A 57,671-nucleotide genomic window follows, 5' to 3' on the forward strand; every position below is an offset into this window, starting at 1 on the left:
GTACGCCACGACCCGTCCCGCAGCCTGCGGGACCGACTCGGTCACGAGCCATGTACCCGACGGCGTCTGGACGACCGGGACCGGCATACGGCCCTCCTTCGCCCACGTCCACGCGGTCTGGTAATGCACACCGTTGCGCACCGCCCACTCGGAAAGCTTCACAACATCACGATATTCACCGAAGGTGACAGATATCCACTGAAAGAAATAGGAACTGTTGTTCACCCTGTAGGGAGGCATGGTGAAGCGGGGGCCGAGTCCACCAGTGTGTCGTGCTCAGCGCGAGTGCGGTACGGCGTCCACGTTCTTGGGGAGCGGGTACGCTGCCGCGTCGACAACCCCCGGCAGGCCGGTCGCCGACCTGCCCGGGGCCGTCGGGTCCGGCATGGACGGCTGGGCAGGCGGGGCCGGCACCTGGCTGAACGGGACGCCGGGCGGCGCCTGTACCGACGCCGTCCGGCCGGTGGGCAGCGCGCCCCGGCCGCGGGTGCCGCAGCCCGCGTGCTTCTCCAGGCGGTCCGGGCTCTGGGTGTCAGGCCGGTTGCCTACGAAACAGTTGGTGGGATCGGCTGAGGCCAGCACGAGGTCGGTTCCGTTGCCGGTGGCGCGATTGCCCTCGACGCGATTGCCACTCGCCGGATGCCCCGGCGGGTCGGTAACGACCACCCCGGCCGCCCGGTTGCCCTGGACCAGGTTGCGCTGGACGCGGTTCGCAGTGCCGCCACCGATGCCGATGCCGATGCCGAAGGCCCCGTCCGCCTGCTGGGGCGTGTCGGCCGCATTGTTGTCGGCGATTACGTTGCCCGCGATCACCGCGCCGTGCTGCGGGGCGAGGGCCTCCAGGTCATTGGAGTTGACCGTGACGCCGACCCGGTTGTGGGCGACGCGGTTGCCCAGCACCGACAAGCCGTCCGAGGCATTGGTCAGTTCGATGCCGACCGCGTTGCGCTCCACGATGTTGCCGCGGACGACGGTTTCGCATGGCTTGCACTGACCGACGTAGATGCCCGAGTCGGCGTGCCCGGAGGCGTATGAGTCCTCGATCACGCCGCTGCGCGCGTCAAAGGCGTAGATGCCGTACAGGCCGTTGTTGTACGCCGTCACCCCGGTCGCACGGAAGCCCCGGACGGGAGGGAAGCGGGTGGTGTCCAGCGGGTCGTAGGCGGAGCCGCCGGCGCCGCGCTGTTGCAACCGCTCGTCGGTGACGCCGGTGAACAGCACGCCGTTGGCGAGGTAGCCGTGCACGGTGAGGTTCTCGACCACCGAGCCGGCGCCGGTCACGGTGATGCCGTTGGCCAGACGCACACCACCGTCGAAGACCACCTTGTTGCGGTCCGTTCCGCGCAGCACCACGCGGGGCTTGGTGACGCGCACGCTCTCCCGGTACAGGCCCGGGCCGATCAGCACCGTCTCGCCCTCACGAGCGACGTCCACCGCCTGCTGCACCGAGGGGAAGTCCTCCGGAACGCGTAGCACGCTCCCGGCCGGATGCCGCGCGTCGGTGGACTTCGACCCTGTTGCGGAGCACCCGGTGGCCGCCATCGCGACCGAGACGACCAGCACCGACAGACGCAGCGCCGCCCGGAACAACGCCGGGCCTGGCGAAGGGGTCAACAGGCTTTGTGTAGACAGGATTTGCATGGCAGTTGTTTTATCGTCTCCAATAGGCGTATGCCCACCGAACAGGGAAATGCGCAGGATCCGCCCAGACCCGCGGCAACCGGTTTCGGGCGGCGCCGGGCACTGCTCGCCGGCGGAGCGGTGCTCGCCGCCGGGATCGGCGCGGCGGCCGACGAACCGGCGAGAGACGACCGGGCAGCCGGCCGTGCCACCGCCGGCGCCCCGCCGACCGAGGCCGCGATTCCCTTCCACAGCGCCCGACAGGCAGGGGTCACGGCGCCTCAACGACCGGCAACGCACCTGCTCTCCTTCGACCTCCCGCAGACCTCCTCCGCCGCCGACCGGAAGACCCTGCGCAGCGTCCTCGGCGCGCTGACCCGCACGCTCGCCACCGCAGCCTCCGACGCCCCGGCGGACCCACGACTCCGGGGCGGCGGCGCGACCCGGCTCGCCTCCCTGGTCGGCATCGGCCCTGCCCTCGCAGCCCGCCTCGGCCTCAACGTCCCTGCCTCACTCGGCGAGTTGCCACCCTTCCCCGGCGACCGCCTCGACCCGCACCGCAGCAACGGCGATCTTCTGGTCCAACTGTCCGCAGCCGACCGCTGGACCGTCACCATCGTCGCCGAACTCGCCGGCACGGCCGCGCACGCCGTCGGCGCCGTACCGCGCTGGACCCAGTCCGGCTTCCTGCCCCACACAGCCCCGGGCACCACCCCGCGCAACTTGTTCGGCTCCAAGGACGGCACCGCCAACCCCGATCACGCGGCGGCCGAGCAGTGGGTCTGGGGCCCACCCGGAGCCCACCGGAACGGCACCATCTTGGTCTACCGCAAAATCCACATGGACGTCACCGGCTTCGCGGCCCTCCCCGAGGGCGAGCGTGACCGGGTGGTCGGCCGCCGCGCCCGTGACGGCGCCCCCCTCAGCGGCACCGCCGAGCGTGACGAGCCGGACATCTACGCCAAGAACCCCGACGGTTCCTACGTCATCCCCGCCACCGCCCACGTGCGTCTTGCCAGCCCCCGCTTCGACGGCGGCGCCCGTATGCTCCGCCGCAGCTACAGCTACGACGATGGCCCGACCGACCGCGGCCTGCTCTTCTGCGCCTTCATGCGCGACCCCGCCCAGTTCACTCGCGTCCAGAACCGCCTGGCCGCCCGCGATGCCCTCACCCCCTTCCTCCAACACCGGGCCTCGGCCGTGGCGTACGTCCTGCCCGGCACCGCACCCGCCGGGACTCTCGGCGAACAGCTCTGGACATGAGGTCCGCCTCGCTGCCTCCTCCCCACCACGACCACCGGCCCAAGGCCGGGACGCCCGACTCGACGGCGCACAAGCTGAGCAGGACCAGCAGCCGGATGATCCGCCCGCCCGATGCACTGATCAACGCCGCACGTGGCCTGTCCCCTCCCCCGAGCACGCAACTATCATCAAAAAATGAGCAAAGTCGAGCATGAGACCGGCCCCCAGGGGACGCTTGTGTGCCCGGTTTGCAAGCACCCTCTGGCCACCACCATCATGAGGCGGCACAAGACCCTCGGCGTCTTCGTGCCCGTGCGTGGGCCGGGCCCCTGCCGCAATCCCGACTGCCCCGAATGCCCGGAGCAGCCGGAGCGCAACAGCCCCCAGGACCACTGACATCGGGGCAGGCGTCCAGCGGGCGGACGACGCTCCGCCTTGCGATGCACCGCATCTGACGCCGCGCGCTGATCCGCCACGGATTACGGGACAGCCCTTAGCCCAGGAACCCGCGTCACACCATTGCGTGAGAACCAGACGTTACGCTCGACGCTGGTCGGTCCGAGCCAGGTGACGCCCATGGGGACCGCGAAGGCGGCCCCGCCCAACAGATGGAGACACGATGAGCATGGCCACGAGGACGGAGACGAATTCGCCTGCGCCGCACGTAGCCGACAACCACGGCCTGATCCGCGTGCAGCGCGCGCGCGAGAACAACCTCAAGGACGTCAGCATCGAGATCCCGAAGCGGCGGCTGACGGTGTTCACCGGCGTCTCCGGCTCGGGCAAGAGCTCTCTGGTGTTCGACACGATCGCCGCGGAGTCTCAGCGGCTGATCAACGAGACCTACAGCACCTTCGTGCAGGGTTTCATGCCGACGCCGGCGCGGCCCGAGGTCGACGTACTCGAAGGGCTGACGACCGCGATCATCGTCGACCAGCAGCGAATGGGTGCCGACCCCCGCTCCACGGTCGGCACCGCCACCGACACCAACGCGATGCTGCGCATCCTTTTCAGTCGGCTCGGCAAGCCGCACGTCGGGCCGCCCAGCGCGTTCGCCTTCAACGTCGCCTCGGTCCAGGCGAGCGGTGCGTTGACGGTCGACCGCGGTGCCAACAGGACCAAGGCCGTGAAAAAGACCTTCACCCGCACCGGCGGCATGTGCACGCGCTGCGAGGGCCGCGGCAAGGTCTCCGACATCGACCTCACCCAGCTCTACGACGACTCCAAGTCGATCGCCGAGGGTGCGTTCACCATTCCCGGCTGGAAGTCCGACAGCTTCTGGACCGTGCGGGTCTACAGCGAGTCGGGCCTCCTCGACCCGAACAAGCCGATCCGCAAGTTCACCAAGAAGGAGATGCACGACTTCCTCTACCGGGAGCCGACCAAGGTGAAGGTCGAGGGCGTGAACCTCACCTACGAGGGGCTGATCCCCAAGATCCAGAAGTCGTTCCTCTCCAAAGACAGGGAGGCGATGCAGCCGCACATCCGGGCGTTCGTGGACCGCGCGGTCACCTTCACCACCTGCCCCGAGTGCGGTGGCACCCGGCTCAGCGAAGCCGCCCGGTCGTCGAAGATCAAGAAGATCAACATCGCCGACGCCTGCGCAATGCAGATCAGTGACCTGGCCGAGTGGGTCCGCGGCCTCGACGAGCCTTCGGTGGCGCCGCTTCTTACGGCGCTGCAGCAGACCCTCGACTCGTTCGTGGAGATCGGCCTCGGCTACCTCTCGCTCGACCGGGCGTCGGGCACGCTGTCAGGCGGCGAGGCGCAGCGCACCAAGATGATCCGCCACCTCGGCTCCTCGCTCACCGACGTCACCTACGTGTTCGACGAGCCCACCATCGGCCTGCACCCCCACGACATCCAGCGGATGAACGGCCTGCTGCTGCGGCTGCGGGACAAGGGCAACACGGTGCTCGTCGTGGAGCACAAACCGGAGACGATCGCGATCGCCGACCACGTCGTCGACCTCGGCCCCGGAGCCGGTACTGCGGGCGGCACCGTCTGCTTCGAGGGCACCGTCGGGGGGCTGCGGGCCGGCGGCACCGTCACCGGCCGCCATTTCGACGACCGGGCCTCCGTCAAGGAGACGGTGCGCAAGCCCACCGGCACGCTGGAGATCCGCGGCGCGTCGGCGAACAACCTGCGCGACGTCGACGTCGACATCCCGCTCGGCGTGCTCACCGTCGTCACCGGCGTCGCCGGCTCCGGCAAGAGCTCGCTCGTGCACGGGTCGATCCCCGCAGACGATGGTGTGGTGTCGGTCGACCAGGGCGCGATCCGCGGCTCGCGACGGAGTAACCCGGCAACGTACACCGGACTCCTCGACCCGATCCGCAAGGCGTTCGCGAAGGCCAACGGCGTGAAGCCTGCACTGTTCAGCGCCAACTCCGAGGGCGCCTGCCCCGAATGCAAGGGCGCCGGCGTCGTCTACACCGACCTCGCGATGATGGCCGGCGTCGCCATCCCCTGCGAGGAGTGCGAGGGGAAGCGGTTCCAGGCGTCGGTGCTCGAGTACCACCTCGGCGGCCGCGACATCAGCGAGGTGCTCGCGATGTCGGTGACCGAGGCCAGGGAGTTCTTCGGCGCCGGCGAGGCGCGCACGCCGACCGCGCACGCCGTCCTCGGCCGGCTAGCCGACGTCGGGCTCGGCTACCTCAGCCTTGGTCAGCCGCTCACCACGCTGTCCGGCGGCGAGCGGCAGCGGCTCAAGCTGGCCACCCACATGGCCGAGAAGGGCGGCGTCTACGTCCTCGACGAGCCGACCACCGGCCTCCACCTCGCTGACGTCGAGCAATTGCTCGGCCTGCTCGACCGGCTCGTCGACTCCGGTAAATCGGTCATAGTCATCGAGCACCACCAGGCGGTCATGGCGCACGCCGACTGGATCATCGACCTCGGCCCCGGCGCCGGCCACGACGGCGGCCGGATCGTCTTCGAGGGCACACCCGCCGCCCTCGTCGCCGCCCGCTCCACCCTCACCGGCGAGCACCTCTCCGCCTACGTCGGCACCTGACCAAGGCCGTCGCGGACACCGTGGGCGTCGCGACGGGGCAAACCCTGTCGGCCGCGACCCTAGGGCGTGTATCGAAAGTGCTGGTCGTCGGCGCAACACTGCCTAAAATGGCATGCGATCTTCGCCCGGTCGTGCTGGGATCAATCGCCATGAATGATCATTTCCTTTACGAAGCCGACTTGACGGACAGGGTGGAACGGAACCTGGCGGAACACGCCTGTCATCTGCACCGGAGTATGTCTGGCGCGACCGTCACAGAGGCTGGTGACCTTCTGGTCGCGGACAGTGGCCTGGACGACGACACGTTCAACATCGTCGCCGCGGCCCGCTTCACCGCCGACGACGTCACGGCCCGCATCACCGAGACCGCCGGGACACTGGCCCGCACCGGCCGCCGTTTCTCCTGGTGGGTGGGCCCTGCCTCGACACCGGCGGACCTCACCACCCGCCTGACGGCGGCCGGTCTGCCGGTGTCCGAACACGAGACGGCGATGTGGGCCGAACTGGACGACACCCTGCCGCCTCCCGCCGTCCCGGGACTGGACATCCGGAGCGTGACCACACCCGAACAGCTCGCCGACTACGCCACGGTCCTCGCCGCGAACTGGAACCCGCCCGCCGAAACCGTCCGACGCTTCTTCGCCCGAGCCGCTTCGCAGGCAATGGCCGCGACCTGCCCGGCCCGGTACCTGGTGGGCTACGTGGAGAACCGCCCGGTCTGCTCCGCCGAGGTGTTCCACCACGCGGGAGTCGCCGGCATCTACAACATCTCCACCCTGGCCGCCCACCGCCAGCGCGGCTACGGCGGCGCCATCACGCTCGCGGCCCTCCGCACGGCCCGCGAGCGAGACCACCGCATCGCGGTCCTGCAGGCGTCGGCCGACGGCGAGCCCGTCTACCGCCGTCTGGGGTTCCGTTCCTGCGGCCAGTTCGTCGAACATGCCATCAACCCCTGAACCGCCAAGACTCCACGGGCTGTCCGTCCGCCATCCCTGAATGGGCCGGTCACAGCCACTCATTGATGGCCGCTACGAGGACAGTGGCCTCGTAGCGGACCGCGAGCTTGTCGTATCTCGTGGCCACCGCCCGGTTCCTTTTGAGGCGGTTGATGCCGCACTCGACGGCATGCCGAGCCTTGTAGTCCTCGGCGTTGAACTCGGGTGGCCGACCACCGCGGGAGCCACGCTTCCTGCGGTTGTGCGCCTGGTCGGCTTTGTCCGGGATGGTGCAGCGGATGCCACGGCGGCGCAGGTAAGCGCGGTTCTTGCGGGAGGCGTACGCCTTGCAGCGCGTACGCGATCGGGGCGGACGCACGGCCGGCCCGGCCCGAGGCGGGGCACACGGACCTTCTCCAGCACGGGCTCGAACTGCGGCGACCATCCTGCCGCAACCACAGATCAAGCTCTATCCCAGTGGTAGGCGAAGTCCCGCAATGAGGATTTCGGCCAGTCGACGTGCGTCGTAGCCGGGATCGATGTCCGCGCCGATGCAGAGGTTGCCGACTCCGCGCATGAGTTCGTAGGCACTGATGTCGGAGCGGATCTCACCAGCGGCTGCTGCGGCTTCGATCAGCTGGGCGCAGACGGGCACGAGGCGGTCGAGGAAGTAGCCGTGCAGCGTGTCGAAGGCGGCGTTGTCGGACTGGAGCACTGCGGCGAGTCCGTGCTTGGTGACCAGGAAGTCGACGAAGCGGCTGACCCACTGTCCTAGTGCGGCATGAGGAGTCGGGCTGGCCGCCAGAAGCGTTGGACCGGCCTCGGCGCAGGCGTCGACCTGGTGCCGGTAGACGGCGATGATGAGGTCCGCTCGCGTCGGGAAGTGGCGGTAGATCGTGCCCAGCCCGACACCGGCCTTGGTCGCAATGTCGCGTACGGGCGCTTCCACGCCTGCCGTGACGAAGACCGCGGCTGCCGCGTCGAGCAGGGCCTCCTTGTTACGCCGGGCGTCCTTCCGTTTGGACTGGGCCGCGCCCTCTGCGCCCTGGCCGCTGTCGTTCACCGCGCTCCTCCGTGGTCATCGCGCTTGCCAAACCGGAACAGTGTTCCGTATCGTTCCGGAACGGGGTTCCGCTTTGCTCATGATGCCAGAGCAGGAACCTGACATCCAAGCCACCCATCGCACACGTTCCAGCTGCAATGAGGAGACACACAGTCATGCAGTACCGCAATCTGGGCCGCACCGGTGTGCAGGTCAGCACCCTCGCGCTCGGCGCGATGAACTTCGGCAAGATCGGGCGCACCACCCAGGACGAGGTCACCGCCATCGTCGACGCTGCTCTTGAGGCCGGGATCAACGTGATCGACACCGCCGACGTGTACAGCGGCGGCGCGTCGGAAGAGATGGTCGGCAAGGCCGTCGCCGGCCGCCGCGAGGACATCGTGCTGGCCACCAAGGCGAGCCTGCCGATGGGCGACGAGCGCAGCCATCAGGGCGGTTCGCGCCGCTGGCTGGTCACCGCACTGGACGACAGCCTGCGCCGTCTCGGTGTCGACCACGTCGATCTCTACCAGATCCACCGGTGGGACCCCCGTACCAGCGACGAGGAGACGCTGTCGGCTCTGACCGACCTGCAGCGCACCGGAAAGATCCGTTACTTCGGCTCCTCGACCTTCCCCGCCTACCGCATCGCGCAGGCACAGTGGGCCGCCCGCCAACACCACCTGAGCCGCTACGTCACGGAACAGCCCAGCTATTCGATCCTGCAGCGCGGGATCGAGGCCCACGTCCTGCCCGTGACCGAGGAATACGGGCTCGGTGTGCTGGTGTGGAGCCCGCTGGCCTCGGGCTGGCTGTCGGGCGCGATCCGCGAGGGCCGGGAGATCACCACCAACCGCGCAGCGTTCATGCCGCAGCGTTTCGATACCACCGTCCCCGCCAACCGGGCCAAGCTCGAAGCTGTCGAGCGGTTGGCCAAGGTCGCCGACGAGGCCGGCCTGACCATGATCCAGCTCGCGCTCGGATTCGTGACCGCGCACCCTGCTGTGACCAGCGCGCTCATCGGACCCCGGACGCTGGACCACCTGCACTCGCAACTCGCCGCCGCAGACACCGTGCTCTCCGCCGACGTACTCGATGCGATCGACGCCATCGTGGCCCCCGGCACCGACCTGGCCGCGCATGAGAAGAACGACACTCCGCCCGCGCTACTCAACCCGTCCCTGCGACGCCGCTGATAGACCGAGGGAAAGCCTCGACCTCCTCCCCCCGCGCTTCTCGGATCCGCGGGAATCGCGCAGGACCTCTCGGGCCGTCCTGCCAGGGGCTCTCCCCCGGCAGGCGGGCCTCTGTGCGATCAGGCCCTCGGCCCAAGAGGCAGTCCGGTGTAGTTCTCCGCCAGTTCGGCGGCGGCGTGCGGCGATGTCGCGATCCGGTCGAGCTGGGAGAGCTGGAGCCTGGTGCCGAAGGCGGACTGTTCCGGGTCGGTGTGCAAGGTCGTGGTCATGAAGTACGAGAAATGCTCGGCCCGCCAGACCCGGCGCAGACAGGTGTCGGAGTACGCGTCGAGCAGTTCGCCCGAGCCCGTTTCCTTCTGGTGGGCAAAAGCGCGGGCCAGGACGATCACGTCGGCGGCGGCGAGATTGAGGCCCTTGGCACCCGTGGGCGGCACGATGTGCGCGGCGTCACCGGCCAGGAAGACGCGGCCCCAGCGCATCGGCTCGGTGACCGAACTACGCATCGGCAGCACGGACTTCTGCGTGACCCGGCCGCGCTTCAGCCGCCATCCCGGGTCGGCGGTGACGGCGAGACGGGAGTCGAGCTCGTCCCAGATCCGATCGTCGGACCAGTCTGCAGGGTCGGTGCCGTTGGGAACTTGGAGGTAGAGGCGGCTCACCGACGGGGAGCGCATGCTGGCCAGGGCGAACCCGCGCTCGGAGTGGGCGTAGATCAACTCGTCGTACACGGGCGGGGCTTCGGCAAGGACCCCGAGCCAGGAGTACGGATAGGTCCGCTCGTACGTCGTGCGTACGCTGTCCGGGACCGCGCTGCGGGCCACGCCGTGGAAGCCGTCGCAGCCGACCACGTAGTCGCAGGTCAGAGACTGCTCACGGCCCTCGTGGATGTAGCGGATTCCGGGGCGGCCGGTGTCGGCGCCCGCGGTCAATGCCCGGCGGTGTCCTCCGCCAATACTCGTTGTGCCACCGCGAACGCGGAATTGGCCGCCGGAACGCCGCAGTAGACGCCAGTCTGGAGCAGCACCGCGCCGATCTCCTCGGGCGTGAGACCGTTGCGCCGCGCTGCCCGGATGTGCATGGCCAGTTCGTCGTAGTGGCCGTGTGCAACCAGCGCTGTCATGGTGATCATGCTGCGCTCGCGGCGCGTGAGCGTGTCGTCGGTCCAGATCTCGCCCCACGCGTATCGGGAGATGAAGTCCTGGAACCTTGCGCTGAAGTCGGTCTGCCGCGCCTGCGCGCGGTCCACATGGGTGTCGCCGAGCACCTGGCGGCGCACCTCCATGCCCCGCCTCGGCGCACCGGTGAGGTGGGAACGCAGTGCCGTCAGGACAGCCTCCGGCTGCTCCGCGGGCGCCAGGTGCGATGCGCCCGGGATCTCGGTGAGCGTGGCACCGGACACCGCATCGGCGATCTCCCGCAGATGCGCGGGCGGCGTTGCGGGGTCCTCACGGCCCGCTATGAGCAGCGTGGGCGCGGTGATCGAGGAGAGCCTGTCCCGGATGTCGAACGCGGCCAGCGCATCGCAGCACGCGGCATATGCGTCCGGGTCGGCGCCGCGGTGGTCCGCCACGAGTACGGGCACGGTGAAACCGGGCGTGAACCAACGGGCGTTCGCGCTCTGTGCGAGCGAACCCAGACCCTCGCGGCGTACCAGCGCGGCCCGCTCCTCCCACATCGCGGAGCCGCCGAAGTGAGCCGATGAGCAGATCACTGCGAGGCTCTCCACGCGCTCCGAGTGGTGCACGGCGAGATGCAGACCGACGGCACCACCGAGCGAGACCCCGGCGTACGCGAAACGGTCGATCCCGAGCGAATCGGCGAGGGACAGTACGAGGCGGGCCAGCTCACCGATCGTCGTGCCGGGGCCGATCAGCCCTGCGTCGGAGCCGCCGTGGCCGGGCAGGTCCCAGCGTACGACCCGGTGAGAGATGGACATTTCGGTTGCGACGGCATCCCAGAGGGCTGTCGATGTACCGAGTGACGGGCCGAGGATCAGGGCGGGAGCGGTGGCCGGTCCCTCGGCGCGGTGGTGCGGCAGCTTGCCGGCCGGAACGGAGTCGGGCGTGTTGTTCACTGAAGTCCGCCTCGCAGGGGCGAGCCGGGCACGTCACTGCGCCCGTCTTTCCGGGCTGGGGTCCGGGGGTCGGTCCCGGGAGAATGCGGCAGCGCGTTCAACGTCGCTCCAGGGCACGGTCGGTGAGGGCTCCGGCGGAGCCGGTGTAGTGGGCGGGGTCGGTGAGTTCCGTGAGGTCGATGTGCGCAAGCTCGGGGACCTCGGCGAGCAGTTCCGCGAGGGTCCTGCCCTCGGTGTAAGCGCGCTTGCCGATGTCGGTGAGCAGGGCTTTGGCGCGGGCGCGGCCCAGGGTCGGGGCGAGCTGGACGGCCAGCCGCTCGGAGACGATCAGTCCGCGAGTGAGGCCGAGGTGTTCGCGCATCGTGTCCGCGTGCACTTTGAGGCCCTCGGTGAGCTCGGCGGCGTCGCGTGCGGCGCTGCCGACCAGGCGGAGCAGGTCGCGCAGTGGCTCCCATTCGGCGTGCCAGGCCCCGGCGGGGCGCTCGTCCTCCGCGGTGAGCGACCCGTACAGGGTGGCGGCGAGGTTGGGGGCGCGGCGGGCCGCCGCGACAATGAGCGTGGCGCGGACGGGGTTCGCCTTGTGCGGCATGGCGGACGAGCCGCCGCCGTTGCCTTCTGCCAGTTCGGCGATTTCCGTACGGGAGAGAGTCAGGACATCGACAGCGGTCTTGCCCAGAGCACCTGCGGTGAACGCGAGCGCGCCCGCGAGGTCGGCAACGGGGGTACGGAGAGTGTGCCAGGGCAACTGCGGCTCGGTGAGCCCGAGTTCGCGGGCGTAGGCGGCGAGGAGTTCCGCTGCGCAGCCCATACCGCCTTCCTGGGGCAAGGGCTCAGGGTCGGCGAACGCCGAGAACGCCGCCAGTGTGCCTGCCGCGCCGCCCAGTTGGGCAGGCAGGTGCTCCCGTACGGTCTGCACCCGGTCGCGCGCGTCGAGGATCAGCGACCGCCAACCGGCCGCCTTCAGACCGAAGGTCGTCGGCACGGCGTGCTGAGTAAGGGTGCGGCCGGGCATCGCCGTGTCGCGGTGGGTCGCCGACAGTCGGGACAGCGCCCGTTCACACCAGTGCAGGTCGTCGAGGACCAGGTCCAGGGTCCGGGCGGCCACCAGCATGGCCGCTGTGTCCATGATGTCCTGGCTCGTCGCGCCCCGATGGACGTACGGGCCGTACTCCTCCCCGGCCGCTGCCGTCAGGTCGACGACGAGCGGGATGACCGGGTTGCCGCCGCCCTGCGCCCGCAGTGCGAGGGAGCGGACGTCGAAGCGGGCCGCATCGGCCGCGGCCGTGACCGCCCGCGCGGCCTCGTCTGGGACCTGGCCGACGGCCGCCTGGGCGCGGGTCAGCGCGGACTCCGCGTCGAGCAGCGCTTGCAGAAACGCGGTGTCCCCGGTCGCGGATTCGGCCGGGGAGCCTGCCCGCCCTGGGGCGAGCAGGCCTGCGTCTATGACGACGGATGTCACTGGAACTCCAGGAAGACCGTTTCACCGGCGCCCTGAAGGCGGATGTCGAAACGGTACGTGCGCGGATTGCCCGGCTCGGGCGTGGCGCGGAGTGTGGCGCGGCGCTCCGCGTCCAGGGAGTCGAGCAGCGCGTCGCCGGAGTCCTCCAGGTATGCGCGCGTGTAGAGGTGGTGCAGCAGTCCGCGCGCGAAGACCACGACCGCCACGTAAGGGACGCCGCCCGGCGGCAGCGTACGCACCGCGAAGTGGCCGTCCGCGTCCGTCGGGACGCGCCCGAAGCCGGTGAAGGCGACACCGTCACGGCCGACGACCTCGCCGGTGACCGGGTTGTGGCGCAGCGAGCCGGGCGCGCCGGTGCGCGAGCCGTCGGGGGCGGGCTGCCAGGTCTCGATCAAGGCGTCGGACACCGGGTTTCCGGCCCCGTCGTACACGTACCCGTGCAGCGTGATCGTGTCGGGGTGGCCGGCCGGGGCGACGTCGGCGCCGCCTGCGAAGGGCAGCGCGTAGCCGTAGAACGGGCCGACGGTCTGGGAGGGGGTCGGGGCGTAGGAGTTCATCAGTGATCGTGACCTTCCTCGAAGAGGGTGGCGGACGGACCGTCGAGGACGATGTCCCAGCGGTAGCCGAGGGACCACTCGGGGACGGAGAGGTCATGGTCGTACGTCGAGACCAGGCGCCGGCGCGCGGACTCGTCGGTGACCGACTGCAGAACCGGGTCGTACGGCAGGATCGGGTCGCCCGGGAAGTACATCTGTGTCACGAGCCGCTGGGCGAACGCCGTACCGAAGAGGGAGAAGTGAATGTGGGCGGGGCGCCACGCGTTCGTGTGGTTGCGCCACGGATACGCGCCGGGCTTGATCGTCGTGAAGAAGTAGCCGCCGTCGTCGTCCGTCAGGCAGCGTCCGAAGCCGGTGAAGTTCGGGTCGAGCGGGGCGGGATGCTGGTCGAGCTGGTGGGCGTACCGCCCGGACGCGTTCGCCTGCCACAGTTCGACCAGCTGACCGCGTACGGGCCGTCCGGCACGGTCGAGTACCCGGCCGGACACGGTGATCCGCTCGCCGAACGGTTCGCCCGGGTGCTGGCGGGTGAGATCGCTGTCGAGTGCGGTGATGTCGGTGACGCCGAACACGGGGCCGCTCAGCTCGACGGCCTCGGGGTCGCGCAGCGCTGTCTGCGGCTGTTCGGGGTGCCGCAAGTGGCTGCTGCGGTAGGGCGGGTAGTCACGCGGCGGGTGGTTGTGGGTGGTCGACGCGGCCTGTGCCTTGGCGATCTCGGCGTCGATCTCGCGCTGGCTCAGCCCATCGGGCAGGGGTGACGTACTCATAGGGTGCCGACTCCATGGGGGCGGGAATGCGGGTCAGCGTTCGAGGACGAGGGCGAGCCCCTGTCCGACGCCGATGCAGAGGGTGGCGACGCCCGTGCCCGAGCCCTTCCGCGCGAGCTGGTGGGCGACGGTGCCGGCGAGGCGGGCACCGGAGGCGCCCAGCGGGTGGCCCAGTGCGATGGCTCCCCCACGCGGGTTGAGGATGGCCAGGTCGAACTCGGGCCACTCGGCGACACAGCCGAGCACCTGGGCGGCGAACGCCTCGTTCAACTCCAGCGTGGTCAGGTCGCCGAAGGACTTGCCGGCCTTGGCGAGTGCGCGATTGACCGCCTGGACCGGGGCGAGCCCGAAGTAGTGCGGCTCGATCGCCGAGACACCACAGGCGCCGACCCGGGCCAGGGGCTCGCGGCCCGTTGCCTTCAGGCCCTCCTCGTCGACGAGGAGCAGCGCCGACGCGCCGTCATTGAGCGGTGAGGCGTTGCCCGCGGTGACCGTGCCGCCGTGGGTACGGAAGGACGGCTTGAGCTTCGCCATAGCTTCGATGGAGGCCTCGGGGCGTACGCACTCGTCACGGTCGAAGAGGACGGGGTCGCCTTTGCGCTGCGGGACGGGCACCGGCACGATCTCGGCGTCGAGCAGCCCGTTCTTCTGGGCCTCGGCGGCCTTCTGGTGCGACGCCAGTGCGAAGGCGTCCTGCTGTTCACGCGTGATCCCGTGCTTGTCCGCGATGAGTTCGGCGGACTCGCCGAGCGGGACGGTCCACTGCGGGTCCATCCTCGGGTTGACCATGCGCCAGCCCAGCGTGGTGGAGTACAGCTCCGCGTGGCCCGCGGGGAACGCCCGGTCGCTCTTCGGTAGCACGTAAGGTGCGCGGGTCATCGACTCGACGCCTCCGGCCACGACGACGGAGGCGTCGCCGAGCGCGATGGCCCGCGCTGCCTGGATGACGGCCTCCAGCCCTGAGGCGCACAGCCGGTTGACGGTCACGCCCGGTACGGTGAAGGGGAGCCCGGCGAGCAGCCCGGCCATCCGCCCGACGTTGCGGTTCTCCTCCCCCGCGCCGTTGGCGTTGCCGAAATAGACATCCTCGATCCGGGACGGCTCCAAGTCGGGTGTACGGGCAAGGAGTTCACGGATGACATGGGCGCCCAGGTCGTCCGGACGGACGCTCGCGAGGCTGCCGTTGTACTTGCCGGCCGGAGTGCGGACGGCGTCCACGATGTAGACGTCTCGCAGACTCATGACGGGACTCCTTCGGCGATACGGACCTTGGCGGCCGTCTGCTCCACTACCTCGCCGGACACCACGCCCGGCGCGCACTCCACCAGCACCAGCCCGTTCTCGGTCACATCCAGCACGCCGAGGTCGGTGATGATCCGGTCGACGCAGGCCCTGCCGGTCAGCGGCAGCGTGCACTCCTCCACGATCTTCGGGGAGCCGTCCTTGGCGGTGTGCGTCATCACGACGACGACGGTCCGCGCGCCGTGGACGAGGTCCATCGCGCCGCCGATCCCAGTGATCATCTTGCCTGGGACGGCCCAGTTGGCGAGATCGCCGCGTGCGGAGACCTGCATGGCACCGAGGACGGCGACATCGATGTGCCCGCCGCGGATCATCCCGAACGACAGCGCCGAGTCGAAGCAGGAGGCCCCGGGCAGGACCGTGACGGTCTCCTTGCCGGCATTGATCAGATCCGGGTCGATCCGGTCCTCGGTGGGGTAGGGGCCCACCCCCAGGATGCCGTTCTCCGACTCCAGAACCACCTCGACGTCGTCGGGGAGGTAATTGGGGATCAGCGTCGGAAGCCCGATGCCGAGGTTGACGTACTGGCCGTTCTCCAGCTCGCACGCGGCCCGCGCCGCCATCTGTTCACGTGTCCAGGCCATCAGCTGCGCACCGTCCCTCGCGCCTCGGGCACGGAAATCGTGCGCCGTTCAATCTTCTTGCAGGCGGCCTGTTCGGGGGTGAGGGCGACCACGCGTTGTACGAAGATGCCGGGCAGATGCACCTCGTCCGGATCGATCTCGCCCGGCTCCACGAGCTCTTCGACCTCGGCGATCGTCACCTTCCCGGCCATCGCCGCGAGGGGGTTGAAGTTCCGGCTCGACTTGTTGAAGACCAGGTTCCCGTGCCGGTCCCCCTTGGCCGCACGCACCAGGGCGAAGTCCGTGCGGATGCCGTGTTCCAGGATGTACTCGGTGCCGTCGAACTCGCGCACCTCCTTGGGCGGTGACGCGAGCAAGACACCCCCCTGCCCGTCGTAGCGCCAGGGCAGCCCGCCCTCGGCGACTTGCGTGCCCACCCCGGCGGGTGTGTAGAACGCGGGAATGCCGCACCCTCCGGCCCGCAGCCGCTCGGCCAGCGTGCCTTGCGGGATCATCTCGACCTCGAGCTCGCCGCCCAGGTACTGACGGGCGAACTCCTTGTTCCCGCCGATGTAGGACCCGGTGACGCGGGAGATACGCCCCGCGGACAGGAGGACCGCCAGCCCCGAGTCCATCGCCCCACAGTTGTTGGACACCACACTCAGACCCGACACACCGAGGTCGTACACCGCCGCGATCAGCACGTCCGGAACCCCGCTCAGGCCGAACCCACCCACCGCGAGCGCCGCTCCGTCCCGGACGTCGGCCACCGCCTCATCGGCTGTGGCAACCACCTTGTCCATGCGAAAAGCCTCATCTCCGCCGGCACCCGCAACCGGATTTAGTCAGGGTACTGAGCATTTCTTCAAGGTTTCGCAATGCTTACACCCGAAGGTTCAAGCGTCAAGGTATCCCTTCACAGAAGGGATACCTGCCTCTGTCCGAGTTGGCAGACGAAGTGGCTTGGGTGAGAATTACTCAGCACACCGACGAAGCATTGAACCGAAGGAGCACCATGGCCGCGGTGGATCTGTCCACCCACCCCGGGCACCTGGCCCGACGGCTGCAGCAAGCGCACCATCTGTTGTGGAACACGATGGTCTCCGAGGAGATCACCTCGCCCCAGTTCGGTGTCATCAACGCACTCATGGCCGAGCCAGGCCTGGATCAGCGGACCGTCGGCGAGCGTGTGGGCCTGGACCGCTCCACCATCGCCGAGGTCATCAGCCGACTCAGCCGCCGCGGTCTGCTGGACAAGGTCCGTGACCCGGACGACGGCCGCCGCTTCCTGCTGCGGCTCACCGATGAGGGCACGCGTACCCACGGCAGGCTCAAGGTGCGTACGGCCCGCATGAACCAGGTCTTCCTCGCCCCGTTGTCCCCCGAGGAGCAGGCCCTCTTCATGAACCTGATCCGACGGGTCTCGGACGCAGCGGAGGAACTCCGCGACCCGCAGACCCCCTCCTGACTCGGCCGCCGCCCCAAACCTCTGTCCCCCACCGCTCCCTGCCTCGCAGAGAATCAGCGTGTTGCTTCCCTCGCGGCGGCTCGTTGATGTCGCGCCTCGTGAAGGTTGCCCTGGAGCGGTGTACGGGACGACTCTGGAGGAGGCATCGCCTGCGGCTCGGGCAACTCGCCAGCAGGCTGTGCATCCGGAGTCGACGGAGAGGCGCCGACCGTGGACGGTCGGGAACCTATGGGGAAGCAGCCCGGCGCGAGTGGCCACCGGGCTGTGCCCCACACAGCGGACATGCGGGTGGAGGCGTGGTCACCGACGGCCGAGGGCTGCATCGGCGAAGCGGTGCGCGCGGTGGTGGAGGGCTTCGCCGACACGTCCGGGGCCGCACTCGTCGCGGAACGCACATACGCGGTCACTGCGGAGTCCGACGAGGATCTGCTGGTATCCGTCCTGGAGGAGGTCGTCTACCGGATGGATACCGACGGCGAGATCCCGCTCGATGTGGAGGTGGGACCGATCCGGTCGGCGGGGGACGGCCGAGGCCTGTCGGTCCACTTCCGGATGGCCGACGTCGGCACCGCCGTGCCGGTCGGTGCGGTACCGAAGGCCGTTTCGCTGCACGATCTGCAACTGCGCGGCGGCCCTGGCGGCTGGACCTGCCGGGTGACCCTCGACGTCTGAGTGCAGGACGGGGAAGGTGACTGGATCATGGCTCTCACGGTGGCACTGGCCGGCGACACCATGCTCGGGCGCGGCGTCGCCGAGGAGCTGCGCCGCTCGCCGGTGCCGGGGACGCTGGTCTCCACAGGGGTCAGGGAGGCGCTCGCGGAGGCGGACCTGTTCGTGCTCAACCTGGAGTGCTGTGTCTCCGACCGCGGGCACCGCTGGCCCGACCCGCGAAAGGCCTTCTTCTTCCGCGCTCCCTCCGCCGCCGCCAAGGTGCTGGCCGAACTGGGGGCGGACTGTGTGACGCTCGCCAACAACCACGCCCTGGACTACGGGTTCGACGCCATGGCCGACACCCGCACCCTGCTGGCCAGGGCGGGCGTCCACGCGGTGGGTGCCGGGGCGACCGCAGGCGCGGCCCGGGAGTTCGCGGTGCTGGAAGCGGACGGTGTGCGGCTTGCGGTGGTGGGTGTCACAGACCACCCGCAGGAGTACGCGGCCGGGGCGGACCGTCCCGGGGTGGCCTGGGCCGATCTCCACGCGGGGGTGCCCGGCTGGCTGACGGAGTCGGTGGGGCGGGCCGCCGCAGCGGCCGATGTCGTGCTGGTCACGCCGCACTGGGGCCCCAACATGACCTCCCGGCCGCCGCGCCACGTCGCGGCCGCGGCACCGGAGCTGCTGGCTGCGGGAGCGACGCTGGTCGCCGGGCACTCCGCCCATGTCTTCCACGGGATCGCCGACCGGATCCTCTACGACCTGGGCGACTTCGTCGACGACTACGCCGTCGACCCGGTCCTGCGCAACGACCTGGGGCTTCTCTTCCTGGTGACCCTGGACGGCCCGGATGCCGCGCACCTGGTGCCCACCCGGGTGGAGGCGATACCGCTGGCCCTGGATTACTGCCACACCCGCCTGGCGCGCGGCGAGGACCGGGAGTGGATCCGCGAGCGGCTCACCACCGCCTGCGCCGAGTTCGGCACCGCCGTCGCCGATCGGGCCGGACGGCTGACGGTCGACTGGAGGTGAGGGACGTGGACATCACACTGATGGAGAAGAGCCCGTACCGTTTCCGTATCGAGCAGCGGGAACCGATGCGCGTACCCGGGGTGGTGTTCGCCTCGCGGGCGCTGCTGCCGCAGGCGGCTGGGGACAAGGCGCTGGAGCAGGTGGCGAACGTGGCGACGCTGCCCGGCATCGTCCGCGCCTCCTTCGCCATGCCCGACGTCCACTGGGGCTACGGCTTCCCGATCGGCGGGGTGGCCGCCACCGACATCTCCCACGGCGGGGTCATCTCGCCGGGCGGCGTCGGGTTCGACATCTCCTGCGGTGTACGGCTGCTGGCCGCCGGCATCGACCGCGAGGCGCTCGGCCATGACCGGTTGCGACGGCTGATGGACACCCTCGACAGCACCATCCCACGCGGCATGGGGCGCGGCGGCCTGTGGAAGCTGTCGGGGGCCGGGGAGATGGACGAGCTGCTGGTCGGCGGCGCTCGGTACGCGGTCGAGCACGGCCACGGAGTGCCGCGCGACCTCGCGCGCTGCGAGGACTACGGCGTCTTGGACGGCGCGGCCCCGGGGCAGGTGAGCACGCGCGCCGTCGAACGCGGCCTCCACCAAGTGGGAAGCCTCGGCTCGGGCAACCATTTCCTGGAGGTCCAGGCGGTGGACCAGATCTACGACCCGGCTGTCGCGACGTCCTTCGGGCTGCGGGTGGGGCAGGTGTGCGTCATGATCCATTGCGGCTCGCGCGGCCTGGGACACCAGGTGTGCACCGACCACGTCCGCGTGATGGACCAGGAACTGCACCGGCACCGCATCCAGGTACCGGACCGGCAGCTGGCCTGCACGCCGGTCGACTCGCCGCGAGGCCGCGCCTACCTGGGGGCGATGGCGGCGGCCGCCAACTACGGCCGAGCCAACCGCCAGCTGCTGTCCGAAGCCACCCGCCACGCCTTCGCGACGGCTGCGGGAGTCGGTCTGGAGCTGGTTTACGACATCTCGCACAACACGGCCAAAATCGAGACCCACGAAGTGGACGGTGTGGCACGTCCACTGTGCGTCCACCGCAAGGGCGCGACGCGGGCGCTGCCGCCCGGCGACCCGAGCCTGCCCGAGGACCTCGTCCAGGCGGGCCAGCCAGTACTCGTCCCCGGGACGATGGGCACCGCCTCGTACGTGATGGTCGGCCTGCCCGGCAACGACGCCTTCCACTCCGCCTGCCACGGCGCCGGCCGGGTCTGGAGCCGCCACCACGCGCTGCGGATGGTCCGTGGGGAGCGGCTTCGCGGCGAGCTGGAGGCCCGGGGAATCGCCGTGCGTCCCTCCTCGTGGCGTGGTCTCGCCGAGGAGACGCCGGAGGCGTACAAGGACGTCGACGCGGTCGCTGCCGTCACCGCGGGCGCCGGACTCGCCCGGCCGGTTGCCCGCCTGGTGCCGCTGGGCGTCGTCAAGGGATGAACCAGTACTGACCAGCCGCTCGCGCCTAAGGGCTGTCCCGTAATCCGTGGTGGATCAGCGCGCGGCGTCAGATGCGGTGCATCGCAAGACGGAGGGACGTCCGCATACTGGATGTATGCGGACGTTCCGACAACGCGGCGAGGTGCCGTAGCTGTCGTCGCGCGCCCGCCAGGGATTACGGGACAGCCCTTAGGCAGAACGCGAGTAGCGTGGTGGGTGCAGGGCCGATGAGAAGTACGGTCGAAAGCCGAAAGCCGCATCGAGCAGCAGCACGTAGACGCAGCAACCGTGGAAGGAACGGCGATGGCCGCCACGGATCAGGAAGTCGTCGTACATGCCGGACCGGTCCGGCTGCACGGGCAGCTGGTTGTCCCCGAAGGGGCCACGAGCATCGTGGTGTTCGCCCACGGCAGCGGCAGCAGCCGACACAGCCCGCGCAACCGCTCCGTCTCGACGTCGCTGAACAAGTTCGGCCTGGCCACGCTGTTGTTCGACCTTCTGACGGCGGAGGAAGAACTGGATCGCGCCCACGTCTTCGACGCCGTTCTGCTGGCCCGCCGCCTGGCCAACGCCACCCGCTGGCTGCTCGACCAGCCCGCGACCGATGGCTGCGCAGTCGGCTACTTCGGCGCCAGTACCGGCGCAGCCGCCGCATTGTGGGCGGCGGCGGAGCCGGACTCCCCGGCCGCGGCGGTCGTCTCGCGCGGCGGCAGGCCCGATCTGGCCGGAACCCGCCTGCCAGCAGTGACCGCGCCCACGCTGCTCATCGTCGGCGGAGAAGACGACCTGGTGCTGGACCTCAACCGCCAGGCCCAGGCCTTGCTGCGCTGCGAGAGCCGACTTGCAGTGGTGCCCGGCGCCACTCACCTGTTCGAGGAGCCTGGTGCTCTGGGAAAGGTGGCGGACCTGGCCAGAGAGTGGTTCACCAGCCACCTGGGGCGTCGTGCAGGTGAACCGCCCCAGGTTCGGTAGAGATCCGCCCCGGCCTCTGCCGGTGCTGGTCGAGGAGGTGCGGCCGACTTCGGAAGCGGACAACAGCCGCGCTTCTTCCACCAGCGAAACCCTGATGGCCGGGAATCGGCGTTTGGCTCTCCGAAGTGTGATTCCCATCCCTCTCGTCGGAATGTTCGCCATTCCGCCCGTCCGAGGTGAAAAGGACGGTTTTGCTTCGATGTGCTGGCCCGGCCAAAGACGATCAAGTGCGGTGCAGCGTGGCTCGGTCCATGGAACCAGTGGGCCCGCCCCGCCCCGCGCCATCGACAGAGGTTCGTTGCTGGATCCGAGAAGGGCACCATGCATTTCAGTCCCCATGAGCAGGAGCGCCTGCTGGTCTATGTGGCCGCCGCCGTGGCACGACAGCGCAGGGAGCAGGGAATCAAGCTCAACTACCCGGAGGCGATGGCGCTGCTCACCGCCTACGTCTACGACCAGGCACGGATCGGCCGGAGCGTCGGCGAAATCATGGACTCGGGTCGAGACTTCCTGACCCGGGACGACGTCATGGACGGTGTCCCGGAGATGATCGACAACGTCCAGATCGAGACGACGTTCCCGGACGGCACGAAGCTGGTGACCATCCACGACCCGTTCGACGCACCGCGCGAGGAGATCGAACTCCACCCTGGCAAAGTCGACTTCGTCGACGAGTCGGTGCCATTGAACCCGGAGTTGGACGTTACTGAGATCGAGGTGCACAACCCGACCGACCGGCCGGTGCAGGTCGGGTCTCACTACCACTTCTACGAGACCAACGAGGGGCTCGCCTTCTACGGGGCCAACGGGGAGCCCGACGTCGACAGGAAAGCGGCGTACGGCAAGCGGCTCAACGTCCCCGCCGGTACGTCCGAACGGTTCGAGCCGGGCGATCGCCGCAGGGTAGAGCTGGTGCCCATCGAGGGCGAGCGGAAGGTACTGGGGCTGCGTGGGCGGGTCCGCGGACAACTCGAGGACCAGGCCCCGGGCGACTCGGTGGGTAAGGGGGCGGATGACCGTGGCTGAGCGGAAGAGCACCAAGACGATCAAGCGCGAGGTGTACGTCGACCTCTTCGGGCCGACGACCGGGGACGAGATCCGCCTGGCGGACACCGCGCTGCGTATCAAGGTCACCGACGACTGGGCAGGCGGTCTGTCCAAAGACCGGCGGGTAAGCCTTCCGGTCGTTCCTGCGCCCGAGGACAAGGACAACTGCCAGGGCAGGGACGAGAGCAAGGTCAGCCCGCTGGTGAGCAGGAGCGGGCACGAGGTGGTCTTCGGTGGCGGCAAGGTGATCCGTGAGTCGATGGGCCAGTCGGCGACGCCACGCGGCGACGGCGAGAACGGCCCTCCGGACACGGTGATCACCGGCGTTGTGATCCTGGATCACTGGGGCGTGGTCAAGGCGGACGTCGCGATCCGCGACGGGAAGATCGCCGCCCTCGGTAAGGCGTACAACCCGGAGACCATGGCCACGATCCACGAGGGCCGGGCGGACGGGCCGACGGACTTCGTGATCGGCCCGGAGACCGAGGTGATCTCCGGCAAGGGCCGCATCCTGACCGCGGGCGGGGTGGACACCCACGTCCATTTCATCTGCCCGGATCAGGTCGGAGAGGCCCTCGCCTCCGGGGTGACGACCCTGATCGGCGGTGGCACCGGACCGGCCGAGGGGTCCACCGCGACCACGGTCACCCCGGGCAAATGGCACGTCGAGCGTCTCTTCCAGGCGCTCGATCAGTTCCCGGTGAACATCGGGGTGCTGGGCAAGGGCAACACCATGTCCCGCGAGTCGATGCTCGACCAGGTGAAGTCCGGCGTGATCGGCTTCAAGATCCACGAGGACTGGGGGGCCACCCCGGAGGTCATCGATACCTGTCTGAAGGTGTGCGAGGGCCGGAACAGACCGGAGGACGACAAGAAGAAGGGCGGCCTGGTCTCCAACCGTGTGCAGGTCGCCCTGCACGCGGACTCGCTGAACGAGGCGGGCTTCGTGGAGAGCACCAAGGACGCGTTCAAGGACCGTCCCCTGCACATCTTCCACATCGAGGGTGCCGGCGGCGGCCACGCCCCGGACATGATCACCCTGTGCGGGGAGCCCAACGTCCTGCCCGCATCCACCAACCCGACGCGCCCTTTGACGGTCAACACCGTCAAGGAGCACATCGACATGATGATGGTCTGCCACCACCTCAATCCGGAGCTGGAGGCCGACCGGGCCTTCGCCGACTCCCGGGTACGGCCCTCGACGATGGCGGCCGAGGATCTGCTGCACGACATGGGCGCCATTTCGATCATGTCGTCCGATGCGCAGGCCATGGGCCGCATCGGCGAGATGATCATGCGGACCTGGCAGACCGCGCATGTGATGAGGACACGCTACGGGCAGCTGCGCGAAGGCACCGAAGCGGAACAGAATCGGCACCGGGAGGAGGCGGACAACTTCCGCGCCCGCCGCTACGTCGCCAAGTACACGATCAACCCGGCCATCGCCCAGGGTGTGGACGGCCTGATCGGCTCCGTGGAGAGGGGCAAGCTGGCGGACCTGGTGCTGTGGGAGCCGAAGTTCTTCGGCGTGAAGCCGCACCTGGTCCTCAAGGGCGGGCAGATCGCCTACGCACAGGTTGGTGACGCCAACGCGTCCATCCCCACGCCGCAGCCCGTCCTGCCCCGACCGATGTGGGGTGCCACGGGAAACGCACCAGGAGCCAACTCGTTCAACTTCGTCAGCCCACAGGCCACGGTCACACGAGAGTCACTCGGCATCAGCAAGTCCCTGTACGAGATCAAGGACACCCGCCAGGTGTTCAAAAAGGACATGATCCTCAACGACGCCACGCCGAACATCCGGGTCGACCCGGACACCTACGAGGTGTTCATCGAGGACACCTGCATCACCGAACTGCGCCAGCAGAAGGAGGAACAGGCGCAGGCCGAGGAGGCGCGCTGCCCCCAGCGGCCGACCCCGACACACTACGCGTCGGAACTCCCCATGGCCCAGCGCTACTTCATCTTCTGACCGTCCGGCGAACGACAGAGCGGGCAGCCCGGCAGACCGGAAGCCGCCCGCCCGTCCCTACGTCGCGCCCCTTGAAAGGCATGGCCAGTCGTCCATGAGCCGTCCCGCTCTCCTCGTCCTCGCCGACGGCCGTTTCCCGGCAGGAGGCCACGCGCATTCCGGCGGTGTCGAGGCCGCCGTCGCCGCCCGGGCCGTCCGTGATCCCGCCACCCTTCACGCGTTCTGCCGTGGCCGCCTGCACACCGCGGGCCTCACCACTGCCGCGTTGGCCGCCGCTGCCGCCGCCGGATGCGACCCGCTCGTCCTGGACGCGGCCGCCGATGCCCGTACTCCCGCCCCGGCGCTGCGGGCCACGGCCCGCAAGCTGGGCCGGCAGATGCTGCGGGCGGCCCGTGCGGCCTGGCCGTGCGAGGCGCTGGAGCAGCTCGCACACGATCTGCCGGGCGGCGCTCACCAGCCCGTGGTGCTGGGCGTCGCCGCCCGGGCAGCCGACCTCACCGCGCTGGACGCTGCACACGCCGCGGCCTTCGACCACGTCACCGGCCCCGCTACCGCGGCCGTACGGCTCCTTGGCCTCGACCCGTTCGACGCCACCGCGGTCATCGCCCGCCTCTGCGACGACATCGACGCCGTCGCCCGCAGGGCCGCCGACGCCGCCGCTCATGTCGCCGAGGAGGGAGTCGGCGTTCTACCGGCCGCGTCGTCGCCCCTGCTCGACATCACCGCAGAACAGCACGCCGCCTGGCCGACGCGCCTGTTCGCCTCCTGACGCCGAAACCGGACTCCGCGCACACCAGAAGGAGCTCACCCCCCATGCACCTCGACCACACGCACGATGGCCCTGGCGCCGTCTCCGCCGACGCCATCCGCCCCGACGGCACCCGCCGCGCCCTCAGGATCGGCCTCGGCGGTCCCGTCGGCTCCGGCAAGACCGCCACCGTCGCCGCCCTGTGCCGCGCCCTGCGCGACCGGTACACGCTGGCCGTCGTCACCAACGACATCTACACCCGTGAGGACGCCGAGTTCCTGCTCCGTGAGGCCGTCCTGCCCCCCGAACGGATCACCGCCGTGGAGACCGGAGCCTGCCCACATACCGCGATCCGCGACGACATCTCCGCCAACCTGGAGGCCGTGGAAACACTCGAAGACCGCCTCGGCCCCCTCGACCTGATCCTCGTCGAGTCCGGCGGCGACAACCTCACCGCCACCTTCTCCAAGGGCCTGGTCGACACGCAGATCTTTGTCATCGACGTCTCCAGCGGCGACGACATCCCCCGCAAGGGCGGCCCCGGCATCACCACCGCCGACCTCCTCGTCGTCAACAAAACCGACCTCGCCCCGTACGTCGGCGCCGACCTCGACACCATGGCCTCCGACGCGGCCCAGCGGCGCGGCGGCCTCCCCGTCGTGTTCACCTCCCTCACCGGCGACGACGGCGTTGGGCCCGTCGCCGACTGGGTGCTCGAACGCCTCACCGCCTGGCGCGGCGGAACCGCACGGCCCGAACCCGCCGTCGCCGCGCACTGACCGACCCGGCAGGAGACATGAGCACACTCGCCGAAGACTTGGCGCACCTCCCCGCGGCCCTCCCGGACCCATCCGGCGTCGTGGCCACCGCCCGGGTGCGCGCCGCCCATAACGGCCACACCACCACCCTCCCGCTCCTCAGCAGCGACGGCCCCTTCCATCTCCAAAGGCTCCGCCCCCGCGGCGACCTGGCCCGCATCGACATCATCGGAGCCATGAGCGGCCCCCTCGGCGGTGACCGGCTCGCGCTCCATGTCGATGTAGGCCCGCGCGCCCGCCTCCAGATCACCGCAGCCGCCTCCACCATTGCCCTGCGCGGCTCCACCAGCGACGCCGCCACCTACGACATCCGCCTCACCGTCTGCGACAACGCCGTCCTGCACTGGCTGCCGCAGCCTTTGATCAGCACCAACGGCAGCAACCTCCGCCAGACCTGCACCGTCGACCTCGCCCCCACCGCCCGCCTCATCCTGAGAGACGAACAGGTCCTCGGCCGCACCGGTGAAACCAGCGGCCTTCTGACCACCCGCCTCACCGTGCTCCGCGCCGACCGCCCCCTCCTCGATCAGCACACCGCCTACGGCGCCCCCCACCCCGGCTGGGACGGCCCGGCCGTCGTGGGCCCGCACCGCGCCTGCGGCCAACTCCTCGTCGTCGACCCGTCCCTCACCCCGGCGGCCCGCCCGCCGATCCTCCTCGGTGACCCCGACACCCCGGCCCAGGGCGTACTGGCCCCCCTGGCCGGCCCGGCACTCCTGGCCACCGTGGTGGCCGATACCGCCACCCGGCTGCGCCACCACCTCGACGAGGCACAACGACGAGCGCCCATCCCATAGGCAAGGACCCCACAGCCATCGGTCCGCCGGCGGCCACCCTTCCTGGGGGCGGGAAGCGAGGGACCGGCAGGACTGGCTGCCCGACCCCGGTCACTGACATCGTCCCCGAGGAACACCGAACGCTCAACGAACGTCAGGTGGTTGAACAGCCCGAGCAGGTTCGTGCCCGACGGCACGGCGGCCGCTCGCGCCTGCGGCTCGAGCGCACCGTCGACCATCGCCGCGATCGACGTCCGCAGATAGTCGAGGAACCCGCGCAGGACCTCGGCCTCGCTGCTCCCGGTCCGGGGCGGCGTGGTGTCGCGGCGGCGGTTGCGGGGTGTGGTGCTGGACGACCCTGACCCCGACCGGTCGTCCCGGGCCGAGGTAGGACCGGAGCGCGGCGAGCTTGGTCTCCCGCGCCTGCTAGCCCCAGTAGTGAACTCAGCGAGACTTTGCGGCCGGGGGAAGGCACCGGGCTCCCACACCTATCCCGGCCTCCGGCAAGTCGAGCAGCTCCTTGCGCCGCTCCTACAGCTCGCTGACCCGCAGCGCCTTCCGTTGCTGGTGCACCCACCGCCCAGCGGGAAGTCCTTCGTGACGTCGACCTCGGTCCCAGTTCCGGCCGCCGTCACGAGCATGCGGACGTACATCATGAGCACACCTCCGAAGCAGGATCGGCGAGCGCTGCGACCAGCAGGCCCGTAGCGTCGACAGGAGTCTTGATCAGGACGTCAGGGTGACCCACCGACCGGCGCCGACGATGTCGCCTGTCTCGACGCATTCCTGATACGGATTCAACGGGCCCGGCTGTTCGCGACAGCTCCAGAAGGATCCTGCGGCGTGGACGGTCGTGGCCCCTTCGCCGCCGCTGTTCCAGCTCCGCGTGTAGGCGCTCGCGACCTGGAGTGCTGTGGCGCAGTCCCTGGCGTGGGCCGTCCCCACCGTGAGCCCCGATGTGCCATCGGTGCCGCAGACTACGCCGGCTGCCTCGCTCGTGTTCTCGCCGACGGCCCTCGCCGCGGGTGTCGTCAGAGCCAGTACGGCGATGCCGACCGCTCCTGCGGCTGCAGTTCTCATCGATGCGTTCATCCTCTTGTCTCCTTGCGAAATCCACGTCGACCGGCGACCAGCCCTCCACCCCGCCGCGTCCTGGCAGCATCCGCCAGCACGGAGAGCCGATCGAACAAGGAAAGGGAGTCGGAGCCACTCACGTACGGACAACGATCCCTGGCCCGATCGGTATCGGCGGCGACCGCCTTCCGGCGTTCCCGGTGGAGGTGCACCACGGCCGTGGCGTCGTCCCGCTCGCCGTCGCGGGCAGCAATGGTCAGGGCATCGGCGAGGGCGGGCGGTCCCCCGTTCGCACCGGCGGCGGTCGTGCTCATCGGCGGGGCCACCGTGGCGGTGTCACAGGGCACTTGGTGGTAGGCGATGTCCGAGCGGCCTGCCGGTGCCCTTGTCTTCCTGGCCGGGGCGGCTGCGGTTCTGGTCGCCCTCTCAGCCGGTCTCGACCGGTGGTGGCTGCTGCCACTGCGCCGGACAAGGCTGCTCGCCCACGGCTGTTCCTCCCCTTCACGTCCATCACAATCTTCGTACGCGAGAAGATCGATAGGCTCAAGATGTGACGGCAGAACGGTCTTTGGCAACCCTTCAGCGATCGCTGGGCGATCCCACGGTCAGCTACCCGTTGTGGCCCCCGATGACCAGCGGATGCCCGCGCACCAGCACCGACGAAATCTCCTATCCAGTCGAGGTCGATTACGCCTACGACCAGGTTGACCCCGTCATGTTCGCCACTGCTACGGGGCGGGGCAGCGGCCTGGACCACTGGGCGCCGCTGCTGCCGCCGCTCGCCGCACCGGGGCTGGGTGAAGGCGGCACGCCGCTGATCGAGGTGGAAACCGGTGTCTTCATCAAGGATGAGTCTCGTAACCCCACCTGGAGCCACAAGGACCGCATGAACCGGTGTACTGTCAGCGCCGCCGTCGCCTCCGGAGCCCCGGGAATTGTCGTAGCGTCGTCCGGCAACCACGGGGCCTCTGCGGCCGCCTACGCTGCCCGCGCCGGCCTGCGCTGCGTGGTCATAGCGGGCCCCGAACTGCCGCCCGCCGTCGATTCTTTCCTGAACGCCTACGAGGCGGTGGTTCTGCCGGTGCCCTGGGAAGCGAGGTGGCCGCTGATGCGCCGGATCGTCGACCGGACGGGCCTGCATCCGGTCAGCAGCCTCACCACCACCCACACCGGCCACGCCTTCGGTCCCGAGGGATACAAGACCATCGCCTACGAGATCCACCAGGACCTCGGCGTCCCCGCAGCCGTGTTCGTCCCCACGGCGTATGGCGAACTCCTCTTCGGTATCTGGAAGGGATTCACCGAACTTCGGCGCCTCGGCCTGACCGAGCGGCTGCCGCGGATGTACGCGTGCCAGCCGACCGCGGCCGCGCCGCTCGCCGAGGCCTTGCGGCGCGGGGTGCCCGCGGCTCACGCCACGGTGGGGTTGACCGAGGCATACTCCATCGTCTCCCCGGTCAGCGGCTACCGCGGCGTGGTCACCATCCAGGACAGCGGCGGCCAGGTCCTCGAACTCAGCGACGCACAACTCGAAGCCGCTCACCAGAAGCTCGCCCGAGTCGGCCTGTGGACCGAACTCTCCAGCGCCGCCGGACTCGCGGGGCTGCGCACCGTCGTCGACCTCGAAGGCCCGGTGGTCTGTATCTCGACCTCAAGTGGCTTCAAGAACCGCAGCGTCGGCCTCCGCCGAACCGAGACGATCGCCCCGGATTGGGACGACGTGCGCAGCAGACTCCACGCGGCGGGAATTCGCGACTGATGCACCGGCTTCCCTGACCACGTAATCGAACAGCGACAGGGCTGGGTGCTGTCCAAAGTGCTGAACAACTGCTGTCCATCTCGTGGACAAAGCCACGTGTCCCGAGGGTGGCTGGCTGTCGGGTACCCCGGCGCTGTGGCATACGGCGCGTTGTGCACGTTGCGCGTACCGGTCGGTGCACTCTCAGGCGAACGCCGACATCAGGGGCGCCGTGCGAGGAAGACGAACTCTTTGCCTGGCCGGTCAGGCGCATCGCGCACGTCTTGGACCACATAGCCGTGGGCGACCAGGTCCGTCTCGATCTCTTCGCGTTCTCGTAAGCGCAGTGTGGAATCTGACGTCAGCACCTGTTCGTCCGCTGCGAAGACGTAGGTCCAGCGGAAGGTCACGAGAGGCCAGCTCACCTCGATCAGCTGGACCCAGCTCTCAACGGAGCCGACGCCCGGGATCTCCGTCACACGGTAGGAGTGCTCGCGGGTCCACTCTTCCCAGGCGCGTCTGGCCGGATCGCGGGTCTCGAAGACCAGGTGCCCGCCGGGCCGTAGTGCCTCGTAGGCTCCCTGCAGCGTCTTCTGCCAGGTGTCCGGATCAACGATGGCCTGGGCGACATTCGCTGTCATCGTCGCGAGGTCGACCTGCAGTGACGGGAGGGCTGTCGCGTCACCGCAGATCCAGCGCACTCGCTCACTGCCCGGTTTGGCCCGGGCGACGTCGACGGATGCCTGGGCAGGATCGATGCCGACAACGTCGATCCCGCGGTCGGCCAGGAGAAGTGCGAACACCCCGGTGCCGCAGCCGATGTCCAGAACTTGGCGCGCCCCGAACTCTTCCGCCATTCGGAGGTAGGCATCGAGATCGCTGCGGTCGGGGTCGAGCGGATCGTAGATCGCGGCGAGTCGTGGATACCCGAAGCAGTCGTCAGCCATGCGGCCGAACGTATGCAGAGTCGACCTCGAAGAGCTACTGAGTTTCGCCGGACTCGGCTGGCTGGGGTTCTCAGGCGAGGGTGATGTAGAGCGCCGTGATGGTGATCAGGGGGATCCAGGAGTCATGGTTGTCGAGGAAGTAGCGCCATGTCTCCGTGGCGGTCAGGCCCTGTGAGTGCAGCGTGACGCCTCTGTCGTACAGCCGATCTGCCGGGTCAGCGGTAACACGGTCGACTGACGGGCAGGCTTGCGGGAGTATCCGCTTGCTGACATCCGACGGTGAGGAGCCCGGTGATCACTCAAGGAGTAAAGGTCACGGCGCGGTGCAACGACTGCGGTGGCGTGCTGATACTCGACGTTGGCCAGTACATCGACCATGGGCAGTTGTGGTGGGGCACCGAAGGTGCATGCACTGCCTGCCCCAACGGGTGGTGCGAGCAGGACACAGGCGGAGCGACTCCTGAAGAGATCAGGAATGCCCTGCTGGCAGAGCATGGGCCCGCACGGCTTCGCCTCGCGGACGACGAGTCGAGCCTCGTCCCCGTCTTGCGAGTCCTGCGCGAGATGCTCCACCTGTCCCTGGGCCAGGCACGGGTGATGGCCAGCGCGCTCCAAAAGACTGGCCTGGTTGGCACGCTGGTCGAGATGGAGCGCATTGCCGACGGGCTGCAACGCCGATCAGTCGTTACAAAGATCGAGAGGTGCGAGACGTCGGCCGACTGAACCCCCACGCACCCAACCAGAACGGCTTGACAAACGGCATTAGGAATCGACGGCACGAACTTACTGATGATCAACCTTCGATGGCAAAGATCAAACTTCGATGGCACAGGACAGCGGGTCCGGCCCTGCTGGGACGGCGAGGGAGGAGCAGACGTCCGAGCGGCACCCGATCGGAGCACCGGTGAACTGGTGAAATTCGAGGTGTCACCGCCAGTCGTACAGGCCGCCCATGGTGGCAGGCTCCACCATCGAGTCAACCTGGCGGGACGGAGAACCGATGGCGCAGAACTTGCAGGAAGCCGCGTCGGCCGAGCCTGTGGCCAACAGACGCATCAATGCCGGCGTGAGGCTCATGGGCTGGCTGACGACCACGGACCACAAAGTCATCGGCAATCTCTACATGGTCACCGCGTTCGGGTTCTTCCTGGTGGCCGGAGTGATGGCCATGCTCATGCGAGCGGAGCTGTCCCGGCCAGGACTTCAGATCGTCAGCGCAGAACAGTACAACCAGCTGTTCACCATCCACGGCACCGTCATGATGCTGCTGTTCGCCACGCCGATGTTCGGCGGCTTCGCGAACGCCATCATGCCGCTGCAGATCGGCGCGCCCGACGTCGCCTTCCCCCGCCTCAACGCGCTCACCTACTGGCTCTTCCTCTTCGGCGGAATCATCGTGGTGTCCGGATTCGTGGTGCCCGGCGGCGCGGCGCACTTCGGCTGGTTCGCCTACGCCCCGCTGAACAGTTCCGTCTTTTCGCCCGGCGCCGGCGGAGACCTCTGGACCATGGGTCTGGTGCTGTCGGGGATCAGCACGACCCTGGCATCGGTCAATTTCATCACCACGATTGTCTGTCTGCGCGCGCCGGGCATGACCATGTTCCGAATGCCGATCTTCACCTGGAACATTCTGTTCACTTCGATCCTCGCGCTACTCGCCTTTCCGGTGCTCACCGCCACCCTGCTCGCCCTCGAAGCCGACCGGAAGTTCGGTGCGCATGTTTACGACTCCGCCAACGGCGGGGCGCTGCTGTGGCAGCACCTGTTCTGGTTCTTCGGTCATCCCGAGGTCTACATTGTCGCGTTGCCCTTCTTCGGAGTGGTGAGCGAGATCATTCCCACTTTCAGCCGGAAGCCAATGTTCGGGTACATCGGAATGGTGATGGCCACGGTAAGCATCACCATGCTCTCGGCGGTCGTCTGGGCCCACCACATGTTCGCGACGGGAGCCGTTCTCCTGCCCTTTTTCTCCGCCATGTCGTTCATCATCGCCGTGCCCACGGGCGTCAAGTTCTTCAACTGGATCGGCACCATGTGGCACGGCAGTATCTCGTTCGAGACACCCATGCTCTGGGCGATTGGCTTCCTCGTTACGTTTCTCCTGGGCGGCCTCAGTGGAGTGCTGATCGCCTCACCCCCGCTGGACTTCCATCTCACCGATTCGTACTTCATCGTCGCCCACCTCCATTACGTACTCTTCGGGACAGTGGTCTTCGCGATGTTCGGCGGATTCTACTTCTGGTGGCCCAAGTTGACCGGACGCATGCTGGATGAACGCATCGGACGTATTCATTTCTGGATTTTGTTCGTCGGATTTCAGCTGACCTTCCTCGTCCAGCACTGGCTGGGGGAGTCCGGAATGCCTCGGCGTTACGCCGACTATCTCGCGGCGGACGGCTTCACCCTGCTCAATACGATCTCGTCCGTCGGCTCCTTTCTGCTGGGCCTGTCGACTCTGCCGTTCCTGTACAACGTGTGGCGCACCAGCCGTTACGCACCCAGGGTCGAGGTGGACGATCCGTGGGGGTTCGGCCGTTCCCTGGAGTGGGCGACCTCCTGCCCACCGCCGAGGCACAATTTCCGGGCTCTGCCCCGCGTACGTTCAGACTCGCCGGCCTTCGACCTGCAACACCCCCTCACGCCGGAGAGGGAGAAGCCGGGCCTCGGGCGAGGCGGGTCCCAGTCCGCATCGGGCGCCGAAGAGGAGTCGGGCGAATGAAGACCGAGGCCATTCTCTTCGCCGGAGTCGCGGGGTTCTTCCTCGTGACCGATGTTCTCTACGCCGTGTGGTCCCGTGATCCGACAGGCACGGCGGCTCTTACCGTCTCGTTCCTCATGGCGTCGCTGGTCACGTTCTTCTTCGCCACCAATTACCGGAGGAAGGGACTGCGCCCCGAGGACCGCGCGGACGGGCGCGTCCATGAGCGGTCCGGCCCGGTGGACTTCTTTCCTCCGCACAGCATCTGGCCATCAGTGACAGCCGCGGGGACGGCCCTGCTCGCCCTCGGTGTGGTGTTCGGTCTGTGGCTCTTGCTGATCGGGCTGGGCGTGGTCCTGGCGGGGATGTTCGGAATGGTCTTCCAGTACGTGCGTGCACGGGACTGAGGACGGCTCTCAGTTCTCGGGCTCGCGGACCGCCTCCGGCGGCGCCGACCGCTCCGCGATCCAGGACCGTTGCTCCTCCGTGGCGGGCAGTTCCACGAGGTCCCCGTAGTACCAGCCGCTCAGTACGGTCCGAAGACGTCGCCGACGGGTGATGGGGCCTTCCGCGGGGGGCTTCAGGGGTGTCGGGACATCACGCATCAGGATGCGGTAGCGGGCCGTCGGGCTCAGGCCGCGGTGACCCTCCGAGAGGTCGCCGTTCATCGACTGGATCACCTGGCCGGTCTCCTCGCCCTCGTTCAGCCGGCGACGGTCCCGCATCTGAAGGGCGAGGCAGAGGCGTTTGGTCAGCGCGAAGGCCAGAAGAGGGGCGGCGATCAGCGCGATTCTGAGGATCCAGGTCATGGCCTGGACCGAAACCCTGAACGAGAAGGCGACGACGTCGTTGCCGCCGGCGACCAAAAGCACTGCGTAGAAGACGATGGCCGCCACGCCGAGCCCCGTACGGGTCGGCCGGTTGCGTGGCCGGTCGCACAGATGGTGTTCCCCGCGGTCGCCCGTCACCCACTTCTCGAAAAAGGGATAGAGGAACAGCACTGTGAAGACCACGCCTGGCAGCACGATCGCCGGAATGAACACATTCCACATGATGGTGTGGCCCGCGATGTCGGTCTCCCACGGCGGCATCAGCCGGAGCGCGCCCTCCAGGAACCCGACATACCAGTCCGGCTGCGCGTCACCGGAAACCTGACTGGCGCGGTAGGGGCCATACTTCCATACGGGATTGATCTGGGCGAGCGCGCCCAGCAAGGTCAGTACACCGAACACCATAAAGAAGAAACCTGTGGTCTTCGCGGTGAAGTGAGGGAACGCCGGTGAGCCGACGGCGTTCCTATTGGTCTTCCCCTGACTTGCCCAGTGGGTGTGTTTGAGATAGACCACCAGGATGAGATGAGCGGTGATGAGCGCCACAATCAGACCGGGCACGAGCAGGACATGCACGGGGTACAGGCGTGGGATCACGGCACTGCCCGGAAATTGTCCGCCAAAGACGAACAGCTCCAGGTATGTTCCAACGACAGGGATCGACCCCACAATGGTGGCCGCTGTCCTCAGGCCCGTACCGGACAACAGGTCGTCGGGCAGTGAATAGCCTGCGAATCCTTCGAGGAGCGCGAGTACGAACAGGGTAGTGCCCAAGATCCAGTTGACCTCCCGCGGTTTGCGGAAGGCGCCGGTGAAGAAGATGCGCAGCATATGGACAGCGATCGCGGCGACGAACACCAGTGCCGCCCAGTGGTGGATCTGACGGATCAGCAGGCCCCCACGCACGGAGAAGCTGATGTCGATGGTGGAGGCGTAGGCCTGCGTCATCCTCTCGCCCTGAAGAGGCACATAGGAACCGGTGTAGACGCTCTCCATCATGCTCGGGTTGAAGAACAGGGTGAGGTACACGCCGCTAAGAAGCAGGACCACGAAGGAGTAAAGGGCGATCTCGCCGAGGAGAAAAGACCAGTGGTCGGGAAAGGCCTTGCGCAGCAACTGACTGGCCAGCTCACTGACGGGCAGGCGCCCATCCACTGCGCCGTATCCACTGACCGCCGCCTGCCCGGCCCGGGCCTTCAGTTGCGCCTTACGTCTCCGCAGGGGCATGCACCACTCTCCCGTCGATCTTCCTGCCACCCCGCGCCCCTTATTGTTCCGGTTCGCCCTTTACGGGTAACGCATTACTCAAAGGGACTACGCAGAATCACGGTTTCGGCACCTGATCGGCCGACGTGGCCCTGACGTGCAGGGCGGAGCCGCACGAGGTCGACCGGTATATTGCCGCGGTTCGCGTTGGAGCAGGTGGGCCAGAGACGGCGCTTACCAGCGCATGCTGCAGGTCCCACAGGCCAGGACTCGGCCTGCGACAGAACACTCCTTCAGAGCAGCAGGTGATTCTGGCCGACCAAACTCAATGCGGCACACCCCAGCGAGCCGTGGCGGACGTCCCTCCGCCTTGCGACGCACCGCACCTGACGCCGCGCGCTGATCCACCACGGACTACGGGACAGCCCTTAGTGCAGCCTCCAGGTGAACTTGCCACCACCCACCCACCGGATCACGTCCGGGTCGTCGAGGTCGTGGACCCTGATGCCTGCGGCCGCGGCGGTGGAGAGCACGTCCGTCATCGATGTTGCCGCGCTGACGACCTCCCCGTCGATCTCCACAAGGCGGTAGGGCGGATCACCTGGCTGTACTTTCAGCACGGTGATCCGAGGCATTGAGATATGAGGGCTCGCACTTTCGGTCATGCATGGATCGGTTCCACGCCATGGTCGGCAGTATGCCCGGCGGTAGGACGGGTATCGCGACTTCAGATGACATCACCCCTGCGGCCGAGCCAGCTGCCCGCAGGTCACACAGCGTGGAGGCGACCTCCCCCTCGAGGAAGCGGCGGGCGTGCTGCTGGGATACCGGCAGGACACACGGCGGTGATCCCTTCGGCGCGTCATGGAGAAGCCGGTCCAGCCTCAGGGGAAACTTCCGCCATGAACAACGCAATGAAAGCAGTCCTTGAGGGCGGCCCCGACGATCTTCCTGAGCGGATCGTTTCCATCACCACGCCCGGACTCGACATCAAGATCCCGTTCCGTGGTGGATACGAGCACTTCAAGGTGACGAAACGTCACCAGGAGACTTCTGAAGGTCAGTTGCCTGTCTACGAATGGTGGGAGCGCACGGAAGTCCCCGGGTGAGGGCTGTCCCGTAACCGCCCTGGCGTTCTGTCCTGCCGCAGCATGAGAGGTGCAGTGGGAGCGCTCGGGGATTTACACGCGGAGCAGGACGCCGTCAGCCTCGTCGAACAGGTGGCAGGCGAATTCGGCCAGGTGCCGGGCAGGTACCGGTCGGCCCATGTGGCAGGGGCGGCTGTGCGTACAACGACTCGTCATCGCACACCCACACCGATAAGGGAAGCGGTCACCCGCGCACCCCCTCTCGGCAGTCGGCAGGAGTCCAACACGCTCGCCTGTCTGCAGTAACCCGGGGCGCGCAGCAAACCCGCCACCGCAAAGCTATTGGACATACGCGCTCCCGCCGTCCCCTCGGCGAAAGACGAAGAAGGTTTTCCCGTGCGTCTGTACCGACTAGCGCTGTGGGTCACAGCTCCTGTGGCAGTTTCTCTCATGGCGGCACCACCGGGAGTGACGACGGCCGGTGCCGTCGGCGACACGACACCGGAAGGCCCCCTTTCCGCATGGCGGGCTGGGGCAGCTCCGGATTCGGTGGTCGATTCCGCGCTGCCGTTCCCGGCCCTCGGGGCGACGTCAATACCATTCCCCCGTGCGGCGCGTCGGCCCGCCATCGTGTCGCGTACGCAGTGGCGGGCCGATGAGACCAAGCGCGACCCGTATGCCCACTACGCACAAGGGGTAACGGCGGTCTTCATCCATCACACCGACACGCCCAACGGCTACGACTGCGCCGACGTCCCGCGTACCCTGCGCAATCTGTATACCGGCCAGACCCGTGACCAGAGGTGGGGGGACCTCGGCTACAACTTCCTCGTCGACAAATGCGGCACCGTCTACGAAGGCCGCGCCGGCGGTGCCGACCGCCCCGTCGTCGGCTCCCACACCCTCGGGTTCAACCAGGGCACCACGGGAATTGCAGCGATCGGCACCTTCGGACGAGGCACGCCCGTACCGGCAGCCATGGAACACGCGATCGCAGCCGTCGCCGCCTGGAAACTCGGCTTGAGCGGTATCGACCCCACCAGCAAGGTGCGGCTCACGTCCACGAACGACAAGAGCCGCTACACCAAGGGGACTTCGGCAGATTTCGACGCCATCTCCGGCCATCGCGACGGCTATGCCACCAGCTGCCCCGGAGAGGCACTGTTCGCGCGACTCCCCGCGATCCGGAAGATCGCTGCCGGCCTCCAGGGCAGGCCCCCACGAGCAACCTCTGACGCCGCCCTTCTCGCGGGCTTACGGAGCCTCCAACCAGTGAACCTGGGGATGCAGGGCCCGGCCCGGCTCGCTCCACTTGCCGTGGACGAGCAAGCCGACCGGCATCCCGCGCAGTAGCTCGCCTGCACTCCGCACTCGCGTCGGCAGACGTGAGCGAGTGTGTGTCGCCGGGGACCACCTGCTGGCGGCGACAGTGACGGCCACGGTCGCATGCCAACACGGCCAAGATACGCGCTCCCCCGGCGGGCGACGGCGATCAGTGCGGGATGCAGCTGCCGCCAGTGCTCCGTAAGCTGGTGGACGGCGTCGGGCCGAGCGGACTTCACGGCCACCGGCCCACGCGCAGCAAATCCGTGCAGCGATCGCGGCGGCCACCGATTTCGACAGCTGACCTTGCCACTCGGCGTCACGCCGGGCGCCGGACCAGCTGCTCAGCGTCGCATCGCTACTGATGCCCCTGACGTGGAGCCATCCATGACCACACCGCGGGACCTGCTCATCGCCGCCATAGACATGGCGGCCAGCCGTCCTCTGGAGCGAGGCAATCTGTCGCTTGCGCTCGCGGGAGCCGAGGTGATCGACCTCCTGAGTGCCGAGGCCATCAGGCTGGAGGGCGATCAGATCGTGCCGAGCCACCCGCCGGCAATGGCTGATCGCCTGTTGGATGAGGCCACCTCGTCGCTCGTTCTACAAGCGCCTTACGAGTCACTCGAAGACTGGCTGTGGCGCAGAGGCCGCGGCCTGTCCAGAGCCTATCTGGACGCCCTTGAGGCGGAAGGACAGCTCACTCAGCAACGCCGCTTCCGCTGGATGCCTTTCCGGGCCACTCAGATGGTGTTGGTCGATTCACCCGCTCGCCGCGAGGCGGCTGACCGCTGGGCATCGCAAGAGCCCATCCTCGCCGCCCTTGCAGTGGCCGTCGGAATCCGCGACAAGCCCATCGGCGACTTCCCCGGTGTGACCGACGACGCGGTGGCGACGGTGCTCGCCGCCGTTGATGACGCGTTGAGGGATCTGGCGTTCCAACGGCAACGGCGAGCCCTCGACAAGGCGGCCTTCGACAACATCTGGCGAGGCGAATGACATAGAGACACTGTGTCGCGGGCTGTGCTTCCAGCGCGTCCCCGAGGGCGGCTCGATCAGCCGCCGGACGCTGCTGGCGTGCGCCGGCTGTACAGGCTGATAACACCGGCCGGAGGTCCCCAGACTGGAACCCCGGCCCGATTCCGGCGGGCCGGGGTTCTGCGTCAGGCGGGTGACTCGGTCACCAGCTCAGTGGTGTTTGATTACCGGCCATCGTGATGATGCCCGATCACCGGTCTCAGTAGTCGCCGCCCTCCTCGAAGCCGCCCTCCTCGAAGCCGCCCTCCTCGAAGCCGCCCTTCTCGAAGCCGCCGTGGTGACTACGGATCACTCGGAAGCTGCCCACGACTCCGTGGTGAACCTTCACGCCGCCCTTGACGCGGCCCGGACGAACGCCGTCGCTGGAGCTCCAGGGTCCGACAGTGGCCAACGGAGCGCCGTTGTCGCAGGTCGCCCCGCGGAAGACCTCGACGGTCTTGTGGCTGTCGTTGCGGATGTTGAGGCTCTTGGAACCGAGACCGCTGACCACCGTGATGCAGCCGTCCGCTACCGCGGGGTAGGTGCGCTCGTTGATGTGGACACGGCCCAGGAAGTGGCGCCGCTCGCCGCGACGCTCGTCGTTGCCGCCCTTGCCGTATCCACCCTCGTCGTTTCCGCCCTTGCCATATCCGCCCTCGTCGTTGCCGCCCTCGTCGTTGCCGCCCTCGTCGTTGCCACCCTTGCCGTAGCCGCCGTTGTCGTTGCCGCCCTTGTCCTCGTTGCCGCCGTTGTCGTTGCCGCCCTTGTCCTCGTTGCCGCCCTTGTCCTCGTTGCCCCCGCCCTCGTTGCCCCCGCCGGCCTCGCCGTTGAGTGCCGAAACGGGGGCGGTGGCCTGCTGGACGACCGGGGCTGCCTGGGCCGGCTCGGAGGAGGCGGCCGAGGCGTAGGTGATGCCGGTGGCGGCCAGTGCCGCGGCGGCCGCGAGTGCGGCGGTAACGACGGTGGAACGCGTAACCATGTCACTTCTCCTGTCTCAGAGAGGCCGGCTGAGCAGCTGGCCCGTGATTGAACGTACTGACGGCCCCCATAGCTGTCATATCGGACGCGTTGGAAGGATGGCGCCGGGACGCCGATCGGGGTACACAAGCCACCCGTATGCCATTTTCAGACAATCTGAAAAGACGTCATATCGCCCAAAAGTAATTACCAGTTGATGCGTCGTTAGCCCGTCCAGGCGACTTACTGATGCCTTCTCACCCTTGGTGACAGCGTGTCGTCGTTGACACGACCCGGGTAGGGCCGACTCGCGGGCTGGACCGGCTCGCAGATGACGCGCCGTCGAACGCCTCCAGCAGCCAGTCCGTCCCCGCCCGCGGCTCGCTGTCGGCGGCCACGTAGAGGGCAGCAAGCAGTCGGCCGTTCCTCTCCTTACGGATGACCCCGACTCCTTACGGATGATCCCGACCGCGCAGCTGACTCCGAGGCCCCGGACGACTCCGCCCATCGGGTGGCTGGCCGGATATGGATGCGATGCAGCACCCTGAAGTCGTGTCGCCGTCAACCGGCGCGGCGCCGGTGCTCGGCTATGGCTCGCCGCGCCGTGCCGGCTGCGCGTCGGCGGCTTCGGCGGCGCTGAGCCGAGAATGCAGGCGTGTCTACTCCTACTCTCCTCACCGGACGCGATCCACGGAGCGAATCGGCCCTGCTGCTCCTGTCGGCTGCTTCCGGGGCTGCCGACGCGTTCGTCTTCATCTGTGTCGGTCAGGTCTTCGCCGGGGTGATGACCGGGAATCTGGTGCTGCTGGGCGCTTCCGCCGCCGGTGTCGGGGAGCACGGGGTGGCCCTGCGCGTGATCAACGCGCTCGTTTCGTACAGCTTCGGGGTCATGTGCTGTGCATGGATGAGCGAGCGGCTACGGTGGCCTCTGCCGGTGATGCTGCTGATCGAGGTGGCACTGCTGGCGACGGGGGCTGTGCTGTGGGCGCTGGACCTGATCACCTCCGACGGGGACCGGCTGGGCCTGCTGGTACTCATTGCCGTGGCCATGGGAATTCAGGGCCGTATCCGCGCGACGCCCACCAATTACTTCACAGGCACGCTCACGTCTCTCGTCAGCCGCGTGACGCTGAGGTCGCGGGATCAGGGGGACAGCTGGGTGGCAGGCCGACTGATCGCAGTCGTGGCAGGGGCGGCAGTGACCGCGCTGTCGGTACGCTTCTGGCCCGGCGCCGCAGCTATGGCGGCCGTGGTGCCTGCAGCGGGTGCGCTGTTGGTCGAGTCGGTACCCAGGCGGACCTCCCGGGGCTGACCGGGCCCACCCCGTCCGGCCTTGGCAAGGCCGATACGGAACTCCGTCCAGATAGTCATCGCGTCGACGGTGCCGGACAGATTCCGGCTGACACGCATGGGTCAGGGGAAGCCCCGGCCGGATCGGGGGAATCCAGCCGGGGCGGCTCAGGGTGTGGGCGCGCGTGTGCGGCATCCACATAGAGGTGAACGACAAACCGTCGCACCCCGTTCCTGGGAATCCCCATCCCGGACTGTGATCCGCGGCACGGTATCGGGTCTTCCGGTGGTACTGATCAACTTCCGACATGTACCTGACTGCCGTAGCGCCGGTTGAACTGGTTCGATGCGGCCGGCCGCGTCCAGCACCCGCTGGTCCCGGTGCAGAACGAGTGGCTCGACGACAAGATCTAAATGGGTATCGTTTTCGTTCTGATGCGGAAAGCGAGAGGGTCCGGCCGTCACATACTCCCCTTTCCGGCCGGGCGGGCAGTTCGGGGAACAGTGCACGCGGGCGCTCAACCGTCTGCGCGCGCCCGGCTATTTGCTTCAACGTCCGTCGAGAGTAAGGCTGTTCGACGGACCGGCTGACCCGCACAGCCTGTGGCATATGCCGGAAGCAAGGGCACATCGAGTGTTGCCAATTCCCTTACGGGGTCCCGCAGCCTATGCAACAGTCTCTACGGTCCACCTTTCAGACCTGGTCGTGCCGCGCCTGTAACGGAGTACGAGATGCCGTCCCATCTGTCCGCGGACCGCCCCGCCCCACAGCCATCCGAGCGCGATGCCGTCGATGCGTTGATCAACCGAACCCGTCGGCTGCGCGGCGACGTGGATGCCGTGCGGCGGGACGCGGTGCTGATCGACGAGGAAGACTCTCAGATGCGCTGGCAGCGCGCGCTCTGTGAACTGGCGGTCCATCATCTCGACGATCTCGGCGCACAGCTGGGACAGCTCCGGGAATGCCTTGCGCCGGAGACCTCAAAACAGCCCACGGGGACTTCGACGCAGGACGCCGCGGAGGAGACCTTCGACGAGCCGCGGCCCGATTCGCTGATCGGCCGGGTGGGCAGCGCCGAGTGGAATCTGCTGACCGACGAGGTCACCTGGTCCGAAGAGCTGTTCCAGATTTTCGGCAGGTCTCCCGACGCAGGGCCTCTATCGCTGGACGACCTCTTCTCCATGCTCCTCCCCGAGGACCAGCCCCTGCTCACCGCTCTGGTGACGGACTGCCTGGTCGACGGTAAGCCGATAGACGGGGAATTCCGCATCCTGCGGGCCGACAGCCGGATGCGCACACTCCACATGATGGGCGAGCCTGTCCTCGACGCGAACGGGTGCACAGCCTCCATGTGGGCGGTTCTGCGCGATGTAAGCGAACTGCGGCGCAGTCAACAAGTGGTGCGCACGACTCATGACTCGGTGCAGCGCCGACAGCACATGGCACGGACCGAGCACCGGATGGCGGTCGAGCTTCAGGAGGCCGTGCTTCCGCCGTGGCGGGGCTCGCTGCGGCTTCCTTCGCTGGGAGAGGGCACTCTGGACATCGCGGCCCACTACCTTCCATCGGAGTCGAGTTCCCTGATCGGCGGTGACTGGTACGACGCGCTCGAACTGCCGGGCGGCAGGACCGTCCTCACGGTCGGCGATCTGACCGGCCATGGCATCCAAGCCACCTCGGCCATGGCGATGCTGCTGGGCGCGCTGCGTGGAATGGCCGTGGCCGGCATCGAGCCCGGGGCCCTGATGGGGCATCTCAATCAGTTACTGGAATCCTCCGTCCAGCCTGCTCTCGGCAGTGCGGTGTGCTGCCGATTCGATCCGGCCACCAGCACCCTCGCCTGGTCACAGGCGGGGCACCCCGCACCGCTACTTTTCCGCAACGGAGAGGGGCGCCCACTGACGCCACCGGACGGCGTTCTGCTCGGCGCGGCTTCGGGAGTCGCGTACGAGCAGGACGAAGTACACCTGCTGCCCGGTGATGTGCTGGTACTGCATACCAACGGGCTGAACCGTCACAGCGACCGGGTTGCGAGCCCGGACGCGCTGCTCGCTCTCGCACCGCACTTCACTCAGGCCCGTACGGCACAGGAGTGCGTACGGATGGTCGTCACGGAGTTCGGTGGCACCGAGCGTCTGGACGACGCGTGCGTGCTGATCGCCCGCATCGGAGCGTAGGGTACAGCGACACGTGCGCAGGCAGGTCGGGGCGGCGCTCTCATTGCGGCGACCGCCTGTCAGATCTCCGGCGAGCGCCTTGGCTGCTTGATGATGGAGCTGTGAGGCAGGGAGAGCTTGATCTCCTCGCGCAGGTCCTCGATCTTCGCGTAGCCCGCGAACTGGCCCGTCAGCCGGTACATCTCGCGCAGCCGGTCCCACGTGCGGTGCGAGGATGTCTCCCCCATCGTCACCAGAGCGAGCCGCGCATAGCGGTCGGCCTGCTCGGGATCGTCGGCGATGAAGCATGCCGAGGCGAGTGAGATGTAGTCGAAAATCTTGGAGCGCTGGCGTCCGTTGGGCCGTAGCTCCAGTGCCTGCTTGGCGTGGCGCTGAGCCACGATCGCCACCGACGGGTCGTGTTCGGCGAGCGTACGGAACGCCAGAGCCTGCATTCCGTGCAGATCCGCCTCGTCGAACAGCTGCATCCAACTGGGCGGCGGCACATCGCTCTTGTCCGATACGAAGAGCTCCTCGGCCTTGCCGAGGGTGCGGCGCATGGCCTGGCCGCGGCCCATGGCCGCCTGCGCCCAGGCCTCGATGGTGTGCAGCATGGCCTGGGTTCGCGGCAGCACCATGTCTCCGGAGCCGGACTTGGCGAGCTTCATCAGGTCCAGCGCGTCGTCGGGACGACCGAGGTGGATCATCTGACGGGCCGCCCTGGAGAGCGCCTCGCCCGCGCGCGGGCGGTCGCCGCCCTCCCGCGCCGCATGGGCGGCGATGACGAAGTACTTCTGGGCGGTTGGTTCGAGACCGATGTCGTGGGACATCCATCCCGCGAGTACGGCGAGGTTGGCCGCGACGCCCCAGAGGCGCCGCTGCAGATGTTCGGGGTGGCGGAAGGCGAGCATGCCGCCCACCTCGTTGAGCTGGCCCACCACGGCCTTGCGCTGGAGTCCGCCACCCCGGGACGCATCCCAGGCGCGGAACACCTCGACGGACCGTTCGAGCGCCTCGATCTCCTCCGACCCGATGGGCGCGGCCTCGTACCGGTCGAAACCGGCTGGGTCCGCGTGCAGCGGGTTGTCGGTCCTTGGGGCGTCGGCCGCCAGCACGGGGTCGGTGTGCAACCAGTCGTGCATGGGGCCGGCGATGGTCGATCCTGCGGCGAGCGCGGCGCCCGCGCTCACCAAGCCGCGTCGGTTGAGCATGAGGTCCATTCCCGTGAATTCGGTGAGGACCGCTGCCGTCCGCTCGGGCGCCCACGGCAGTTCGTCGGGATCGTGCTGCTTCCCGACCTCCCGCTGTTTCCCCGCACGCCCGCGTCGGCCGAACCCGAGGTCCTCGATGGTCACGACACGACCGAGCCGCTCGGTGAACAGGGCAGCCAGCACTTTGGGCACGGGATCGCGGGGGGACTCCCCCTTGTCGATCCAACGCCTCACCCGCGAGGTGTCGGTGGCCAGCCGCGGGTGGCCCATGGCCACCGCCTGCCGGTTCACCATTCTCGCGAGTTCGCCCTTGGACCAGCCGGCAAGGCCGAACAGGTCGGACAGGCGGGTGTTGGGTTCTCCGGTCACTTCAAGCCCCCAGGTTCTCGGCTGTGTTGACAGTAACCCCCTGTCAGATGCCTTGCGACTATTCGCCAGGGTTCGCCAGGGTGCGCCAGATGGTCTGCCACCCGCGCTCCGGTGTCAGGTAGGAATGCGCCACCCCGCCCGGCAGCCCTAGGTACTCCCCAGGGTGCCGAACGGCCGCCGGCCGGGGCGGTGCACGCAACTTGTCGGCGCGCGAAGGGATCTGTCTCGCCCATGTACACAGCATCGTCCTCCGTGACCGCCCCGCCCCGGCCGCTTCGTCCCCTGGGGGCGGGCGGCGGGCCGTACCTCGCACCGCTTGCCGCTACGCCGGCACCCGGCACGATTCGGCCGCGGCGGCCGGCAGGGCTGGGTGGCTCCCCGCTCAGCGGGCGGCTGGACCTGTCCGGCCCACAGGGCGCTCAGCTGAGGATGGCGATCGCCTCGGTGCACCGGATCTGCCCGGAGTTCAATCCGGTGCAGGTGCTGCGCCGAAGCGGCCGTTCGGTGCTCCTGGTCGGCTCCACCGGTCGCACCGCTGCGGTCGCCAAGTGTTTACTGGACCACTCCCCCGCATGGTCGGAGCGGTTCTGTCACGAAATAGACGCATATCGCGCGTTCGTCCGGCACCGCCCACCAGTACGGGTGCCTCGGCTCATCGCGGCCGACCCGGAGAACTGCACTCTTGTGATCGAGCGGATGCCGGGCCGGGTCGCGGCGTTGACCCGGCACCCGTCGGAGGCACCGCCGCGTGCGGACGTGCGGGCCACGCTCGGCGCGATCAGCCGGATCAATGCCTGGCGACCGGCTCCGGGGCTCTTCGACGCGCCGCTGGACTACGCTTCGCGAATCGCCCGTTACCACGAGCTGGGGCTGTTCACCGACCGTGATCTGGGCGATCTGCAGACGCTGCTGCACGGTCTGGCATATGCGGGCAGCCGTCAGGGCATGGGGCAGTTCTGTCACGGTGACGCACTGCTCTCCAACATTCTGCTGTCGCCGACGGGTCCGGTGCTGGTGGACTGGGAACATGCGGGGTGGTATCTGCCGGGCTACGACCTGGCGACGCTCTGGGCAGTCCTGGGCGCCGCACCGGCGGTGCGGCGCCAGATCAGCCAGCTGGCGCAGTCCGCGGGGCCTGCGGCGCGGGATGCGTTCCTGGTGAACCTGATGCTGGTGCTGACGCGGGAGATCCGTACGTGCGAGACGGCGGTCCAGCGGGCCATGCGGGAGCCGGTGCCCCCGGGTGCCGGTCAGGACCAGCCGGGCTCGCTCTCGTCGAGCGAGGAGCTGCGGCTGCTGCTGCGTCGGCTGCACGACGACTGCGCGATGGCGCGCCGGGCCGTGCGTGCCGCGGTCGGCACTCGATGACCCTGCCCTGGGGACGCGCGCTGCGGGTCCGGTGCCGACACACCGGGCCCGCAGCGCTGTTGTGTTGTTTCCTCCGGCCCGTGGGCGGTCGGTCAGGGGCTCTTGAAGTCGACTGCGTCCACGTCGAACGAATTGTTCTGCGGGGACGTGAAGACGAGATACAGCTTGTGGGTGCCCTTCAGTTCCTGGACGTGCACGGCCGGGGTTGCCTGATAGTTGTCCCAGTCACCTGTGTTGGGGACCGGGGTGGTGGAGAGCAGCGGACCGTCGGGGGCGTCCGCACGCAGTTCGATCGCGCCGACCCCGTACGGTGAGGACAGCTGGTAGCTGACCGTGCCGATGCCTTCGACGCTCATCGGGTCGAAGGCGACCCAGTCGCCGTTGGAGACGTCCCCGATCCGTTTGCCGTTCTCGGCGCCCTCCTGGGCGATGATCCTGGTGCCGGACTGGGCATCGTAGTACTCGGCCTGCTTGTGCTTCGGCTGGAGCACGGCGCGACCGTAGCCGGTGAGGGCGGATACACCGTCGCCGCCCTTGTCGGTGTACTTGGCGTTGAGTACGTAGGTGAGGTCCGCGCCTTCGGGGTGGCCGCCCAGGTCTCCGGTGTCCACGGTGCCTTCACAGCCGGGGATGTCGGTGGTGGGGTGTTCGTGGTCGTCGTGTCCCAGTGCCGGGTTGACGGTGACCTTGGAGCAGTCGACCGGGCCGTCCTCGGGATCGGTGACCGTGACCTTGTACGGGATCTTGTCGCCGAACTCGATGAGTTTGCCGCTGACCGGGAAGTCGATGGTCACCTTTGGTGCGGTGTTGCCGGCGGTGACGGGGATGTTGGCGTAACCGGACTTGCCTGTGGAGTCGGTGACCTTGAGCTGGGCGGCGAAGTCGCCCTTGACCGTGTAGGTGTGGCTGGGGTTCGTGTCGGTGGAGTCGTAGGTACCGTCGCCGTCGAAGTCCCAGGCATAGCTGAGCGTGTCGCCGTCGGGGTCGTTGCTGCCCTCGCTGGAGAAGTCGACCTTCAGCGGTACGGGGCCGTCGGTGGCGGAGGCGGCGGCCTTGGCGACCGGCGCGCGCTGTCCCTGTGCGTAGTCGATGCGGTAGAGCCCGGAGTCGTTGTTGCCGCCGCCGAAGGAACTGCCCCATTCAAGGACGTAGAGCGAGCCGTCGGGGCCGAACGTCATGTCCATCGGCTTGTTGAACTTCTGGGAGGACAGGAAGTCATTGATCTTCAGGACTTTCTGGTCCTTGTCGAAGCGGACTTCCTTGACGAAATTGCGCGACCACTCGTAGAAGAAGCTGGCGCCCTCGAAGTAGGCGGGGAACTTCGTGGTGGACGGGTTCTTCTTGTCGTAGTGGTAGACGGGGCCGCTCATCGGGGCCGAACCGCCGCTGCCGACCTCGGGAAATTCCTTGGAATTGCCGTAGCCGTACCAGATCTCCGGCTGCTGGATCGGCGGGAGTTCGGTCAGACCGGTGTTGTTGGGTGAGGGGTTGACCGGGTTGGCGCAGTCGAACTTGGGGCCGACTTCCTTGGTGTCCGGGTTGTAGGGGGCGTAGGCCTGGTTGTTGCCGTGACAGAACGGCCAGCCGAAGTTGCCGGCCTTCTTGATGACGTCGTACTCGACGAGGCCTTCGGGCCCGCGGTCGGTGGTCGGCAGTCCGCGGTCGGGGCCGTAGTCGGAGGCGTGGACGTAGCCGGTCTTGGGGTCGACGGTGAAGCGGAACGGATTGCGGAAGCCCATCGCATAGATTTCGGGGCGGGTCTTGGGCGTTCCGGGGGCGAAGAGATTGCCGTTGGGGATGGTGTAGCCGCCGGAGTCCTTCGGCTTGATGCGCAGGATCTTGCCGCGCAGGTCGTTGGTATTGCCCGCGGTGCGGGCGGCGTCCAGCATCTGCTTGCCCTCGCGCCAGTCGAGCGGGGCATAACCCTGCCAGTTCGGGTCGAGGTTGGGCGGAGTGTCGTCGCCGACGCCGAGGTAGAGCGTGCGGTCGGGGCCGAACTCGACGGCGCCTCCGGTGTGTCCGGGTTCCGGGAAGGTGCGGTCGCGGTAGGCGGGGACGTCGATGAGCTTCTTCTCGCTGGTGAGTTCGAGAGTGTTGCCCTTGACCGTGAAGCGGGAGAGCCGGTTGACGTCCTCGGTGGCGTCTGCGGGGGCGTAGTAGAGGTAGATCCAGTGGTTCTTCTTGAAGTCCGGGTCGAGTTCCATGCCGACCAGGCCGTCCTCGCCGCCGGTGTAGACGTCGAGCTTCCCGGCGGTGGTGGTGGCGTGGGCCGCAGGGTCGTAGATGTTCACCTCGCCGCTGCGCTGGATGTAGAAAACACGGCCGTCCTTGGCGACATCGAGTTCCATCGGGTCGGCGGTGTTGTCGTCGAGAGCGACCTTCTCGTAGCCGCTCCAGACGGTGCCGCCGCAGTCGCCGGGCTTGTTGCCCGCGGCCCACTTCACGCCGCCGATGACATGCGTACGGAAGGCGGCTTCGGTGTACGAGGCCGTGTCGTGGCCCATGGCGGTTGCCCAGACCCTGCCGCCCTCGGTGTTGCGGCACCAGGAGATGGGATGGTCGGCGCCCATGGCGGATCCGCCGGGGTTGTACGTGGTTTCGTCGGCGGTGACCAGGACATGGACGTCACCGCGGGGGTTCTTGTCGAAGTTGTACCACTCCTCGGGGCGCTCCCAGCGTTCGGGGAGTCCTGCGGTGGAGGGGTGGACGCGGTCGGCGACCTTGGCGGTGCCCTGAAGGACTCCGGGTGAGTGGGCGGGCATGTGAACGCCGCCGTTGATGGCCTCGTCCCACCAGGGGAAGGTGTCCTCGATCCCCATGTCGAGGGTGTTGTGGATGGCGACGACGCCACCGCCGTTGCGTATGTACGTCTGCATCGCTTCGCGCTGGGCGTCGGTGTCCCAGACCATGCCCGAGTTCTGCAGCATGACGATGACGTCGAAGTCCTTGAGCGACGCGCCGTCGAAGACGGCGGGGTCGGCGGTCTCGACGAGTTCGAAGTTGTTGGCGGCCGCCTCCTCCTTGAACATCTGGATGCCGGCGGGGATGGAGCCGTGCACGTAGCCGACGGCGCGGGTGAAGAGCAGGGCGCGGAAGTCGGGGGCCTTGCCGGTGGTGGCTGCGGTCGCAGGCAGCGCGGTCAGCGCGAGAAGCAGTGCGCTCACCAAGGCGATGAACGCATGCCGCATGTCGCGAGCATGACAGTGCCATCGTTGACGGGTCACGAGCGGGTCCTCTCTGCGGGTCGTGGACGAGCGCGGGCAGGGGGTGGCGTTCAGGGCGCTCCGAGGACGCGGCGCAAAAAGGCCAGGCCGTCGGTCGCGATGGTGTCCTGGGTATCGGCGAGCGGCCGCCAGACGGAAGCAGCGACCGCGATGGCGTCGTTGTGCGCGGTGAACGACTCGATGCAGAGCGGACCGCGGTAGCCGCTCGTGGTGAGTGCGGTGAGGAAGCCGGGCCAGTCGAGGGAGTCGGCGCCGGGGGTGCCACGGTCGTTGGCGCACACCTGGACATGGACGATGCGGCCGGCAGCACGGCCTACGGCGTCGGGCAGGGAGCGTTCCTCGATGTTCTGGTGGTATACGTCGAGCGCGAGGCCAATGGTGTCCTCGGGTAGCCCGGTCAGTGCCGCGAGGGTCTGATCGACGGTGTTGAGCAGGCTCGTCTCGTACCGGTTGAGGGGCTCCACGGCGATGCGCACACCGGCGGCGCGTGCGTGATCGACGACCGGGGCGAGGTTCTCCTGTAACTCGGCGTACGCCGCGGTGCGTTCGATGCGGTCCATTCGCCAGGTGCGACCGACCGCCGTGTACACGGGTCCGGCGACGGTGGGGGCGTTCAGAGCCTGGGCTGCGTCGATACAGCGACGCAAGTAGTCCTGGGTGACCCGGACGGTCTGCGGATCGGTGCGGACAAGGTTACGGTCGGGCGGCATGACGGCGATCACGGCGGCGGCTGCGAGACCCGATGCGTCGAGGAGTTTGCTGACCGATGCGGGCGCCCAGTCCCGTTCGTTCTCCAGCGGGATCTCGACGCAGTCGAAGCCCCACGCGGACAGACGCGGCAGAACGTCACCGAGCGCTTCGTACGTCACCGGCGAGTGCCAGATCCACGGGTTCGCGCCGAGCGGGAACACGGAGGCACTCACTGCTCGCCTCCCCACTTCTCCGGGAAGCCGGGGAGGTTCTCGCAGCCGCACATCGCGTAGTGCAGTGGCGGCATGCCGGGCTTGAGGTACTGGTCGAGGGTGTCCTGGGTGATGGTTGGCTGCGGAAGCTTCCACTCCTTCGGTACCTGCTCCCCCTTGAGGATCTTCAGCGCGGCGATGACGGGCGTACGCCACTGGAAGGTGGGATACGACGGGGCGATCGCGGTGAGCTTCTTCTCCTTCCACACCTGGAGGAAATCCTGCTGGTCCTCGCCGGTGATCGGCGGCACGTCCTTACCGGCGTCCTCGAAGGCTTCGACAGCGGCGACGGAGGTCGCGCCGGAGTCCATCCAGACACCGTCGATGTCGCCGTTGCGGGTGATCGCGTCGGTGACGATCGCCTTGGTCTTGGCCGGGTCGCCGTCGGTGAACTTCACGTCCACGACGTCGAGTCCGCTCTTGCCGAGCGCGACCTTCGCCGCCGCCCAGCGGGTCTCCAGCACATCGACGCCGGGGGAGATCCGCAGGGCGAGAATCTTCCCTTTGGGCTTCACCTTCTCGACCAGGAAGTCGGCGGCGACCGCGCCGTATCCGTAACCGCCGATCGGATTGATGAAGGTGACGGCGCAGTCCGTCTCGACACCCCGGTCGAAGACGATCACGGGCACCTTTCCGCAAGCTTGCTCGACGGCAGGGGTGAGCGTTGCCGTGGTGTTCGGAGAGACGATCAGGGCGTCGCAGCCCTGGCCGACGAGCTCCTGGATGTCGGAAATCTGTTTGTCGTCCTTGCCCTGCGCGTCGAGCACGGTGAAGTCGGTGATCTCCTTGTGGAGTCCGACCTCGGCCTGCATGTTCTTCAGGCCGACCTGGCGCCAGGGGTTGAAGACACCGGCGTTGGACAGGCAGAGGTGGATTCCACCCGAGCCCTTCTTCTTGTACTGCGTGGTGTCGATGAGCTGCGGCTGGAGCATCTGCTCCCATGGCTTGCCTGCGGGGCCTTGCGGGGTCTTAGCGGCGAGCGCGAGCTGGCGGTCGTATTCGGCCTGGTCGAAGAACTTCGACTGCTCGCCGGTACCCGCGTCGCCCGCGGCTCCGCTCGCTGCTCCGGCGGGCGCGTCGGGCGGCACATCGCTCGTGCAGCCGGCGAGCAGGGCCGCGCCCAGCAGAGCGGCGACGGGCACGAGGGCGTGTCTGATCTTTCGCGTACTCATGAGGATTGCGCTCCCGAGGGCTCGGTGCCGCGGCGGCGCAGCCGGGACCAGTCGGCTGCGCCGAGGGCGACGGCGGCGATGACGATGACGCCTTGGACGGTCGATTCAAGGGCACCTGAGACGCCCTGGAGATTGAGCAGCGTGAACAGCGTCTGCAGCGAGAAGGCTCCGGCCATCGCCGCGACGACGGAGCCGCGCCCGCCGCCGAGCACCACACCACCGAGGACGACGGCGGTGATCGCCTCGAACTCGTAGCCACGGCCGGCCTGCGCCGAGACTCCGGAGAAGCCGCCGACGAGTACAGCGGCAAGTGCGGCCGCGACACCGGAGAGGATGAACGCGATGGTGCGGACGCGGGCGACCCGGACTCCGGCCAGGCTCGCGGCGCGTTCGCTGTCGCCGGTGGCGAGAAGCGTACGGCCGAAGTCGGAACGCATCAGGCGTACGGCGAACAGGCCCGCAACGACGCACACCAGGACGGCCCAAGGCAGCCAGCCGAACGTGGTGCCGCGCCCCAGCCGGCGAAATTCCACGGGCAGCGCGCCGTGCGGGGAACCGCCGGTCCAGAAGAAGACGGCGCCTTCAAGGATCAGCATCATGCCGAGCGTGGTGATGAACGACGGCACGCGCAGAAGGGTGGTGATCAGTCCGCTGACGAGACCGGCAAGGGCTCCGGCCAGCAACAGGATCACGGTGACGAGCAGCCAGGGCGCGCCCGGGAACGAGCCGTACAGCTCGGCGGCGACGACCACCCCGGCAGTGACGATCGCCCCGACGGACAGGTCGAACTCTCCGCACACGATGACCAGATACTGACCTGCGGCGAGGATGACGAGAGGTGCGGCGCGCTTGATGAAGGAGAGGAAGCGGTCTGGTTCGTAGAAGCCCGGGTCGGTGAGGGCCAGCGCGGCGAGGAGACCGGCGAGCAGGATGTAGACGGGTGTGCCGGTGGTGAGGGCACTCAGGACGCGGCGGCCGACGGGTGCCTGTGCACTGGTCATGCGGTCCTCTCCTGCGAGGTGCGGCGGCCTCGTGCGTAGAGGGCGACGGCCGCGATGATGACGACGCCGCGGACGACGTTCTTGAAGAACGGGTCGACGGCGAGCTGGTTGAAGACACTGTCGAGCACGGCGAGGACCAGGACTCCGCCGAGGGTGCCCGCCACTCCCCCGCGGCCCCCGGCGAGTGCGGTGCCGCCGAGAACAACGGCGGCTATGGACTCCAAGTCGTAGCGGGCCTCTGTGCCGGCCCAGGGAGCTCCGGCGCCGAGCCGGGCGGCAAGGAAGAGGGCTGCGGCGCCGACACAGAGCGAGCACAGGACGTGAGCGGTGATGACGGTGCGTCGGGTGCGGACCCCGGAAAGCCGGGAGGCGTGCTCGTCACCGCCGGTTGCGTACATGTGGTGGCCGAGCCGGGTGCGCCGGGTGATGAGCCAGAGGCCGGCCGCGACCGCGAGAAGCAGGAAGAGGGAGACGGGGACCGGTCCCATCCGGTCGTAGCCGAGGTGCTGGAAGGAGGCGGGGACCTTGCCCGCGGGGCCGGTGTAGTTGTCCTCGATCCAGCCACGCAGGATGAAGGCGGTGCCGAGGGTGGCAATGAACGCGTTGACCTTGAGGGCGGTGACGATCAGTCCATTGGCCAGTCCGACCGCGGCACAGAGGGCGAGGACGGCGAGGACCGCCACGGGAACGCCGGCGCTCTCCATCGTTTCCGCGGCGACGAGGGTGCCGAGGCTGATGAGGTAGGCGACGGAGAGGTCGAGTGATCCGGTGAGAATGACGGCGGACTGGCCGACGGCGACGAGACCGAGGGCGACGCAGTTCTGCAGAATCGTCACCACGTTGGTGACGGTGAGGAAGTCCCCGCCGCGGGCGGCGACGACGATCCAGCCGAGCACGGTGACAGCCAGGGCAGCGAGCCAGACTCCGGCCACGGGGCCGGTGAGGCGCAGCTCGGCTGTCCGGGCCGGGCCGGTACGGTACCGGGTCTTCAGGTCGGGGCGGAGTGCAGTCATGAGGCTCCCTCCGGCGCACGGTCGCCACCAGTGGCGACACGCATGACGGCCTCTTCCGTTGCGCCGGCGGGAAGTTCGCCGGCGAGACGGCCTTCCGACATGACGACGATGCGGTCACTCATGCCGATCAGCTCGGGCAGCTCGGAGGAGATGATCAGTACGGCAAGGCCCTCGCGTGCCAGTTCCCGTACGAGGGTGTGGATGGCTGCCTTGGCACCGACGTCGACGCCGCGGGTCGGTTCGTCGAAGAGGAGCACTCGGGGTCGGGCAGCGAGCCATTTGGCGATGACGACCTTCTGCTGATTACCGCCGGACAGATACTGGACCTGCTGGCCCTCGCCGTGGGCCTGCAGGCGTACGCGATCCAGTAGCGCGGTCACCTCGCGGCCTGCGTGCGGTCTGCCGCGGGCGGGCACGGCCCGGGTCACGAGCAGCGCGTTGTCGGTGACAGACTGGCGCAGCGTGAGGCCCTCGGCCTTGCGGTCCTCGGTGACCAGGGCGATTCCGGCCCGGACGGCTTCCCGTGGGCGGGACGGGCGCAGTGGTCTTCCGTCGACCGTCATGGTGCCCGTGGTGAAGGGGGCTGCACCGAAGAGAGCGCGGGCGAGGGAGGTGCGACCGGAACCCTGGAGTCCGGCGACGCCGACGACCTCACCGGCCCGCAGGGTCAGATCGATGCCGGAGATCCGGGCGTTCCCGCCACCTCTGACGGTGAGCCTCTCCGCGCCCGCCTCGCCCGGGCCGGCGCGAGGTGGGTAGTAGGCGCCGAGTTCCCGCCCGACCATGGCGCGTACGACCGTGTCGGCATCGGTGTCGCGGGTGTCGAACGTGGCGACGCGGCGGCCGTCCTTGAGGACCGTGATCCGCTGCGAGAGATCGAAGACCTCGCGGAGCCGATGCGAGATGTAGAGGATGCCGAGCCCACGGGCAGTCAGGCGACGTATCAGGGCGGCCAGTTGATCGGCTTCTTGATCGGCGAGCGCGGCAGTGGGTTCGTCCATCACCAGGATCCGGACGTCGGAGGTGAGGGCCTTGACGATCTCCACGGTCTGCCGACGTGCGACCGAAAGCTCATGGACGGGGGTCCGCGGGGTGATACCGGTCTCGTCCATCTCGGCGAGGAGTTCGGCGGTACGCCGCTCCATGGCACGCCGGTCGACGAATCCGTACCGGGTCGGTTCACGGCCGAGGAAGACATTCTCGGCGACGGTGCGGTGCGGGAGCAGCGCGAACTCCTGGTGGATGATGCCGATCCCGGCGGCTTGGGCCTGCGCCGGATGGCTGAAGCAGTAGGCGGTTCCGTCGATGGTGAGGGTCCCCTCGTCGGGTGAGTGCTCACCCGCGAGGATCTTCATCAGCGTTGACTTTCCGGCGCCGTTCTCCCCCACCAGGCCATGCACTTCTCCGGCTTCGAGGTCAAGCCCCACCCCGTGGAGCACACGCACCCCAAGGAAGCTCTTGGACACACCGTGCATCGTCAGCATCGAACAGCTCCTCGCTCAGCGGCCTGCAGAGCAGAGTCGTGACACACCTTAGGACTGTCAAGAGCTCAAGCACGTTTGTTTTTACGCGACTTGGCACAGGCTTACGCCGATGACCGAACAGAGAATGTCTTGTGAGCAGCGAAAGTCGTCCTTAGGGTGACTGTCATGTCTTCGCCGTCGGATCGCACATCCGCTGCCGCCTCGCACTCGCCGGGCGAGGTGCTCGCACTGATCAGTTCAGGGGCGGTGGCGACCCGCGCCGATATTGCCCGGATCACCGGGATGGCCCGCTCGACGGTCTCCCAGCGGGTGGACGCGCTGATCGCACACGGTCTCGTGGACGAGGACGCCGACGGCGGTTCCACCGGCGGCCGCCCGCCGCGCCGGCTGGCGCTGCGCACCCGTGAACACGCGGTGGCCGGGGTGGATCTGGGAGCCTCGCACTGCAGGGTGGCGCTGATGGACATCGGCGGCGCCACCCTGGCGGTGCAGGAGGAACCCCTGTCGATCGGTGACGGACCGGACTTGGTGCTGCGGCACGTGGAGCGGACCGTGCGCACCCTGCTCGACGAGGCGCACCGGAAGCCGGAAACGCTGCGGTCCATCGGCGTCGGGGTACCGGGACCGGTGGAGTTCTCCACCGGGCGTCCTGTCGATCCGCCGATCATGCCGGGCTGGCACCAGTACCCGATCCCGGAGTTCTTCGCCGCCCGGTTCGGGGTTCGGGCACTCGTCGACAACGATGTGAACGTGATGGCGCTGGCCGAGCAGCGCCGCGCCTTCCCGGACTGCCGCTACCTGTTGTACCTCAAGGTCGGTACGGGGATCGGCTGCGGGATCGTCGCCGAGGGCCAACTGCACCGGGGTGCGCAGGGATGCGCCGGCGACATCGGGCATATCCGGGTCGCGGACCTCGACGATCCGTGTCGTTGCGGCAATTCGGGCTGCCTGGAGGCCGTCGCGGGCGGTGCGTCACTGGCGGCGAAACTGGTCGGTCTGGGACTGGACGCGACATCGGGCAGCGATGTGGTGCGACTGGTGCAGTCGGGGAACCGGGACGCCGTACGGATGGTGCGCGAGGCGGGGAGGGCGGTCGGCGAGGTCCTCGCCGGTCTGGTGAACTTCTTCAACCCGGACACGGTGGTGATGGGGGGCGCACTGGCCGCCGTCCACGACCAATTGCTCGCGGGGGTACGGGAGGCGGTCTATCGGCGCTCGCATCCGCTGGCCACGCAACTGCTGCGGATCGAGCCGAGCCGTACGGGTGAGAATGCGGCCGCGGTGGGGGCGGGCATCCTCGCGATCGAATACGCGCTCTCGCCCGCACAGGTGAACCGCCAGGTCGCGGGCTGACAGAGGCCGGGCAACCGGGGTCCGCGCCCGAAAGCCTCAAGTGTCCCTCCGTGTACGGATACCGAGCACGAAGGGACACGAGTCACGCGGTCACGCGGTCTCAGCGCGTCCGCACGATGTCCACGTCGGATGCCTTCACAAAGGCGACCCGGTGGCCGATCTGCACCGTCACGTACTTCTCCTTGCCGCGGAAGTACGCGTGGTCGAGCGGGTACGAGGCGTCGATCGTCGGCGCGTAGAAGAAGCCCGTGGGTGCCTCACCGCCGCCCGGGTAGGACTGACCGGCCTTGATGGTGTACTGGAGCGGCGAGCCCACCCGCTGGTCCGCGAAGTCCGCGGGGTACTCGGACTTCTCCGGGTACGCCACCCCGTACACCGGCACCTGTGTACGGCCCGCCTTCGGCTTGACCACGTAGCCGGAGGTGGGTGTGGTGGTCCGGGTGCGGGCCGGGGTCTGGAACCAGGCCTTCTGGCCGTACCACCAGATCGCCGTCCAGCCGGGGGCGTGGTCCGCGACGACAGCCTGCTGGGTGGCGCTGATCTTGCTGCCCCAGTCGGCGGCACAGTTCGTGCCGGGCGAGCCGTCGGTGTGCAGGCCGGGGTCGGAGAAGAGCGGTGCGTCGGTGGACGGTGCGGTGTGTAGCGGGACGGCGCTGGAGCCCTGGACCGGCAGGTCGACGCCCTTTTCACAGTCGCGGAACGCCTGCTGGTTCTTCTTGAAGTCCGGGTTGACGGTGATGAGTTCGCTGCTCCGGGGAGCGCTCGGCACGGTGGGCTTGCCGAGCAACGCCATGAAGTGGTTCCAGTCCCAGTACGTGCCCGGGTCCCAGTGCATGTTCTTGGTGCCGGACGCGCTGGTGGGCGGCACGCCGTCGTGGCCGATGATGTGCTGGCGGTCGAGCGGGATGTCGTACTTGGCGGCGAGGTAGCGCACCAGCTTGGCGGTCGAGCGGTACATCTCGGGGGTGTACCACTTGGCGCCCTCGACGGCGACGCCCTCCTGCTCGATGCCGATGGAGTGGCTGTTGACGTACCAGTTGCCCGCCTGCCAGGCGACGTCCTTGCCCTTGACCATCTGGGTGACATGGCCGTCGCCCGAGCGCACCACGTAGTGGGCGGAGGTCTGCTTCAGCGGGTTCTGGAAGATCCTCAGGGTGGTGTCGAAGTCTTCCTCTGTGTCATGCAGAACAATGAATCTGATCTTGTTGGTGTGCGGCCGGTCCGAGGTGTCGTAGTTCCCGTACGTCTCCTTGTCTGCCGGGGCACCCGTCTGCTGGTAGGCCGCCGGTACCCAGTCGCATTCGAGGCTTCGCGGGCATTCCGGCCGCACCCCATCCGCACCGGCCTGCGCCGCGGGGCTGAGCAGCGCCATGCTCAGCGCGCCGACCGTGGTCAACGCCAGTGCGAGTCCGGTTCTCTGCTTGGACGTCATGACAACCCTTCTTGGAGCTGTGCGTGATGGAGCCGTGCGTGATCCGATCTCACTGTTCCGCTGTGCGCGC

General features: G+C 68.3%; 47 protein-coding genes and 4 pseudogenes. 26 read left to right on the plus strand and 25 right to left on the minus strand.

Annotated elements, in window-relative coordinates; all coding sequences use genetic code 11:
* Positions 1-276: 276 nt before the first annotated feature.
* Positions 277-1,614: a right-handed parallel beta-helix repeat-containing protein gene (locus ABT115_RS13155; protein WP_351787887.1), complete on the minus strand. Its 1,338-nt coding sequence runs from the start codon at positions 1,612-1,614 to the stop codon at positions 277-279.
* Positions 1,615-1,671: 57 nt separating this feature from the next.
* On the opposite strand from ABT115_RS13155, the gene ABT115_RS13160 reads away from it, so the two are divergent.
* From ABT115_RS13160 to ABT115_RS13175, 4 genes are all read left to right on the plus strand, one after another.
* A complete protein-coding gene (locus ABT115_RS13160) occupies positions 1,672-2,883 on the plus strand; it encodes a Dyp-type peroxidase (RefSeq protein WP_351787890.1) in 1,212 nt (403 codons plus the stop codon).
* Between the two features lie 174 nt (positions 2,884-3,057).
* Entirely contained in the window at positions 3,058-3,258 is a 201-nt protein-coding gene (locus ABT115_RS13165; RefSeq protein WP_351787893.1) for a hypothetical protein, read from the plus strand.
* Positions 3,259-3,481: 223 nt separating this feature from the next.
* Positions 3,482-5,878: an ATP-binding cassette domain-containing protein gene (locus tag ABT115_RS13170; protein WP_351787896.1), complete on the plus strand. Its 2,397-nt coding sequence runs from the start codon at positions 3,482-3,484 to the stop codon at positions 5,876-5,878.
* 191 nt (positions 5,879-6,069) lie between these two features.
* A complete protein-coding gene (locus ABT115_RS13175) occupies positions 6,070-6,834 on the plus strand; it encodes a GNAT family N-acetyltransferase (protein ID WP_351788221.1) in 765 nt (254 codons plus the stop codon).
* A gap of 49 nt (positions 6,835-6,883) precedes the next feature.
* Here ABT115_RS13175 and ABT115_RS13180 read toward each other — a convergent pair.
* Positions 6,884-7,260 (minus strand): annotated as a pseudogene (locus ABT115_RS13180) (transposase); the annotation flags it as partial.
* Positions 7,261-7,282: 22 nt separating this feature from the next.
* Entirely contained in the window at positions 7,283-7,876 is a 594-nt protein-coding gene (locus ABT115_RS13185) for a TetR/AcrR family transcriptional regulator (protein WP_351787898.1), read from the minus strand.
* Positions 7,877-8,031: 155 nt separating this feature from the next.
* Here ABT115_RS13185 and ABT115_RS13190 point away from each other — a divergent pair, with 155 nt between their 5' ends.
* Positions 8,032-9,051, plus strand: a complete 1,020-nt coding sequence (locus ABT115_RS13190; protein ID WP_351787901.1) for an aldo/keto reductase — start codon at positions 8,032-8,034, stop codon at positions 9,049-9,051.
* Positions 9,052-9,170: 119 nt separating this feature from the next.
* On the opposite strand, the pseudogene ABT115_RS13195 reads toward ABT115_RS13190, so the two are convergent.
* From ABT115_RS13195 to ABT115_RS13230, 8 genes and pseudogenes are all read right to left on the minus strand, one after another.
* A pseudogene (locus ABT115_RS13195) lies at positions 9,171-9,971 on the minus strand (4-hydroxybenzoate 3-monooxygenase); the annotation flags it as partial.
* Positions 9,972-9,976: 5 nt separating this feature from the next.
* Entirely contained in the window at positions 9,977-11,125 is a 1,149-nt protein-coding gene (pcaDC, locus tag ABT115_RS13200) for a bifunctional 3-oxoadipate enol-lactonase/4-carboxymuconolactone decarboxylase PcaDC (protein WP_351787904.1), read from the minus strand.
* Positions 11,126-11,222: 97 nt separating this feature from the next.
* The gene (gene pcaB, locus ABT115_RS13205; protein WP_351787906.1) at positions 11,223-12,584 is read right to left on the minus strand and encodes a 3-carboxy-cis,cis-muconate cycloisomerase; all 1,362 of its coding nucleotides are present in this window, start codon (positions 12,582-12,584) and stop codon (positions 11,223-11,225) included.
* A complete protein-coding gene (gene pcaG, locus ABT115_RS13210) occupies positions 12,581-13,141 on the minus strand; it encodes a protocatechuate 3,4-dioxygenase subunit alpha (RefSeq protein WP_351787909.1) in 561 nt (186 codons plus the stop codon). The genes pcaB and pcaG overlap by 4 nt, the downstream gene beginning before the upstream one ends.
* Complete coding sequence (gene pcaH, locus ABT115_RS13215) at positions 13,141-13,908, minus strand: protocatechuate 3,4-dioxygenase subunit beta (RefSeq protein WP_351787912.1); 768 nt, start codon at positions 13,906-13,908, stop codon at positions 13,141-13,143. The genes pcaG and pcaH overlap by 1 nt, the downstream gene beginning before the upstream one ends.
* A gap of 33 nt (positions 13,909-13,941) precedes the next feature.
* The gene (locus ABT115_RS13220) at positions 13,942-15,144 is read right to left on the minus strand and encodes a thiolase family protein (protein ID WP_351788224.1); all 1,203 of its coding nucleotides are present in this window, start codon (positions 15,142-15,144) and stop codon (positions 13,942-13,944) included.
* Between the two features lie 2 nt (positions 15,145-15,146).
* Positions 15,147-15,794 carry a CoA transferase subunit B gene (locus ABT115_RS13225; protein WP_351787915.1) on the minus strand — a complete coding sequence of 216 codons (648 nt, stop codon included), beginning with the start codon at positions 15,792-15,794 and terminating at the stop codon, positions 15,147-15,149.
* Positions 15,794-16,576, minus strand: a complete 783-nt coding sequence (locus ABT115_RS13230; RefSeq protein WP_351787918.1) for a CoA transferase subunit A — start codon at positions 16,574-16,576, stop codon at positions 15,794-15,796. Before ABT115_RS13230 ends, ABT115_RS13225 begins: the two co-directional genes overlap by 1 nt.
* 212 nt (positions 16,577-16,788) lie before the next feature.
* Between ABT115_RS13230 and ABT115_RS13235 the strand changes: the two genes are divergently transcribed.
* The 10 genes and pseudogenes from ABT115_RS13235 (at position 16,789) to ABT115_RS13280 (ending at position 26,711) form a co-directional block, all read left to right on the plus strand.
* Positions 16,789-17,241 carry a MarR family winged helix-turn-helix transcriptional regulator gene (locus tag ABT115_RS13235; protein ID WP_351787921.1) on the plus strand — a complete coding sequence of 151 codons (453 nt, stop codon included), beginning with the start codon at positions 16,789-16,791 and terminating at the stop codon, positions 17,239-17,241.
* Between the two features lie 228 nt (positions 17,242-17,469).
* Positions 17,470-17,913, plus strand: a complete 444-nt coding sequence (locus tag ABT115_RS13240) for an archease (protein ID WP_351787924.1) — start codon at positions 17,470-17,472, stop codon at positions 17,911-17,913.
* Between the two features lie 27 nt (positions 17,914-17,940).
* Entirely contained in the window at positions 17,941-18,924 is a 984-nt protein-coding gene (locus tag ABT115_RS13245) for a CapA family protein (RefSeq protein ID WP_351787926.1), read from the plus strand.
* Between the two features lie 5 nt (positions 18,925-18,929).
* Complete coding sequence (locus tag ABT115_RS13250) at positions 18,930-20,357, plus strand: RtcB family protein (protein WP_351787929.1); 1,428 nt, start codon at positions 18,930-18,932, stop codon at positions 20,355-20,357.
* A 306-nt stretch (positions 20,358-20,663) separates the two neighbouring features.
* Positions 20,664-21,329: pseudogene (locus tag ABT115_RS13255) on the plus strand (dienelactone hydrolase family protein); the annotation flags it as partial.
* A gap of 321 nt (positions 21,330-21,650) precedes the next feature.
* On the plus strand, positions 21,651-22,355 hold the full coding sequence (locus ABT115_RS13260; protein WP_351787932.1) for an urease subunit gamma: 705 nt from the start codon (positions 21,651-21,653) through the stop codon (positions 22,353-22,355).
* Positions 22,342-24,348 carry an urease subunit alpha gene (gene ureC, locus ABT115_RS13265; protein ID WP_502969089.1) on the plus strand — a complete coding sequence of 669 codons (2,007 nt, stop codon included), beginning with the start codon at positions 22,342-22,344 and terminating at the stop codon, positions 24,346-24,348. The genes ABT115_RS13260 and ureC overlap by 14 nt, the downstream gene beginning before the upstream one ends.
* 94 nt (positions 24,349-24,442) lie before the next feature.
* Entirely contained in the window at positions 24,443-25,117 is a 675-nt protein-coding gene (locus tag ABT115_RS13270; protein WP_351787937.1) for an urease accessory protein UreF, read from the plus strand.
* 44 nt (positions 25,118-25,161) lie between these two features.
* Positions 25,162-25,875 (plus strand): urease accessory protein UreG, encoded by a 714-nt coding sequence (gene ureG / locus ABT115_RS13275; protein WP_351787940.1) that lies wholly within the window; start codon positions 25,162-25,164, stop codon positions 25,873-25,875.
* A gap of 17 nt (positions 25,876-25,892) precedes the next feature.
* Positions 25,893-26,711, plus strand: a complete 819-nt coding sequence (locus ABT115_RS13280) for an urease accessory protein UreD (protein ID WP_351787942.1) — start codon at positions 25,893-25,895, stop codon at positions 26,709-26,711.
* Between the two features lie 89 nt (positions 26,712-26,800).
* On the opposite strand, the pseudogene ABT115_RS13285 reads toward ABT115_RS13280, so the two are convergent.
* Both ABT115_RS13285 and ABT115_RS13290 read right to left on the minus strand, forming a co-directional pair.
* A pseudogene (locus tag ABT115_RS13285) lies at positions 26,801-27,040 on the minus strand (mycothiol transferase); the annotation flags it as partial.
* Between the two features lie 376 nt (positions 27,041-27,416).
* Positions 27,417-27,770 (minus strand): hypothetical protein, encoded by a 354-nt coding sequence (locus tag ABT115_RS13290; RefSeq protein ID WP_351787945.1) that lies wholly within the window; start codon positions 27,768-27,770, stop codon positions 27,417-27,419.
* A 622-nt stretch (positions 27,771-28,392) separates the two neighbouring features.
* On the opposite strand from ABT115_RS13290, the gene ABT115_RS13295 reads away from it, so the two are divergent.
* Positions 28,393-29,523, plus strand: a complete 1,131-nt coding sequence (locus ABT115_RS13295; protein WP_351788227.1) for a threonine synthase — start codon at positions 28,393-28,395, stop codon at positions 29,521-29,523.
* Between the two features lie 200 nt (positions 29,524-29,723).
* Here ABT115_RS13295 and ABT115_RS13300 read toward each other — a convergent pair whose 3' ends face one another.
* Positions 29,724-30,449, minus strand: coding sequence for a class I SAM-dependent methyltransferase (locus ABT115_RS13300; protein WP_351787948.1), 726 nt, complete (start codon positions 30,447-30,449; stop codon positions 29,724-29,726).
* A 342-nt stretch (positions 30,450-30,791) separates the two neighbouring features.
* On the opposite strand from ABT115_RS13300, the gene ABT115_RS13305 reads away from it, so the two are divergent.
* From ABT115_RS13305 to ctaF, 3 genes are all read left to right on the plus strand, one after another.
* Entirely contained in the window at positions 30,792-31,172 is a 381-nt protein-coding gene (locus ABT115_RS13305; protein WP_351787951.1) for a hypothetical protein, read from the plus strand.
* A 352-nt stretch (positions 31,173-31,524) separates the two neighbouring features.
* The gene (gene ctaD / locus ABT115_RS13310; RefSeq protein WP_351788230.1) at positions 31,525-33,168 is read left to right on the plus strand and encodes an aa3-type cytochrome oxidase subunit I; all 1,644 of its coding nucleotides are present in this window, start codon (positions 31,525-31,527) and stop codon (positions 33,166-33,168) included.
* A complete protein-coding gene (gene ctaF, locus ABT115_RS13315; protein WP_351787953.1) occupies positions 33,165-33,554 on the plus strand; it encodes an aa3-type cytochrome oxidase subunit IV in 390 nt (129 codons plus the stop codon). Before ctaD ends, ctaF begins: the two co-directional genes overlap by 4 nt.
* Positions 33,555-33,563: 9 nt before the next feature.
* Here ctaF and qcrB read toward each other — a convergent pair whose 3' ends face one another.
* Positions 33,564-35,204, minus strand: a complete 1,641-nt coding sequence (qcrB, locus tag ABT115_RS13320; RefSeq protein WP_351787955.1) for a cytochrome bc1 complex cytochrome b subunit — start codon at positions 35,202-35,204, stop codon at positions 33,564-33,566.
* Positions 35,205-35,611: 407 nt separating this feature from the next.
* On the minus strand, positions 35,612-35,848 hold the full coding sequence (locus tag ABT115_RS13325; RefSeq protein ID WP_351787957.1) for a hypothetical protein: 237 nt from the start codon (positions 35,846-35,848) through the stop codon (positions 35,612-35,614).
* Between the two features lie 237 nt (positions 35,849-36,085).
* On the opposite strand from ABT115_RS13325, the gene ABT115_RS13330 reads away from it, so the two are divergent.
* The 3 genes from ABT115_RS13330 to ABT115_RS13340 all read left to right on the plus strand — a co-directional run bounded on the left by ABT115_RS13330 (position 36,086) and on the right by ABT115_RS13340 (position 38,590).
* Positions 36,086-36,292 carry a DUF5988 family protein gene (locus tag ABT115_RS13330; protein ID WP_351787959.1) on the plus strand — a complete coding sequence of 69 codons (207 nt, stop codon included), beginning with the start codon at positions 36,086-36,088 and terminating at the stop codon, positions 36,290-36,292.
* Between the two features lie 609 nt (positions 36,293-36,901).
* Positions 36,902-37,624, plus strand: coding sequence for a peptidoglycan recognition protein family protein (locus tag ABT115_RS13335; RefSeq protein WP_351787962.1), 723 nt, complete (start codon positions 36,902-36,904; stop codon positions 37,622-37,624).
* A gap of 357 nt (positions 37,625-37,981) precedes the next feature.
* Positions 37,982-38,590, plus strand: coding sequence for a GOLPH3/VPS74 family protein (locus ABT115_RS13340; protein WP_351787965.1), 609 nt, complete (start codon positions 37,982-37,984; stop codon positions 38,588-38,590).
* Between the two features lie 238 nt (positions 38,591-38,828).
* On the opposite strand, the gene ABT115_RS13345 is transcribed toward ABT115_RS13340, so the two are convergent.
* Entirely contained in the window at positions 38,829-39,587 is a 759-nt protein-coding gene (locus ABT115_RS13345) for a hypothetical protein (RefSeq protein WP_351787967.1), read from the minus strand.
* A 633-nt stretch (positions 39,588-40,220) separates the two neighbouring features.
* On the opposite strand from ABT115_RS13345, the gene ABT115_RS13350 reads away from it, so the two are divergent.
* A complete protein-coding gene (locus ABT115_RS13350; RefSeq protein WP_351787970.1) occupies positions 40,221-40,877 on the plus strand; it encodes a YoaK family protein in 657 nt (218 codons plus the stop codon).
* 710 nt (positions 40,878-41,587) lie between these two features.
* On the plus strand, positions 41,588-43,033 hold the full coding sequence (locus ABT115_RS13355; RefSeq protein WP_351787973.1) for a PP2C family protein-serine/threonine phosphatase: 1,446 nt from the start codon (positions 41,588-41,590) through the stop codon (positions 43,031-43,033).
* A 59-nt stretch (positions 43,034-43,092) separates the two neighbouring features.
* On the opposite strand, the gene ABT115_RS13360 is transcribed toward ABT115_RS13355, so the two are convergent.
* Positions 43,093-44,592 (minus strand): DNA-binding protein NsdB, encoded by a 1,500-nt coding sequence (locus ABT115_RS13360; protein ID WP_351787976.1) that lies wholly within the window; start codon positions 44,590-44,592, stop codon positions 43,093-43,095.
* Between the two features lie 231 nt (positions 44,593-44,823).
* On the opposite strand from ABT115_RS13360, the gene ABT115_RS13365 reads away from it, so the two are divergent.
* The gene (locus ABT115_RS13365; protein ID WP_351787979.1) at positions 44,824-45,960 is read left to right on the plus strand and encodes an aminoglycoside phosphotransferase family protein; all 1,137 of its coding nucleotides are present in this window, start codon (positions 44,824-44,826) and stop codon (positions 45,958-45,960) included.
* A gap of 92 nt (positions 45,961-46,052) precedes the next feature.
* On the opposite strand, the gene ABT115_RS13370 is transcribed toward ABT115_RS13365, so the two are convergent.
* From ABT115_RS13370 to ABT115_RS13395, 6 genes are all read right to left on the minus strand, one after another.
* On the minus strand, positions 46,053-49,148 hold the full coding sequence (locus ABT115_RS13370; RefSeq protein ID WP_351787982.1) for a ThuA domain-containing protein: 3,096 nt from the start codon (positions 49,146-49,148) through the stop codon (positions 46,053-46,055).
* 86 nt (positions 49,149-49,234) lie between these two features.
* Positions 49,235-50,107, minus strand: coding sequence for a sugar phosphate isomerase/epimerase family protein (locus ABT115_RS13375; RefSeq protein ID WP_351787984.1), 873 nt, complete (start codon positions 50,105-50,107; stop codon positions 49,235-49,237).
* Positions 50,104-51,318 carry an ABC transporter substrate-binding protein gene (locus ABT115_RS13380; protein WP_351787987.1) on the minus strand — a complete coding sequence of 405 codons (1,215 nt, stop codon included), beginning with the start codon at positions 51,316-51,318 and terminating at the stop codon, positions 50,104-50,106. Before ABT115_RS13380 ends, ABT115_RS13375 begins: the two co-directional genes overlap by 4 nt.
* Entirely contained in the window at positions 51,315-52,319 is a 1,005-nt protein-coding gene (locus ABT115_RS13385; protein ID WP_351787990.1) for an ABC transporter permease, read from the minus strand. The genes ABT115_RS13380 and ABT115_RS13385 overlap by 4 nt, the downstream gene beginning before the upstream one ends.
* Positions 52,316-53,332 (minus strand): ABC transporter permease, encoded by a 1,017-nt coding sequence (locus ABT115_RS13390; protein ID WP_351787993.1) that lies wholly within the window; start codon positions 53,330-53,332, stop codon positions 52,316-52,318. Before ABT115_RS13390 ends, ABT115_RS13385 begins: the two co-directional genes overlap by 4 nt.
* The gene (locus ABT115_RS13395; protein ID WP_351787996.1) at positions 53,329-54,816 is read right to left on the minus strand and encodes a sugar ABC transporter ATP-binding protein; all 1,488 of its coding nucleotides are present in this window, start codon (positions 54,814-54,816) and stop codon (positions 53,329-53,331) included. The genes ABT115_RS13390 and ABT115_RS13395 overlap by 4 nt, the downstream gene beginning before the upstream one ends.
* 165 nt (positions 54,817-54,981) lie before the next feature.
* Here ABT115_RS13395 and ABT115_RS13400 point away from each other — a divergent pair, with 165 nt between their 5' ends.
* Positions 54,982-56,169: an ROK family transcriptional regulator gene (locus ABT115_RS13400; protein WP_351787998.1), complete on the plus strand. Its 1,188-nt coding sequence runs from the start codon at positions 54,982-54,984 to the stop codon at positions 56,167-56,169.
* A 100-nt stretch (positions 56,170-56,269) separates the two neighbouring features.
* On the opposite strand, the gene ABT115_RS13405 is transcribed toward ABT115_RS13400, so the two are convergent.
* The gene (locus ABT115_RS13405; RefSeq protein WP_351788003.1) at positions 56,270-57,601 is read right to left on the minus strand and encodes an N-acetylmuramoyl-L-alanine amidase; all 1,332 of its coding nucleotides are present in this window, start codon (positions 57,599-57,601) and stop codon (positions 56,270-56,272) included.
* Between the last annotated feature and the right edge of the window lie 70 nt (positions 57,602-57,671).

Source organism: Streptomyces sp. NPDC001832 (genome assembly GCF_040297265.1).
In the GTDB taxonomy this organism is placed as follows: Bacteria; Actinomycetota; Actinomycetes; order Streptomycetales; family Streptomycetaceae; genus Streptomyces.

Bases quoted from the DNA above. Each gene is read 5' to 3' on its own strand.
- ABT115_RS13160 (WP_351787890.1), top strand. From the start codon at position 1,672: ATGCCCACCGAACAGGGAAATGCGCAGGATCCGCCCAGACCCGCGGCA.
- ABT115_RS13165 (WP_351787893.1), top strand. From the start codon at position 3,058: ATGAGCAAAGTCGAGCATGAGACCGGCCCCCAGGGGACGCTTGTGTGC.
- ABT115_RS13170 (WP_351787896.1), top strand. From the start codon at position 3,482: ATGAGCATGGCCACGAGGACGGAGACGAATTCGCCTGCGCCGCACGTA.
- ABT115_RS13190 (WP_351787901.1), top strand. From the start codon at position 8,032: ATGCAGTACCGCAATCTGGGCCGCACCGGTGTGCAGGTCAGCACCCTC.
- pcaG (WP_351787909.1), bottom strand. From the start codon at position 13,141: ATGAACTCCTACGCCCCGACCCCCTCCCAGACCGTCGGCCCGTTCTAC.
- pcaH (WP_351787912.1), bottom strand. From the start codon at position 13,908: ATGAGTACGTCACCCCTGCCCGATGGGCTGAGCCAGCGCGAGATCGAC.
- ABT115_RS13225 (WP_351787915.1), bottom strand. From the start codon at position 15,794: ATGGCCTGGACACGTGAACAGATGGCGGCGCGGGCCGCGTGCGAGCTG.
- ABT115_RS13230 (WP_351787918.1), bottom strand. From the start codon at position 16,576: ATGGACAAGGTGGTTGCCACAGCCGATGAGGCGGTGGCCGACGTCCGG.
- ABT115_RS13235 (WP_351787921.1), top strand. From the start codon at position 16,789: ATGGCCGCGGTGGATCTGTCCACCCACCCCGGGCACCTGGCCCGACGG.
- ABT115_RS13240 (WP_351787924.1), top strand. From the start codon at position 17,470: ATGGGGAAGCAGCCCGGCGCGAGTGGCCACCGGGCTGTGCCCCACACA.
- ABT115_RS13245 (WP_351787926.1), top strand. From the start codon at position 17,941: ATGGCTCTCACGGTGGCACTGGCCGGCGACACCATGCTCGGGCGCGGC.
- ABT115_RS13260 (WP_351787932.1), top strand. From the start codon at position 21,651: ATGCATTTCAGTCCCCATGAGCAGGAGCGCCTGCTGGTCTATGTGGCC.
- ureC (WP_502969089.1), top strand. From the start codon at position 22,342: ATGACCGTGGCTGAGCGGAAGAGCACCAAGACGATCAAGCGCGAGGTG.
- ABT115_RS13270 (WP_351787937.1), top strand. From the start codon at position 24,443: ATGAGCCGTCCCGCTCTCCTCGTCCTCGCCGACGGCCGTTTCCCGGCA.
- ureG (WP_351787940.1), top strand. From the start codon at position 25,162: ATGCACCTCGACCACACGCACGATGGCCCTGGCGCCGTCTCCGCCGAC.
- ABT115_RS13280 (WP_351787942.1), top strand. From the start codon at position 25,893: ATGAGCACACTCGCCGAAGACTTGGCGCACCTCCCCGCGGCCCTCCCG.
- ABT115_RS13290 (WP_351787945.1), bottom strand. From the start codon at position 27,770: ATGAGAACTGCAGCCGCAGGAGCGGTCGGCATCGCCGTACTGGCTCTG.
- ABT115_RS13295 (WP_351788227.1), top strand. From the start codon at position 28,393: ATGACCAGCGGATGCCCGCGCACCAGCACCGACGAAATCTCCTATCCA.
- ABT115_RS13300 (WP_351787948.1), bottom strand. From the start codon at position 30,449: ATGGCTGACGACTGCTTCGGGTATCCACGACTCGCCGCGATCTACGAT.
- ctaD (WP_351788230.1), top strand. From the start codon at position 31,525: ATGGGCTGGCTGACGACCACGGACCACAAAGTCATCGGCAATCTCTAC.
- ctaF (WP_351787953.1), top strand. From the start codon at position 33,165: ATGAAGACCGAGGCCATTCTCTTCGCCGGAGTCGCGGGGTTCTTCCTC.
- qcrB (WP_351787955.1), bottom strand. From the start codon at position 35,204: ATGCCCCTGCGGAGACGTAAGGCGCAACTGAAGGCCCGGGCCGGGCAG.
- ABT115_RS13325 (WP_351787957.1), bottom strand. From the start codon at position 35,848: ATGACCGAAAGTGCGAGCCCTCATATCTCAATGCCTCGGATCACCGTG.
- ABT115_RS13330 (WP_351787959.1), top strand. From the start codon at position 36,086: ATGAACAACGCAATGAAAGCAGTCCTTGAGGGCGGCCCCGACGATCTT.
- ABT115_RS13340 (WP_351787965.1), top strand. From the start codon at position 37,982: ATGACCACACCGCGGGACCTGCTCATCGCCGCCATAGACATGGCGGCC.
- ABT115_RS13345 (WP_351787967.1), bottom strand. From the start codon at position 39,587: ATGGTTACGCGTTCCACCGTCGTTACCGCCGCACTCGCGGCCGCCGCG.
- ABT115_RS13355 (WP_351787973.1), top strand. From the start codon at position 41,588: ATGCCGTCCCATCTGTCCGCGGACCGCCCCGCCCCACAGCCATCCGAG.
- ABT115_RS13365 (WP_351787979.1), top strand. From the start codon at position 44,824: ATGTACACAGCATCGTCCTCCGTGACCGCCCCGCCCCGGCCGCTTCGT.
- ABT115_RS13370 (WP_351787982.1), bottom strand. From the start codon at position 49,148: ATGCGGCATGCGTTCATCGCCTTGGTGAGCGCACTGCTTCTCGCGCTG.
- ABT115_RS13380 (WP_351787987.1), bottom strand. From the start codon at position 51,318: ATGAGTACGCGAAAGATCAGACACGCCCTCGTGCCCGTCGCCGCTCTG.
- ABT115_RS13385 (WP_351787990.1), bottom strand. From the start codon at position 52,319: ATGACCAGTGCACAGGCACCCGTCGGCCGCCGCGTCCTGAGTGCCCTC.
- ABT115_RS13390 (WP_351787993.1), bottom strand. From the start codon at position 53,332: ATGACTGCACTCCGCCCCGACCTGAAGACCCGGTACCGTACCGGCCCG.
- ABT115_RS13395 (WP_351787996.1), bottom strand. From the start codon at position 54,816: ATGCTGACGATGCACGGTGTGTCCAAGAGCTTCCTTGGGGTGCGTGTG.
- ABT115_RS13400 (WP_351787998.1), top strand. From the start codon at position 54,982: ATGTCTTCGCCGTCGGATCGCACATCCGCTGCCGCCTCGCACTCGCCG.
- ABT115_RS13405 (WP_351788003.1), bottom strand. From the start codon at position 57,601: ATGACGTCCAAGCAGAGAACCGGACTCGCACTGGCGTTGACCACGGTC.